The 54576-nt window shown below is 67.4% G+C and carries 56 protein-coding genes and 3 tRNA genes (2 of these 59 only partly in view); 37 read left to right on the forward strand and 22 right to left on the reverse strand.

What is annotated here, in order from left to right:
- From FHW94_RS02875 to FHW94_RS02890, 4 genes are all read left to right on the forward strand, one after another.
- On the forward strand, positions 1-655 hold the 3' portion of the coding sequence (locus FHW94_RS02875) for a TonB C-terminal domain-containing protein (RefSeq protein WP_168554262.1). The gene continues 356 nt to the left of window position 1, outside the view; 655 of the gene's 1011 nt are visible here — the last part of the coding sequence; its start codon lies beyond the left edge, outside the window; its stop codon occupies positions 653-655.
- Positions 652-2070, forward strand: coding sequence for a Tol-Pal system beta propeller repeat protein TolB (gene tolB, locus FHW94_RS02880; protein WP_168554263.1), 1419 nt, complete (start codon positions 652-654; stop codon positions 2068-2070). The genes FHW94_RS02875 and tolB overlap by 4 nt, the downstream gene beginning before the upstream one ends.
- Positions 2071-2174: 104 nt before the next feature.
- Positions 2175-2702 carry a peptidoglycan-associated lipoprotein Pal gene (gene pal / locus FHW94_RS02885; RefSeq protein ID WP_168554264.1) on the forward strand — a complete coding sequence of 176 codons (528 nt, stop codon included), beginning with the start codon at positions 2175-2177 and terminating at the stop codon, positions 2700-2702.
- 134 nt (positions 2703-2836) lie between these two features.
- Complete coding sequence (locus FHW94_RS02890; RefSeq protein WP_168554265.1) at positions 2837-3370, forward strand: J domain-containing protein; 534 nt, start codon at positions 2837-2839, stop codon at positions 3368-3370.
- Between the two features lie 17 nt (positions 3371-3387).
- On the opposite strand, the gene FHW94_RS02895 is transcribed toward FHW94_RS02890, so the two are convergent.
- Entirely contained in the window at positions 3388-4260 is an 873-nt protein-coding gene (locus FHW94_RS02895; protein WP_168554266.1) for a LysR family transcriptional regulator, read from the reverse strand.
- Positions 4261-4354: 94 nt separating this feature from the next.
- On the opposite strand from FHW94_RS02895, the gene FHW94_RS02900 reads away from it, so the two are divergent.
- From FHW94_RS02900 to FHW94_RS02910, 3 genes are all read left to right on the forward strand, one after another.
- Positions 4355-5536: an acyl-CoA dehydrogenase gene (locus tag FHW94_RS02900; RefSeq protein WP_168554267.1), complete on the forward strand. Its 1182-nt coding sequence runs from the start codon at positions 4355-4357 to the stop codon at positions 5534-5536.
- Positions 5533-6669 (forward strand): CaiB/BaiF CoA-transferase family protein, encoded by a 1137-nt coding sequence (locus FHW94_RS02905; RefSeq protein ID WP_168554268.1) that lies wholly within the window; start codon positions 5533-5535, stop codon positions 6667-6669. The genes FHW94_RS02900 and FHW94_RS02905 overlap by 4 nt, the downstream gene beginning before the upstream one ends.
- 125 nt (positions 6670-6794) lie before the next feature.
- Positions 6795-7199 (forward strand): hypothetical protein, encoded by a 405-nt coding sequence (locus FHW94_RS02910; protein ID WP_168554269.1) that lies wholly within the window; start codon positions 6795-6797, stop codon positions 7197-7199.
- Here FHW94_RS02910 and FHW94_RS02915 read toward each other — a convergent pair.
- Positions 7191-8147 carry a glutaminase gene (locus FHW94_RS02915; protein WP_168554270.1) on the reverse strand — a complete coding sequence of 319 codons (957 nt, stop codon included), beginning with the start codon at positions 8145-8147 and terminating at the stop codon, positions 7191-7193. The genes FHW94_RS02910 and FHW94_RS02915 overlap by 9 nt on opposite strands.
- A gap of 96 nt (positions 8148-8243) precedes the next feature.
- Here FHW94_RS02915 and FHW94_RS02920 point away from each other — a divergent pair, with 96 nt between their 5' ends.
- Positions 8244-9083, forward strand: a complete 840-nt coding sequence (locus FHW94_RS02920; RefSeq protein ID WP_168554271.1) for a rhodanese-related sulfurtransferase — start codon at positions 8244-8246, stop codon at positions 9081-9083.
- Between the two features lie 9 nt (positions 9084-9092).
- Here the strand turns inward: FHW94_RS02920 and FHW94_RS02925 are convergent.
- The 5 genes from FHW94_RS02925 to FHW94_RS02945 form a co-directional block, all read right to left on the reverse strand.
- Positions 9093-9169: transfer RNA gene (locus tag FHW94_RS02925), tRNA-Pro, on the reverse strand.
- Between the two features lie 58 nt (positions 9170-9227).
- On the reverse strand, positions 9228-10025 hold the full coding sequence (locus tag FHW94_RS02930) for a GNAT family N-acyltransferase (RefSeq protein ID WP_168554272.1): 798 nt from the start codon (positions 10023-10025) through the stop codon (positions 9228-9230).
- A 126-nt stretch (positions 10026-10151) separates the two neighbouring features.
- A tRNA-Ile gene (locus FHW94_RS02935) sits at positions 10152-10227 on the reverse strand.
- Positions 10228-10305: 78 nt separating this feature from the next.
- A complete protein-coding gene (locus FHW94_RS02940; RefSeq protein WP_168555425.1) occupies positions 10306-11292 on the reverse strand; it encodes a polysaccharide deacetylase family protein in 987 nt (328 codons plus the stop codon).
- 56 nt (positions 11293-11348) lie between these two features.
- Complete coding sequence (locus FHW94_RS02945) at positions 11349-13304, reverse strand: histidine kinase dimerization/phospho-acceptor domain-containing protein (protein WP_168554273.1); 1956 nt, start codon at positions 13302-13304, stop codon at positions 11349-11351.
- A gap of 326 nt (positions 13305-13630) precedes the next feature.
- Here FHW94_RS02945 and FHW94_RS02950 point away from each other — a divergent pair, with 326 nt between their 5' ends.
- The gene (locus FHW94_RS02950; protein WP_168554274.1) at positions 13631-14098 is read left to right on the forward strand and encodes an Lrp/AsnC family transcriptional regulator; all 468 of its coding nucleotides are present in this window, start codon (positions 13631-13633) and stop codon (positions 14096-14098) included.
- A 165-nt stretch (positions 14099-14263) separates the two neighbouring features.
- On the opposite strand, the gene FHW94_RS02955 is transcribed toward FHW94_RS02950, so the two are convergent.
- Entirely contained in the window at positions 14264-14566 is a 303-nt protein-coding gene (locus FHW94_RS02955; protein WP_168554275.1) for a chorismate mutase, read from the reverse strand.
- Between the two features lie 104 nt (positions 14567-14670).
- Here FHW94_RS02955 and FHW94_RS02960 point away from each other — a divergent pair, with 104 nt between their 5' ends.
- Positions 14671-15684: a polyprenyl synthetase family protein gene (locus FHW94_RS02960; RefSeq protein WP_168554276.1), complete on the forward strand. Its 1014-nt coding sequence runs from the start codon at positions 14671-14673 to the stop codon at positions 15682-15684.
- A gap of 11 nt (positions 15685-15695) precedes the next feature.
- Here FHW94_RS02960 and FHW94_RS02965 read toward each other — a convergent pair whose 3' ends face one another.
- The gene (locus FHW94_RS02965) at positions 15696-15884 is read right to left on the reverse strand and encodes a hypothetical protein (protein ID WP_168554277.1); all 189 of its coding nucleotides are present in this window, start codon (positions 15882-15884) and stop codon (positions 15696-15698) included.
- Between the two features lie 202 nt (positions 15885-16086).
- Between FHW94_RS02965 and FHW94_RS02970 the strand changes: the two genes are divergently transcribed.
- The 3 genes from FHW94_RS02970 (at position 16087) to FHW94_RS02980 (ending at position 21139) form a co-directional block, all read left to right on the forward strand.
- On the forward strand, positions 16087-16467 hold the full coding sequence (locus tag FHW94_RS02970) for a glutathione S-transferase N-terminal domain-containing protein (RefSeq protein ID WP_168554278.1): 381 nt from the start codon (positions 16087-16089) through the stop codon (positions 16465-16467).
- Between the two features lie 54 nt (positions 16468-16521).
- Positions 16522-19077, forward strand: coding sequence for an ATP-dependent helicase HrpB (gene hrpB / locus FHW94_RS02975; protein WP_168554279.1), 2556 nt, complete (start codon positions 16522-16524; stop codon positions 19075-19077).
- Positions 19078-19174: 97 nt separating this feature from the next.
- On the forward strand, positions 19175-21139 hold the full coding sequence (locus FHW94_RS02980) for an FAD/NAD(P)-binding protein (protein WP_246865858.1): 1965 nt from the start codon (positions 19175-19177) through the stop codon (positions 21137-21139).
- A 3-nt stretch (positions 21140-21142) separates the two neighbouring features.
- On the opposite strand, the gene FHW94_RS02985 is transcribed toward FHW94_RS02980, so the two are convergent.
- Positions 21143-22894, reverse strand: coding sequence for a cation:proton antiporter (locus tag FHW94_RS02985; RefSeq protein ID WP_168554280.1), 1752 nt, complete (start codon positions 22892-22894; stop codon positions 21143-21145).
- A 213-nt stretch (positions 22895-23107) separates the two neighbouring features.
- On the opposite strand from FHW94_RS02985, the gene FHW94_RS02990 reads away from it, so the two are divergent.
- From FHW94_RS02990 to FHW94_RS03000, 3 genes are all read left to right on the forward strand, one after another.
- The gene (locus FHW94_RS02990; RefSeq protein WP_168554281.1) at positions 23108-24190 is read left to right on the forward strand and encodes a hypothetical protein; all 1083 of its coding nucleotides are present in this window, start codon (positions 23108-23110) and stop codon (positions 24188-24190) included.
- Between the two features lie 128 nt (positions 24191-24318).
- Positions 24319-25170, forward strand: coding sequence for a hypothetical protein (locus FHW94_RS02995; protein WP_168554282.1), 852 nt, complete (start codon positions 24319-24321; stop codon positions 25168-25170).
- The gene (locus tag FHW94_RS03000; protein ID WP_168554283.1) at positions 25148-26398 is read left to right on the forward strand and encodes a nucleotide disphospho-sugar-binding domain-containing protein; all 1251 of its coding nucleotides are present in this window, start codon (positions 25148-25150) and stop codon (positions 26396-26398) included. Before FHW94_RS02995 ends, FHW94_RS03000 begins: the two co-directional genes overlap by 23 nt.
- Before the next feature lie 35 nt (positions 26399-26433).
- Here the strand turns inward: FHW94_RS03000 and FHW94_RS03005 are convergent, their stop codons facing one another.
- From FHW94_RS03005 to FHW94_RS03020, 4 genes are all read right to left on the reverse strand, one after another.
- Positions 26434-27303, reverse strand: a complete 870-nt coding sequence (locus FHW94_RS03005; protein ID WP_168554284.1) for a helix-turn-helix transcriptional regulator — start codon at positions 27301-27303, stop codon at positions 26434-26436.
- Between the two features lie 102 nt (positions 27304-27405).
- Positions 27406-27481 (reverse strand) — tRNA-Thr (locus FHW94_RS03010).
- 20 nt (positions 27482-27501) lie between these two features.
- Positions 27502-28368: a hypothetical protein gene (locus tag FHW94_RS03015; RefSeq protein WP_168554285.1), complete on the reverse strand. Its 867-nt coding sequence runs from the start codon at positions 28366-28368 to the stop codon at positions 27502-27504.
- Positions 28365-29705 carry a replication-associated recombination protein A gene (locus FHW94_RS03020; protein ID WP_168554286.1) on the reverse strand — a complete coding sequence of 447 codons (1341 nt, stop codon included), beginning with the start codon at positions 29703-29705 and terminating at the stop codon, positions 28365-28367. Before FHW94_RS03020 ends, FHW94_RS03015 begins: the two co-directional genes overlap by 4 nt.
- Positions 29706-29817: 112 nt before the next feature.
- On the opposite strand from FHW94_RS03020, the gene FHW94_RS03025 reads away from it, so the two are divergent.
- Together FHW94_RS03025 and FHW94_RS03030 are read left to right on the forward strand one after the other, a co-directional pair.
- Entirely contained in the window at positions 29818-30522 is a 705-nt protein-coding gene (locus tag FHW94_RS03025; RefSeq protein WP_246865859.1) for a PadR family transcriptional regulator, read from the forward strand.
- Between the two features lie 123 nt (positions 30523-30645).
- Positions 30646-32310 carry a hypothetical protein gene (locus FHW94_RS03030; protein WP_168554287.1) on the forward strand — a complete coding sequence of 555 codons (1665 nt, stop codon included), beginning with the start codon at positions 30646-30648 and terminating at the stop codon, positions 32308-32310.
- Here FHW94_RS03030 and FHW94_RS03035 read toward each other — a convergent pair.
- The 3 genes from FHW94_RS03035 to typA form a co-directional block, all read right to left on the reverse strand.
- A complete protein-coding gene (locus FHW94_RS03035) occupies positions 32307-33473 on the reverse strand; it encodes a glycosyltransferase family 1 protein (protein ID WP_210425527.1) in 1167 nt (388 codons plus the stop codon). The genes FHW94_RS03030 and FHW94_RS03035 overlap by 4 nt on opposite strands.
- Before the next feature lie 204 nt (positions 33474-33677).
- Positions 33678-34055, reverse strand: coding sequence for a hypothetical protein (locus FHW94_RS03040; protein ID WP_168554289.1), 378 nt, complete (start codon positions 34053-34055; stop codon positions 33678-33680).
- Between the two features lie 198 nt (positions 34056-34253).
- Positions 34254-36098 carry a translational GTPase TypA gene (typA, locus tag FHW94_RS03045; RefSeq protein ID WP_168554290.1) on the reverse strand — a complete coding sequence of 615 codons (1845 nt, stop codon included), beginning with the start codon at positions 36096-36098 and terminating at the stop codon, positions 34254-34256.
- Positions 36099-36428: 330 nt separating this feature from the next.
- Between typA and FHW94_RS03050 the strand changes: the two genes are divergently transcribed.
- From FHW94_RS03050 to FHW94_RS03060, 3 genes are all read left to right on the forward strand, one after another.
- Positions 36429-39095, forward strand: coding sequence for a TonB-dependent receptor (locus FHW94_RS03050; RefSeq protein WP_168554291.1), 2667 nt, complete (start codon positions 36429-36431; stop codon positions 39093-39095).
- Positions 39096-39225: 130 nt separating this feature from the next.
- Positions 39226-39639, forward strand: a complete 414-nt coding sequence (locus FHW94_RS03055; protein WP_168554292.1) for a DUF805 domain-containing protein — start codon at positions 39226-39228, stop codon at positions 39637-39639.
- 21 nt (positions 39640-39660) lie between these two features.
- A complete protein-coding gene (locus FHW94_RS03060) occupies positions 39661-40077 on the forward strand; it encodes a DUF805 domain-containing protein (protein ID WP_168554293.1) in 417 nt (138 codons plus the stop codon).
- Here the strand turns inward: FHW94_RS03060 and FHW94_RS03065 are convergent, their stop codons facing one another.
- Both FHW94_RS03065 and FHW94_RS03070 read right to left on the reverse strand, forming a co-directional pair.
- Positions 40078-42633, reverse strand: coding sequence for an FtsX-like permease family protein (locus tag FHW94_RS03065; protein ID WP_168554294.1), 2556 nt, complete (start codon positions 42631-42633; stop codon positions 40078-40080).
- Positions 42630-43319 carry an ATP-binding cassette domain-containing protein gene (locus FHW94_RS03070; protein WP_168554295.1) on the reverse strand — a complete coding sequence of 230 codons (690 nt, stop codon included), beginning with the start codon at positions 43317-43319 and terminating at the stop codon, positions 42630-42632. Before FHW94_RS03070 ends, FHW94_RS03065 begins: the two co-directional genes overlap by 4 nt.
- An 87-nt stretch (positions 43320-43406) precedes the next feature.
- Between FHW94_RS03070 and FHW94_RS03075 the strand changes: the two genes are divergently transcribed.
- Positions 43407-44102 carry an arylesterase gene (locus tag FHW94_RS03075; protein WP_168554296.1) on the forward strand — a complete coding sequence of 232 codons (696 nt, stop codon included), beginning with the start codon at positions 43407-43409 and terminating at the stop codon, positions 44100-44102.
- A 4-nt stretch (positions 44103-44106) separates the two neighbouring features.
- Here FHW94_RS03075 and recF read toward each other — a convergent pair whose 3' ends face one another.
- Together recF and pspF are read right to left on the reverse strand one after the other, a co-directional pair.
- On the reverse strand, positions 44107-45180 hold the full coding sequence (gene recF / locus FHW94_RS03080; protein WP_168554297.1) for a DNA replication/repair protein RecF: 1074 nt from the start codon (positions 45178-45180) through the stop codon (positions 44107-44109).
- A 142-nt stretch (positions 45181-45322) separates the two neighbouring features.
- Positions 45323-46363 carry a phage shock protein operon transcriptional activator gene (pspF, locus tag FHW94_RS03085; RefSeq protein WP_168555428.1) on the reverse strand — a complete coding sequence of 347 codons (1041 nt, stop codon included), beginning with the start codon at positions 46361-46363 and terminating at the stop codon, positions 45323-45325.
- Positions 46364-46511: 148 nt separating this feature from the next.
- Here pspF and FHW94_RS03090 point away from each other — a divergent pair, with 148 nt between their 5' ends.
- The 10 genes from FHW94_RS03090 to FHW94_RS03135 are packed head-to-tail and all read left to right on the forward strand — an operon-like array spanning position 46512 to position 50712.
- Complete coding sequence (locus FHW94_RS03090; RefSeq protein ID WP_168554298.1) at positions 46512-46712, forward strand: hypothetical protein; 201 nt, start codon at positions 46512-46514, stop codon at positions 46710-46712.
- Positions 46709-47536, forward strand: a complete 828-nt coding sequence (pspA, locus tag FHW94_RS03095; RefSeq protein ID WP_168554299.1) for a phage shock protein PspA — start codon at positions 46709-46711, stop codon at positions 47534-47536. Before FHW94_RS03090 ends, pspA begins: the two co-directional genes overlap by 4 nt.
- 5 nt (positions 47537-47541) lie before the next feature.
- Positions 47542-47844: an envelope stress response membrane protein PspB gene (pspB, locus tag FHW94_RS03100; RefSeq protein WP_168554300.1), complete on the forward strand. Its 303-nt coding sequence runs from the start codon at positions 47542-47544 to the stop codon at positions 47842-47844.
- Complete coding sequence (pspC, locus tag FHW94_RS03105; protein ID WP_168554301.1) at positions 47841-48218, forward strand: envelope stress response membrane protein PspC; 378 nt, start codon at positions 47841-47843, stop codon at positions 48216-48218. Before pspB ends, pspC begins: the two co-directional genes overlap by 4 nt.
- Before the next feature lie 44 nt (positions 48219-48262).
- Positions 48263-48553 (forward strand): hypothetical protein, encoded by a 291-nt coding sequence (locus FHW94_RS03110; protein ID WP_168554302.1) that lies wholly within the window; start codon positions 48263-48265, stop codon positions 48551-48553.
- Positions 48550-48804, forward strand: a complete 255-nt coding sequence (locus tag FHW94_RS03115) for a hypothetical protein (RefSeq protein ID WP_168553769.1) — start codon at positions 48550-48552, stop codon at positions 48802-48804. The genes FHW94_RS03110 and FHW94_RS03115 overlap by 4 nt, the downstream gene beginning before the upstream one ends.
- 38 nt (positions 48805-48842) lie before the next feature.
- Entirely contained in the window at positions 48843-49082 is a 240-nt protein-coding gene (locus tag FHW94_RS03120) for a hypothetical protein (RefSeq protein WP_168554303.1), read from the forward strand.
- A gap of 50 nt (positions 49083-49132) precedes the next feature.
- Positions 49133-49546 (forward strand): SufE family protein, encoded by a 414-nt coding sequence (locus FHW94_RS03125; RefSeq protein WP_168554304.1) that lies wholly within the window; start codon positions 49133-49135, stop codon positions 49544-49546.
- Positions 49547-49552: 6 nt separating this feature from the next.
- Positions 49553-49906 carry a YbaN family protein gene (locus tag FHW94_RS03130; RefSeq protein ID WP_168554305.1) on the forward strand — a complete coding sequence of 118 codons (354 nt, stop codon included), beginning with the start codon at positions 49553-49555 and terminating at the stop codon, positions 49904-49906.
- Positions 49907-49914: 8 nt separating this feature from the next.
- The gene (locus FHW94_RS03135; RefSeq protein ID WP_168554306.1) at positions 49915-50712 is read left to right on the forward strand and encodes an MOSC N-terminal beta barrel domain-containing protein; all 798 of its coding nucleotides are present in this window, start codon (positions 49915-49917) and stop codon (positions 50710-50712) included.
- Positions 50713-50715: 3 nt separating this feature from the next.
- On the opposite strand, the gene FHW94_RS03140 is transcribed toward FHW94_RS03135, so the two are convergent.
- Positions 50716-51231, reverse strand: coding sequence for a sterol desaturase family protein (locus tag FHW94_RS03140; protein WP_168554307.1), 516 nt, complete (start codon positions 51229-51231; stop codon positions 50716-50718).
- A 168-nt stretch (positions 51232-51399) separates the two neighbouring features.
- Here FHW94_RS03140 and FHW94_RS03145 point away from each other — a divergent pair, with 168 nt between their 5' ends.
- The 5 genes from FHW94_RS03145 to leuD form a co-directional block, all read left to right on the forward strand.
- Positions 51400-51786: a hypothetical protein gene (locus FHW94_RS03145; RefSeq protein WP_168554308.1), complete on the forward strand. Its 387-nt coding sequence runs from the start codon at positions 51400-51402 to the stop codon at positions 51784-51786.
- A 106-nt stretch (positions 51787-51892) separates the two neighbouring features.
- Positions 51893-53323: a 3-isopropylmalate dehydratase large subunit gene (leuC, locus tag FHW94_RS03150; RefSeq protein WP_168555429.1), complete on the forward strand. Its 1431-nt coding sequence runs from the start codon at positions 51893-51895 to the stop codon at positions 53321-53323.
- A gap of 29 nt (positions 53324-53352) precedes the next feature.
- On the forward strand, positions 53353-53820 hold the full coding sequence (locus FHW94_RS03155) for a DNA-deoxyinosine glycosylase (RefSeq protein ID WP_349237425.1): 468 nt from the start codon (positions 53353-53355) through the stop codon (positions 53818-53820).
- Positions 53821-53877: 57 nt separating this feature from the next.
- A complete protein-coding gene (locus tag FHW94_RS03160) occupies positions 53878-54042 on the forward strand; it encodes an isopropylmalate isomerase (RefSeq protein ID WP_248290243.1) in 165 nt (54 codons plus the stop codon).
- Positions 54043-54108: 66 nt separating this feature from the next.
- Positions 54109-54576, forward strand: partial view of a 3-isopropylmalate dehydratase small subunit gene (gene leuD / locus FHW94_RS03165; RefSeq protein WP_168554309.1) — the 5' portion only. It continues 135 nt past the right edge of the window; the window shows 468 of its 603 coding nt (coding positions 1-468); its start codon is at positions 54109-54111; its stop codon lies off the right edge, out of view.

A 54576-nucleotide genomic window follows, 5' to 3' on the forward strand; every position in this document is an offset into this window, starting at 1 on the left:
GCCGCCACAGCCGGCCCCCCGGCCCCAGCCAGCGCCGCGACCGGTGCCCCGGCCCGAGCCGCGGCCGCAGCCGGCCCCGCCCAGGCCCGCGCCCGCCAAACCCGCGCCGCCCAAGCCGGCCCCGCCCCGGCCTGCGCCGCCCCGGCCTGCGCCCGCCAAGCCGACACCGCCCGCGCCGCGCCAGGCGGAGCATGCCCCCGGCCGCGCCAGCCCGGCGCCCACCCCGCCGCGCAAGGCGCCGCAAGGGGGGAACCGCATCGGCAGCGATTTCCTGGCCGGCGTGCCCAGCAACAGCAATCCGGGCACCTCGCGCAACCCTCCGGCGCAAACTGCCGGGCCGGATGTGCGGGCCTCGCTCGGCATGGCGCTGTCACGCCAGATCAAGCCCCACTGGGTTGGGCCATCGGGCGTGGATGTGGACAAGCTGGTGACGGTGGTGGCATGGAACCTCAATCCCGACGGTTCGTTGGCCGCAAAACCGGTGGTGGTTTCGCAAAGCGGGATCACCGATGCCAATCGCGCCCAGGCCCGCCGCCATGCCGAACTGGCCATCCGCGCCGTGGAACTGGCCGCTCCGTTTGACTTGCCGCCGCAATACTACAACAGCTGGAAGCGCGTTTCCGCGTTTCGCTTTGACTGGAAACTGTCGCAATGAAGCGTAAGCCCCCCGCACGCCTTGCCCCCGCTCTGATTGGCTTGGTCGCCCTGACACTGGGCGCCGCGCCGGCGTTGGCCCAACAACAGCCTTTGCCGGCTTCCAACGCGCCCCAGGCCGCGCCGACCACGGCCGCCCCGGACGATGGCGGGCTGACCGGCTCTGTCACGGGCGAGGGCGCCTGGCAGGACCTGGGCGTGGCGATCCCCGCGTTCCCCACCGACAATCCTGTGCCGACGGCCGCCGAAGGGGGCAATACGGCCGCGCTGGGCAAGAGCCTGGCGCGGGTGGTCTATAACGATCTCAAGAACAACGGCCTGTTCAAGCCGACCGGGCCAGATGCGCTGCCGGGCGTGGCCTATCCCCAGGTTTCGGCGCCTGATTTCGGCGGGTGGCGCGCGCGTTCGGCCGAAATGCTGGTGCAGGGCTTTGTCCGCGCCGCGCCCGACGGGCGGCTGACGGTCGGTTGCTATCTCTATGACGTGGCGCTGGGCAGCGAACTGGCGCGCCAGGGCTATGTGGTGCAGCCGGCAGACTGGCGCCGCGCGGCGCACAAGTGCGCCGACATGGTCTATTCGCGTCTTTCCGGCGAAAGCCCGTTCTTTGACAGCAAGATTGCCTATATCGCCGAAACCGGCCCCAAGGACCATCGGCGCAAGCAGCTGGCGATCATGGATTCCGATGGCGCCAACCACCGCTTCATCACCAATGGCCAGGCCACCGCGCTGACCCCGCGCTATTCGCCCGATTACCAGCAGATCGCCTACCTTTCCTATCTCAACGGCAATCCGCGCATCTATGTCTATGACATCGGTACGGGCACGCAGCATCTCGTGCTGCAAAGCCGCAACCCCACGTTTGCGCCGCGCTGGTCTCCCGATGGCAAGAGCCTACTGTTTTCCATGGCGATCGGCGGCAACACCGATATCTATCGCATTCCCGCCACGGGCGGCACGCCGGTGCGGCTGACCAACACGCCGGGCATCAACGTGGGCGGATCCTATAGCCCCGATGGCAAGCGCATCGTGTTCGAAAGCGATCGTTCGGGCAGCCAGCAGGTCTATGTGATGAACGCCGATGGCACCGACCAGAAGCGCATCAGCTTCTTTGGCGGGCGCGCGGCCACCCCGGAATGGAGCCCGCGCGGCGACCAGGTGGCGTTCACCTGCATCTGTGGCAACTTGCGCGTGGCGGTGATGAACCCCAGCGGTGGCGACATGCGTTTCCTGACCAACAGCTGGCAGGATGAAGCACCGACCTGGTCGCCCAACGGCCGTATCATCCAGTTTTTCCGTACCGAAAAGAACACGGGCCGCACGTCCATCTGGCAAGTAGACTTGACGGGTCGCAACGAACGCAAGCTCAATACCCCGGTCGATGCATCGGACCCTGCCTGGGGCCCGGTGCTGCCGTGATGGCGCCGGCCGGATTTACTTGGGGGCGATGAGCCCTTCGCAATTCATTTGCCGATTCGCCTTGTGCAATGCAACATCCTGAAACACGCCTGAGGAGACACCCCATGAATCGCAAGCTTCTTGTCGTGACCATGCTTGCTGGCAGCCTCTCGCTGGCGGCCTGCTCGTCCAATTCGGCCAAGAACCGCTCGGCCGCCGAACTGCCGCCGCAGCCCAGCGCCGGCACGACCACGACCACGCCGCCTCCTGCCGGGCCCAGCGGCCCGACCGCCGGCAGCCAGGCCGATTTCGTCGCCTCGGTGCAGTCCGACACGATCCACTTCGATCTCGATCGCTACAACGTCGATGCGCAGAGCCAGGCGATCCTGCAAAGCCAGGCGCAGTGGCTGGCGCGCTATCCCGGCAAGCTGGTGACGATCGAGGGCCACTGCGACGAACGCGGCACGCGCGATTACAATATCGCGCTGGGCGAACGCCGCGCCAATGCGGCCAAGGCCTACCTTGTCAGCCTGGGCATCGACGCCAGCCGCATCACCACGGTGAGCTATGGCAAGGAACGCCCTATCGCACTGGGTTCGGACGAAGCCAGCTATGCGCAGAACCGCCGCGCGGTGACCGTGACGGTCCAGTAAAAGCGGGGGCAGTAAGGACAGCTTGCGCCGGGGCGCACCCGGCGGTTAAGAGCGAATCCGTTTGAGAGGGGGCGCTTTGTGCGGCATCGCCGCGCGGGGCGCCCCGTCTGCTTGAGGAGCGAACGTTAGGGCCGATGGCACGGCAAGGGCGATCCACTGATTGGGGCTTTCCCCGCTGGCGCGGCTATGGCAGCGCCCGCGAGGCCGTGAACGTGCGCCTGTGCGACCGCGCCGGGTGCAGCGAGCCGGGCAATTGCCCGGCGCCCAAATCGCCCAATAGCCCCGATCGCTGGTACTTCTGCGAAAAGCACGCGGCCGAATACAACGCCGGCTGGGATTATTTTGCCGGGCTCGACAAGGAAGAGGCCGCCGCGCGCGAGCAGGCCGAGCGCCGCACCAACGAAGGCTATACCGATTCGTCGTGGAAAGCCTGGGCCGGGCCCGGCGATGGCACCCGCAGCCGCGACGAACTGCGCGCACTCGAAGCCTTGGGCCTCGATCCCGATGCACCGTTCGAAGACGTGCGCAAGGCCTGGCGCACCCGCGCCAAGGAAGTGCACCCCGATGTGCGCCCCGGCGACGAGAAAGCCGCCGCCGAATTCCAGAAGCTGCAACTGGCCTATGAAGTGCTGCGCGCCGCCGAGGATCGCCGTACCTGGAAGGGGTGAGGGCGGGCGCCAGGCCGTCAGCCTGTCAACGCCGCCACCGCGCCGGGCGGGGCTTGCGGGCTGGCCAGCGTGACCAGCTCCACCGTGGCGGCATGGTCGGCCAGGGGGCGAAACACCAGGCCTTCGAGATGGAGCCGTGCCAGGCTGGCCGGTGCCAGGATCACGCCCTGGCCGGCAGCGGCGAGGCTGGCCGCCGTGATGAAATCGGCGGTGCGGCGGATCGGCGGCGGGGGCAGGTCAGCGGCCTTGGCCAGCGCGGCAACGGTTTGCGCCAGGCCCACTTCTTCGTGAAATTGCGGGGTCAGGAAGGTTTGGCCCGCCAGGTCGGCCGCACGCAGCGGGCTTGCCGCGGCAAGTGGGCTGGTCTCCCCCATGGCAACCAGCAGCCCTTCGCGTTGGCGCGCCACTTCCACGCAACCGGCCGGCCATGACGGGCGCGGCCGCACGATCGCCAGATCAATCCGGCCATCGGCCAGCGCCTTGAGCTGGTCGGGCGTTTCCATCAGCGCGGGCATGACCTCCACCCCCGGCAGCACTTGCGCCAGCGTGGCGATCAGGCGCGGCAGCACGCCGGCCATGGCCGCGGAAAAGACATAGCCCACTTGGATCGGCCCAGCTTCGCCGCGTGCCAATGCCCGGCCGACGCGCTGCGTGCGGGCAAGCGTTTCCAGCGCGGCGCGGGCCTGGGGCAGAAACAGCATGCCTGCCCGCGTGGGCGCCACGGCCATGCGGCTGCCGCGTTCGATCAGCCGGGCACCCAGCGCATCTTCCAGCCGTTGCAACCGCTTGCTGGCCACCGACTGGGCAATGCCCAGCGCATCGGCGGCACGCTGGAAATGGCCATGATCGGCCACGGCCACGAACACGGCGAGGGTATCGGGATCAAGCACGGTCAGCTATTCCAAAACGCGATCAAAATCGCCGTTTCGTGGAATTGATGCGATTGCCGGGCTCTGTCAATCCTGCGGCAAAAGGAGAGCAGCGATGGCCAAGGCAAGGTTTGACTGGGAAGATGCCCTGGGGCTGGAGAGCCAGCTGACCGACGAGGAGCGGATGATCCGCGATGCGGCCCGCGCCTTTGCGCAGGACAGGCTGCAATCGCGGGTGATCGATGCCTTTGCCAGCGAAACCACCGACCCTGAAATCTTTGCCGAAATGGGCGCGCAAGGGTTGCTGGGCGTGACTCTGCCCGAACGCTTTGGCGGGGCGGATGCATCCTATGTGGCCTATGGCCTGACGGCACGCGAAGTGGAGCGGGTGGATTCGGGCTATCGCTCGATGATGAGCGTGCAATCGAGCCTGGTGATCCATCCGATCCATGCCTATGGCTCTGACGCACAACGGGAAAAGTATTTGCCCAAGCTGGCCAGCGGCGCAGCGATCGGCTGTTTTGGCCTGACCGAGCCCGACGCCGGATCAGACCCCGGCGGCATGCGCACCCGCGCGCAGAAAGTGGACGGCGGCTATCTGCTGAGTGGCACCAAGACCTGGATTTCCAACGCGCCGATTGCCGATGTCTTCGTGATCTGGGCCAAGAGCGATGCCCATGGCGGGGCCATTCGCGGGTTCATTCTGGAAAAGGGCATGAAGGGCCTGTCTGCGCCCAAGATCGCCGGCAAGATCTCGCTGCGCGCCTCCATCACCGGGCAAGTGGTGATGGAGGATGTCTTCGTGCCAGAAGACGCGCTGCTGCCCGGCGTGGAGGGGCTGAAGGGACCGTTCGGCTGCCTCAACCGCGCGCGCTATGGCATTGCCTGGGGGGCGATGGGCGCGGCGGAGTTCTGCTTTGCCGCTGCGCGGCAATATGGCCTGGACCGGCACCAGTTCGGCCGCCCGCTTGCCGCCACGCAGCTTTACCAGAAAAAGCTGGCTGATATGCTGACCGAGATCACCCTGGGCCTGCATGCGGTGCTGCGCCTGGGCCGCATGATGGACGAGGGGGCTGCGCCGCCCGAGGCGATTTCGATCCTCAAGCGCAACAACGTGGGCAAGGCGCTCGATATCGCCCGCATGGCGCGCGACATGCACGGCGGCAACGGCATTTCCGGCGAATACCAGGTGATCCGCCACATGGTGAACCTGGAAACGGTCAACACTTATGAAGGCACGCACGATGTGCACGCGCTGATCCTGGGCCGCGCGATCACCGGGATCGCCGCGTTTTGAGCGCGGAGGCAGCGCCGCCGCTGGCGGGCATAAAGGTGGTCGAGTTTGCCCGCGTGCTGGCCGGCCCCTGGGCCGGGCAGGTGCTGGCAGACCTGGGGGCAGAGGTGATCAAGGTGGAAAGCCCAGCCGGCGACGATACGCGCGCCTGGGGCCCGCCGTTCCTTGCCAACCCGGATGGCAGCCAGGATGCGGCCTATTTCCACGCCACCAACCGGGGCAAACGGTCGCTGGTGCTCGATCTTGCCAGTGCCGAAGGCCAGGCGCGCGCGCGCGAACTGGTGGCCGGGGCCGACGTGGTGATCGAGAATTTCAAGCTGGGCGGCATGGCCAGGTTCGGGCTGGATTATGAGACCCTTGCAGCCATCAATCCGGGGCTGGTCTACTGCGCGATCACCGGGTTCGGCCAGGATGGCCCCTATGCCGCGCGCGCGGGCTATGATTTCATAGTCCAGGGAATGAGCGGGATCATGGACCTGACCGGCGCGCCCGAGGGCCCGCCGCAGAAGATCGGCGTGGCCTTTGCCGATATCATGACCGGGCTCTATGCCGTGATCGCGATCCAGGCCGCGCTGGCCGAACGCGCGCGATCCGGGCGCGGGCAGATGATCGACATGGCGCTGCTGGACGTGATGACCGGGGTTCTCGCCAACCAGGCGATGAACCATCTGGCCGGTGGCACAACGCCCACGCGCATGGGCAATGCCCATCCCAATATCGTGCCTTATGCGGTGTTTCCTGCGGCCGATGGCTGGCTGATCCTGGCGGTGGGCAACGATGGGCAATTCGCCCGCCTTGGCGCGGTGCTGGGCCTGGCCATGCAGCCGGGGTGGGAAACCAACCCCGGCCGCCTGGCCGACCGCTTGACGCTGACCGCCACGATCGAAGCGGCAACCGCCCGGTGGGCGCGGGACGACCTGCTGGCCGCGCTGGAGGCACAGGGCGTGCCGGCCGGGCCGATCAACACCGTGGCCCAGGCCTTCGCCGATCCCCAGATCCGCCATCGCGGACTGGAACTGGCGATGCCGCGCGAGGCGGATGGCAGCACGGTGCCCGGCGTTGCCTTGCCGATCCGCTTTTCGCGCTCCCCCCTGGCGGCGCCGCGCCCTTCGCCCGGGTTGGGTGACATGAACTGAAACCATCTGCTGGGCGGTGCGCCGGTGCGGCAGGCCGCACGGCCAGGCGGTTGACAGGGACGGCCCCAGACCGCGATGCTGCCGCCTGCAGGGACAACCGCGGGGCAGGAAAGCATGGGGTTGCAATGAACAGGATTGGTGTTGGTCTGGCGCTGGCGGCGGGCCTGCTGGCGTTTCCGGCCTTGGCGCAAGCCCAGGGGCTGGGCGTGGAAGCCACCGGCGGCAAGGCGGCTGGCGAATGGGGCGCCGAACTGGGCGCCAGCTATAGCATGGGCTTTGGCCCGTTCACGGTGCGCCCGGTGGTGGGCGCGTTCATCCCCACCGAAAGCGGCGCCAGCACTTCGGTCTATGCCAAGGGCGAGGCGACGTTCACCATTCCGGCCGTTGCCGAAGTGGGCCTGGGCGCGCGCTTGGCGCATGAAAAGGTGCGGGCCTATGCCCTCGCGGCCTTTCCCATCCTGCCCAAGTTCAAGCTGACCCTGCAGGGCGGGGAACACTATGGCGCGGCAGGGCTTCGGTTTTCATTCTGATGCGATAGCCTGGCCCAGGCCCGGCTCGAACACCGACCAGCCGGTCGCCTGGACCAGGCGCTCCAGCGCCAGGGTTCCGGCCAGCGAATTGCCGCGCTCGTTCAAGCCGGGTGACCACACGGCAATGCTGGCCACCCCCGGTGCGATCGCCAGGATGCCGCCGCCCACGCCCGATTTGCCGGGCAACCCGGTGCGAAACGCGAATTCGCCCGATCCGTCATAGTGCCCGCACGTGAGCATCAGGGCGTTGATGCGCCGCGCGCGCTGCGGTGAAACTACACTGCGCCCCGTGTCCGGATTGCGCCCGCGTGCCATGAGATAGCGCCCGGCCATCGCCAGTTGTTGGCAACTCATCGCCAGGGCGCATTGGTGGAAATAGAGGCCCAGCACCTTTTCCACCGGGTGGCGGATATTGCCGAAGGCGCGCATGTAGTTGGCCAGCGCCATGTTGCGATAGCCGGTTTCCTGCTCGCCCCGCGCCACTTCCTCGTCGATCACGATGCTGTCGTCGCCCGCCAGCGCGCGCACGAAGCGCAGCATCTCGCCGATCGCCTCGCGCGGTTCGTAGCGACCCAGCAGGATGTCGCTCACCACGATGGCCCCGGCGTTGATGAACGGATTGCGCGGGATGCCGTGTTCGCTTTCCAACTGGACGATGGAATTGAAGGCGCTACCCGAAGGCTCGCGTCCCACGCGCTGCCACAACTGGTCACCCACCGCGCCCAACGCCATGGTGAGGGCAAAGACCTTGGAAATGCTCTGGATCGAAAAGGCCTGTTGCGCATCGCCCGCCATGTGGCAGGTGCCATCGGCCATCACCACCGCGATGCCGAAGCGTTCCGGGGCGATGGCGGCCAATGCTGGGATATAGTCGGCCACCTTGCCCTTGTAAGCGTGCTCGCGCATTTCCTCGGCAATGTCGCGCACGATGGCGCCCAGATCGGGCATGGCACTCTCCTTTGCGCTGTGTCGTTCCACAAGTGGCGGGGGCTGGGCAAGTGCGGGATAGCCAGCGGGGGCATTTACAGTTTAGGAGGCCGCGCCATGGACCCGATCACCGTTGCCGCGCTATACCAGTTTGCCCCTTTTGCCGATCCGGCGACCTTGCGTGCGCCGCTCTTGGCGATGTGCCAGGAACAAGGCGTCAAGGGCACGCTGCTGCTGGCGGGCGAGGGGATCAACGGTACGATCGCCGGCACGGGTGAGGGCATCGCCGCCGTGGTGGCCCACGTCCGCGCGCTGCCCCATTGCGACGGGCTTGACGTGAAGTATTCCACGGCCGCCACAATGCCATTTGCCCGCATGAAAGTGCGCCTCAAGCGCGAGATCGTGACCATGGGGGTGGAAGGGATCGATCCGCTGGCGAGCGTTGGCACTTATGTCGATCCCCAGGACTGGAACGCCCTGATCAGCGACCCGGACACGATCGTGATCGACACGCGCAACGATTATGAAGTGGCCGTGGGCACCTTTGCCGGGGCGATCGATCCGCACACGCGCACCTTTCGGGAATTTCCCGAATGGTTCCGCCGCGAGCGCACGGTGCTGCTGGGCCAGGGGCGCACGCCGAAAGTGGCAATGTTCTGCACCGGCGGCATCCGCTGCGAGAAATCCACCGCTTTCCTCAAAGGCGAAGGGGTGGACCAGGTCTATCACCTCAAAGGCGGCATTCTCAATTACCTGGAAAAGGTGCCGGCGCAGGACAGCCTGTGGCAAGGCGAATGCTTCGTGTTCGACGAACGCGTGGCGATCGGCCATGGCCTGTCACCGGGCAGCCACGTGCTGTGCGGCCCTTGCGGCCGGCCGGTAGACGCCGCGGGGCAGCAATCGCGGCAATACAGGCCTGGCGTTTCGTGCCCGGCTTGCTGCGAGAGCGTGGATTGAATGAATAAGTGGTCGGGGAGACAGGATTCGAACCTGCGACCCTCTGCTCCCAAAGCAGATGCGCTACCAGGCTGCGCTACTCCCCGACAGGCACGCCCTTAGGTATGCCCTTCGCTTCGTGCAAGCGCGAAGTGCGTGGTGGGGTCAGGCGGCCACGCTGAAACGGGTGGCATAGCGCTGGCTGATCTGCTCCACGGGCAGCACCACGCACACGTCCACGGTGTTGAATGCGTGGTCGATGAACGCGCCGTCGCCAAACCGTGCGCCGCAGCGCAGGTAACCCTTGATCAGCGGAGGCAGAGCCAGCATCGCGCGGCGTTCGTCATAGCTGCCGCGCGGCAGGCGTTCCAGCGCCACGCCGTGGTGCACCCGCGGGCGTTGGCCGGCCGGGGCCAGGCACGTGTGCGCCAGCAGCGACAGCGCCGGGGCGTGGGCATCGGGATCGGTGCCGGGGAAAGACGCACAGCCGAACATCAGGCCGATATCGTGCGCGGCGATGTAATCGGCGATGCCGCGCCACAGCAGGGAAATCGTGGCGCTGGTGCGAAACGCGGGCAGCACGCACGAGCGGCCCAGTTCGAGCAATTCGCCGCCCACGCGACCTTCGCCCGCCAGCAGCGGCGCCAGGTCGAATTCGCCGGCGCTGTAAAACCCTTCGGCCGCGCGGGCCACGCTTTCACGCAGCAGGCGGTACGTGCCCACGACCTGGCCATCGGCAACCAGCGTGCCGGGTTGGTCTTCGTCGATCACCAGCAGATGATCGCACAGCGCATCATAGGGGTCGGCATCGAGTTCATCCAGCAGGCCTTGCGCCTGGGCGCCCATTTCCTCGAAAAACACCTGCCAGCGCAGCCGCTGTACTGCCGCCAGATCCGTGGCATCGCGCGCCAGGCGCACGGCCAGGCGGCGCTGCCGCTTTTCGATCCCGATCACATCGCCCATAAAACTCGCGCCCTCCGTTCGGAACGGCATAGCGTGCGGGCGTGACGTGGGTTTTGCAGAACGATGATGGTCTTGCGTCAATTGCCGGGGCGCTGTCGCACAGCTGTCGCAATGACGGGGAAGGAATGGTAGGCCCGGCAGGATTTGAACCCGCGACCTAGCCGTTATGAGCGGCCAGCTCTAACCACTGAGCTACGGGCCCCCGTTGCGCCAGTTGCCGTTAAAGCGCCGCTGCGCACTTGGCAAGAAAGCGTGTTGGCGCGTGGTGTCTTGGAACACGTCAGATCAGCGCGGCCTGCATGATATCGTGAACGCCGGCCGGCTTGATGCCGCAGCACGCCAGGTGCGTGAAGACAACGCGCCACCAGTCATAGAGCTGGTCGAGCTGGCGCGCGTCGCGCACGTAAGGGGTATGGCCGGGGCGCAGCGAGGGGCTGTGGAACGAGAACACCAGGACAGGCAGGCCATCGCCCAGCGCGAGGTCGATGCAGCGCACCGCTTCGGCCGCGGTGACGCCTTCGGGTGTCAGCGGCACCCGATTCATCATGCCGGCGCGCGCCATCCCGCCGCGCAGGCGCGGCACCCGCCACAGGCGCGGGAACAGCCAGGGCCCCTGATGGCGCAACAGGCCCGAAAACACCGTAGTCAGCGGCAGTTCCATCAACCCGCCCTGGCGATCCACCCACCAGGGATGCAGCGGCAGCCCGGTGAAATCGGGGCCACCCTGGCTGGAATAATCGAAATGGGTGCGCACCGAGGTATCGATGGCAATGCCCGATTCGGCCAGGATCCGCGCCGTGGCCGGGCCCACGCCATAGCGCCCGGCGCGATAGATGCGCGGCGCATCGCCAAAGGCCGCGGCAATCGTATTGCGCAGCTTGACCAGCTTGGCGCGTTCCAGCGCGGGGGGCAGGTTGCCGGCAAAGCTGTTGAAGGTGTTGAGCTCTTCCTGGTGTGGTGGATTGACCCAGGGATGCAGCTGCACGCCGATTTCGGCGCGGCCATCGCGCACCGCCTGGCCCAGCGCGTCGCCCACGGCCGGGTCGCTGGCGATGGGATAATCGATCAGGTAGATCGGAGCGACGCCGAACCCCTCGCAGAACTGCTGGAACTTGGCCAGGCGGGGTACATGGCTCAGGCCATGGCCGGTCCGTTCGAACGGCTTGGCCCAGTCGAACTCTTCCTCGGTATCGACCGTGACCACGAAGCGCTGTCCGAAATCAGGCGCAAAGCGCACCCGCGCGGCTGCAGGCGGCGGACAGGTGATCCGCGCATCGGGGCCAGCGCCGCCGGCGTCGCGCGCAACCGGGGCAGGCAACGTGATCAGCCCGCTTGGGCCGGGGCGATGCTGCCCTCGTCTGGATGATCGCCCTGCGCGCCCGCTGCGGGCAACTGCACGACCAGGCGGGCCGCCTCGCGCCGCAACTGGCCGCCCATGGCGCGCAGTTCGGCCGCAGCCAGGCGCAGGGCAAAGCCGTTACCCATCATGCCACCTGGCCCCAGCGCGCCGCCTTGTGCCCTGGCGCCATCGGCGGCGAACAGGGTGGCATCATCGCGCATGGCGAGCGCGGCGGGCAAGGGCAGGTCGAGCCGCACGGCCCCGCCCGTGGCCACCGGTTCGAGCGCGATCGCCAGCCGTTCGCCAGGCGCTGCGGTGCTGGCGATCACCGCCAGCAGCCGCCACATGGCGTGTTCGAGTTCGGCAGCCGGTGCTGCCACGGCAACCGGGGCGGCGGGTGCCTGCCAGCGCAGCCGCACTTCACGCGGGCCGATCACCGGATCGAGCTGCGCCACCAGGCGGGCGAGCAGCGCGGCGAGATCGGTGGCATCGCCGGCCGCCGGCATATCGGCCGCGCCGGTTTCCAGGCGGGCCAACCGTTCGAGATCTTCAAAGCCGGCCAGCATGCGCGCCGCATCGGCCGCGATGCTGGCGGCCAGGCTGCGATACTGGTGCGGCGTGGCGCCGAACACCTGCTGCTGGATCATTTCGGCAAAACCCTGGATCGCGTTGATCGGGGTGCGCAACTCGTGCAGCGTCTGGCGCAGGCGGTCAGCGCCCTGGGCCACCGGGGCCGGTTCGGGGGCAGCGGCGGCCATTGCCTGCGCCGGGCGGCGCAGGCGGGCGCGATAGCCGGCAAAGGCACCACCGGCCTGGGCGAACACCGGCACCGCATCGATCTGCCATGCGCCGGCGACCGCTGCGGCGCCATCGATCAGCAGCACCCCGGCACTGATGGGAAGGCGCGCGGCAAAGGCGCGGGTGCTGCGCGCATCGAGCCGGGCCGGGGCATGCGGCTGGCCGGTAAACGGGCGATGCCCCACCAGCATGGGCGCCCAATCGGCATCGGCGGCCACCACGGTGCCCAGCGCATCGATCGCCAAGTCTATACCCAGCGGGCGCGGCGCGTCGATCGCTGGCTCATCGGCAAAGGGCAGGCGCGGGTGGGGATCGGCGGCCAGGCCGGCACGGTCGGCCGGGGTGGCGATGGTGGTCGGCCCGCCGGGCCGCGCTTCGCGATCGCGGCGGAACGCTTCGATCCGACGCACGATGGCGCCGATGCCCTCGCTGGCCGCAGGCGACAGCAGCGGGGCGGGCGGCGGGCCAGCGTCGATCGTGTCTGCCGAAGGCAGCGGGGCCGGCGGGGCGGCTGGTTCAGTCGCCGCGGCGACCGGTTGGGGCACTTCAACGGCCTGGGGCGCGAACGCTACGGCGGCGGCGTGGTCGCCATCAGGTTCGGGTGCGGACAGCGCGAAATCGTCGATGCCCAGCCGCGCGAGCAGCGCTTCCACCGCCGGGCCCAGATCGCGGCGGTGGCGCAGGAAACCGCGGGCATGGATCGGCAAGCGCGGTACCAGGTTCAGCCAGGCTGCCTCATCAAGCCGGGCGGCGCGAATGGCGGCGAGCGCCAGGCGCGGCGCCTGGGCAGCGAAATGTGCCACCAGACGCGGATTGGCCAGCGGCGTCCCGGCAAGCAGCGCGGCAGCGCCTTCGTGCCCGCCCGGTGCAGCGGCAATGGCCTGGAACAACGAGTCGAGCCGGAAGAGGCCATCGTCGTGCCGCTCTGTCCAGGCGGCCTGGTCCACGCGGCCCAGCAGATCGGCCAGCTGGCGAAACTGCACGCGCATGCCAGCAGGCCCGGCGGCGCGCGTGCGCAGCACCGTTTCCAGTCGATCGTCCACGATCATCTGGAGGCCGGGCATGTGGAGACCGGGCGTCACGCCGCCTGGCGCCAGGCGGCCGGGCGCGGGCGCGAAGGGAGGATCAAGATCGGCAGGCATCGCTCTCGCCGGGACATCCTTGTGCACGGCCTTTTCACATGGGGCATTGCCCTGCCGGAGGCAAGCCGGTTACGGACCGTTTCGAAACTCATCCCTCTGCCTTTAAGCCCCAGGCTTTTAAGAAAGTGTGGCGATGCATCGGGGGCCGTGCAGAAGCGGTTCGTTCATCCTGGAGCGGGTTTTTGCAGGCTATGCACCGCCTTTGGTGCCGGCTGTTGTGATGGTGCGTTGCATTGTAGGACAATTGCGATATGAGCTAATAATATTAGCTTCACTGCCAGCGGTGACGCACAATCTTGCGGATCGAGCGGCTAACGAACACGAACATGGCAACACTGGACGGAATTGACAGGCGGCTGCTGGCCGAACTTCAGGACGAGGGCCGCGTCACCAACGTGGAATTGGCCCAGCGCGTGGGATTGACCGCGCCGCCTTGCCTGCGCCGCGTGCGCGCGCTGGAAGAGGCCGGCGTGATCCGCGGCTATCACGCCGATCTCGACCCGGCCAAGCTGGGCTTTGCGATCACGGTCTTTGCGCTGGTCAGCCTGAAGAGCCAGGCCGAAGAATCGCTGCGCCAGTTTGAAGAGCACATGCGCACGCTGCCCGAAGTGCGCGAGTGCCACATGCTGAACGGCGAGATCGACTTCATCCTCAAGATCGTCAGCCGCGACCTGCAGAGCTTTCAGGAATTCCTGACCAGCAAGCTGACGCCTGCGCCCAACGTCGCAAGCGTGAAGACCTCGCTCACCATCCGCACGGCCAAGCAGGTGCCCGGGGTGCCGTTCAGCGAGTGACCGCCTCGGCGTTTCGGGCCGGGCCTGTGGGGCTTTGACAGGCTCAGCCCGAACGGACCCTGGGATGGTAAACCCCATCTCCGTTCGCCCTGAGCCTGTCGAAGGGCGCTGGCGCCGCGCTTGTGGCGCATGGCCCACCCTTTCGGGCAGGGCACGCGGCGTGGTTCAGCCTTCCGCCTTGGCCTGCTTGTGGTGGCGGATCACTTCCTCGATGACGAAGCGCAGGAATTTTTCGGAAAATTCCGGGTCCAGCCGTGCTTCTTCGGCCAGCTTGCGCAGGCGCGCGATCTGGCGTTCCTCGCGGCCCGGATCGCTGGCCGGAAGGGCGTTTTGCGCCTTGTAGGCGCCCACCGCCTGGGTAATGCGAAAGCGTTCGGCCAGGATGTGAATCATCGCGGCATCGATGTTGTCGATGCTCTGGCGATAGCCGGCCAGAACCGGGTCTTGCCCTTCGGCAGGTGCGCTCATGTGCCTGTCTTGCCTTTTCGTCGATCGCGTTCAAGTGCTCCGCTTGCCGCTACCGTGCAACTTGCGACTTGCCAAGCCGTGCCCCACACGCCAAGCGGGCAGCGATGACTGCTACCCTCCATACGCTCCCCCGCAAGGCCGAACCCTCGCTGGCGCCGCTGATGGCGCTGGTGGCCGACGACATGAACAGCGTCAACGCGGTGATTCTCGACCGGATGCAATCGCGCATCCCGTTGATCCCGGCCCTTGCCGGGCATCTCATTGCCGGCGGCGGCAAGCGCATGCGCCCGATGCTCACGCTCGCCGGGGCGGCGCTTCTGGGCTATGGCGGCAGCCGCCATTTCAAGCTGGCAGCGGCCGTGGAATTCATCCACACCGCCACCCTGCTGCACGATGACGTGGTCGATGGATCGGACATGCGGCGCGGCAAGAAGGCCGCCAACATCATCTATGGCAACCCGGCCACGGTGCTGGTGGGCGATTTCCTGTTTTCGCGCAGTTTCGAACTGATGGTCGAAGACGGTTCGCTCAAAGTGCTGCGCATCCTCTCCAATGCCTCGGCCGTGATTGCCGAGGGCGAGGTGGACCAGCTTGTGGCCCAGCGCCAGGTGGAAACCAGCGAAGAACGCTATCTTTCCATCATCAACGCCAAGACGGCAGCGCTGTTTGCCGCCGCCTGCCGCATCGCCGCGGTGGTGGCCGAGCGGGGCGAGGCCGATGAACTGGCACTCGATGCCTATGGCCGTAACCTGGGCATCGCGTTCCAGCTGGCCGACGATGCCATCGACTATGATTCCGATGCGTCGGAAATGGGCAAGGACCAGGGCGACGATTTCCGCGAAGGCAAGATGACCCTGCCGGTGATCCTGGCCTATGCCCGCGGGACCGAGGAAGAGCGCGGTTTCTGGCGCGATGCGATTGCCGGCAACCGCAACAGCGATGCCGATCTGGCCCAGGCGATCGCCCTGATCCGCAAGCACGATGCCGTCAACGCCACGCGTGAGCGTGCGCGCCATTATGCCCAGCGCGCGATCGATGCGATTGCCGGCTTCCCCGCCAGTGCGGCCAAGGCGGCGATGGGCGAAGCGGCCGAATTCGCGGTGGCGCGGCGTTATTAATTCCAGGAGGCCTAGTGCAGCAACTGCGCCAGGCCTTCGACCACCGACGATCCGGCCAGCGGGCCGATCAGCAGAAACAGCAGGTTGACCGCCACGATCAACACCACGATGCGCTGACGGCGCGGCGTGAGGCGGGGCGCGGAAGCGGGCTGCCGGTTGGGTGGTGCCGGCGGCCATGGGTCTTTCAGGTCGAGAAACATGGCGTCCTCTTGGGGGCTGGGCCGTGCCCCAGGGGCACCTGCGAACAAAGAGTATCACGCTTTGCCCGCCACCGCACGGGCCCTCATGGGCAGTTCGGGTGCACTTGGCCGCGCGCAGACGGCTGCGCACCTTGCCAGCGGCGGGGGCCGGCGTGCTATGGCGGCGCACCCGTCCTTACCCCCATCGTGACAAAGGCCTGCCATGACCGCCACGCCCTTTCGCCCCGTTCTCTACCTCATGCGCTCGTGCCCGTTCTGCCTCAAAGTGGCGGCGCTGTTGAGCGAGGTGGGCGCGTTCGACACTGTCGACCTGCGCGCGTTCTGGCCCGGTGATGAGCACGAAGCACCGATCCGCGCGGCGCTTGCACCACATCTTGAGAAGATCACGTTTCCCGCCCTGGAAGTGGAGCCGGGCCGCTTCATTGCCGATTCCGATGCGATCGTGGCGCTCTATGCGCAAAAGGCCGGCGTCGATCCGGCGAACCTGCCGTTCTATCAGTATGTCATGGCCGGCCCGTTCCGTCGCATTCGCGAAGCACACGTGGAAACCCTGGAACTCAAGAAGCGGCTGGGCGAGGCCTGACGGCCATTGCACCGGTGATGGCCAAGCGTCGGGCAAGACGATAAAGGCAGCGGCGTGACCGACCTGCCCATTCATGCCGTCTTGCCCGATCTGCTGGCTGCGCTGGCCAGCCAGCCCCCTGCCGCTTTTCCCAATGCCGTGCTGATCGCCCCGCCCGGCGCGGGCAAGACCACCACGGTGGCCACGGCGCTTTTGGGGCAGGATTGGTGCCGCGGCACGGTGATCCTGTTGTCTCCGCGCCGGGTGGCGGCGCGCGCCGCGGCCGAGCGCATGGCCGACCTGCTGGGCGAGGCGCCGGGCGAGACGGTCGGCTATCTCACTCGCCTGGACAGCAAGCGTTCGGCGCGCACCCGCGTGCTGGTGATGACCGAGGCGATTTTCGTCGCCACGATCCTGTCTGATCCCGAATTGACCGGCGTTTCCGCCGTGCTGTTCGACGAAGCGCACGAACGCCATCTCGATTCCGACCTGGGCCTCGCCTTGGCGCTGGAAGCGCAAGGCGTGCTGCGCGAGGATCTGCGCGTGGTGGTCATGTCTGCCACGTTGGATGGCGCGCGCTTTGCCGCGCTGATGGGCCGCGATACGCCGGTCATCGAAAGCGCGGGCAAGGCCCATCCCCTGCGCATCCGCTGGCTGGGCAGCAGCCCGCAACTGCGCACCGAACAGGCCATGGCCAACGCCATTGCCACGGCCTGGGCCGAGGAAACCGGTGATATCCTGGCGTTCCTGCCCGGCGTGCGTGACATTGACCGCACCGCCGATATCCTGGCTCAGCGCCTGCCCACTGCGCTGGTGCTGCCGCTGCACGGCCAGGTGGAACCGGCCGGCCAGCGCGCCGCGATCCGCCGCGATGCGCAGGGGCGCCGGCGCGTGGTCCTGGCCACGGCGATTGCCGAAACCTCGCTCACGCTCGATGGCGTGGCCGTGGTGGTCGATGCCGGCCTTTCGCGCCGGGCCGAGTTCGACAAAGTGGCCGGGGTGACGCGCCTGGTCACCACGCGCGCCAGCCAGGCCGCCGCCGCGCAGCGCGCCGGGCGCGCCGCGCGCCAGGGGCCGGGCGTGGCCTATCGCTTGTGGGAAGAAGCCGCGCACGCCGGCCGCGCGCCGTTCGATCCGCCCGAGATGCTTACGTCCGATCTGGCGCCGCTGGCACTGACGCTGGCGCAGTGGGGCGCGGGCGATCCGGCGGCGATGGCCTGGATCGATCCGCCGCCCGCCGCTGCCATGGCCACCGCGCAGGCCAGTTTGCAGGCGCTGGGCGCGCTGGACGAGGAACGGCGGATCACCGCCCACGGCCGGGCCATGGCGCACCTGCCGATGGAGCCGGCACTGGCGCACATGCTGATCTATGCGGCGCGCCATGGCGCGGCCGGCGACGCCGCGCGGCTGGCGCTGCTGTTGCAGGAACGTGGCCTGGGTGGCAGCGGCGAAGACCTGGCCCGGCGGTTCGACCGTTGGCAAGGCGATCGCAGCGGCCGTGCCGAAGCCTCGCGCAAGTTGGCGGCGCGCTGGGCCGGTCTGGCGGAGCGGGCGGCTTCGGGGAGCTTCGACAAGCTTAGCCCGAACGGACTTTCGGAAAGAAACAATCCCTCCACCCCCGTTCGTGCTGAGCCTGCCGAGGGCCGCCAGCGCAACGCCGGCCGGCCCCCGCTGGCCGTGCTCTTGGCCGAAGCCTTTCCCGATCGCATCGCCCGCGCGCGCAGTGCGAGTGGCGAGGAGTGGCTCGCTTCGGGCGGGCGGGGCTATCGCCTTGATCCGGCTTCGCCGCTGGCCACTGCGCGCTGGCTGGTGATCGGCGACGCACAAGGGGAGGCCAAGGGCGCGCGGATCATGAGCGCCCTTGCGCTCGATGAGGAGGATGTCACCACCTGGCTGGCCCATCGCATGGACCAGCGCCACACCCTGTCATGGAACGCCGCGGAAGGCCGGGTGGAAGCGCGGCTGGAGCGGCGCCTGGGCGCCATCGTGCTGGCGCGCGTGCCCGATCCGGTGCCCGATCCGGCAGCGGTGACGGCGCTTTTGCTCGATGTGGTGCGGCGCGAGGGGCTTTCCGCCCTGCCGCTGGGTGGCGCGGCGCAGGCGCTGCTGACGCGGGCGCGCTATGCCGGCCTGGCCGCGCTGGACGAAGCTGCGCTGCTCGCCGATCTGGATGCATGGCTCGCGCCGCTGCTCTCTGGGCGGCGCGATCTGGCGGTGGGCGCGGGCAAGCTGCACGAAGCGCTGGAGAACCGGCTGGACTGGAACGAGCGGCAGGCGCTCGACCGCCTTGCCCCTCCGCAATTCCGCTCGCCCGCAGGCACAACCCACGCGATCGATTATGGCCACGAAGGCGGCCCGGCGGTGGAACTGCGCGTGCAGGCGCTGTTCGGCCTCGACCGCCACCCCATGATCGGCCAGCCGCCGCGCCCACTGCTGCTCTCGCTCACTTCGCCTGCCGGGCGGCCGATCCAGACGACGGCCGATCTGCCCGCGTTCTGGCGCGGATCGTGGCGCGATGTGGTGAAAGACATGAAGGGCCGCTATCCGCGCCACCGCTGGCCCGACCAGCCCTGGGCCGAAGACCCCAGCCTGAAAACCCGCAACGCGTTCGAGGCGACACGCAAGAGTTGAGCCGGTGCGCCCGATGCACCGGTGGCCGTCGATTTTGCACTCTAGGCGCGCCGCCTGCCGTTTTGCAGGATGGCGCCGGCCACAACGGGAGCGCGCCATGGACACCGATCGCCAGCTGGGCATGGATTGCCCGATCAGCCGCCGCCAGTTCGTCAATGGCGTGGCCGTGGGCCTTGGAGCGTTGAGCGTCGGGCCACTGGGCCTGCCAGCATCCGCCGCAGAAGTTCCGCTGGCGGCCTATCCCCCGGCGCGCACCGGCATGCGCGGATCGCACCCCGGCGCGTTCGAGGCAGCTCATGCCCTGCGCGATGGCACGCTCAAGCTGGCCGATGCGCAGGATACCGGTGAGGACTATGACCTGGTGATCGTGGGTGGCGGTCTTTCGGGCCTGTCCGCTGCGCACTTCTTTCACCAGCGGATGGGGGCGGGGATGAAAGTCCTGATCCTCGACAACCACGATGATTTCGGTGGCCATGCCAAGCGCAACGAATTCACCGTCAACGGCCGCCAGCTGGTGGTCAACGGCGGAACGCTCAACATCGAAAGCCCGTCGCGCTACAACCGCTGGGCCCAAGGCGTGCTGGACGATCTGGGCGTGGACCTGGCCCGCTTTCGCGCCGCCAACACGGCGGAGGCGGGGCTCTACCAGAAACTGGGCCTCAAGCACGCCTGGGGGTTCGACAAGGAAACCTTCGGGGCCGATCGCGTGGTGCCCTCGGCCGCAAGTGGCTGGCACGGCCCGGATGCGGCCACGGTGGCGGCGGCGCCGCTTTCTGCCGCGGCCAAGGCAGGCCTTACCCGGTTGCTGGCAACAGACCAGCCCGATTACCTGCCCGGCATGGACCGCGCGGCCAAGCTCGATTGGCTGGCGCGCCATTCGTTTCGCCAGTTCCTGATCGAGAAAGTGGGGCTGGACCCGCAGGCCGAATGGTTTTTCAGCCAGATGGGCTGCGCCAGCTTCTGCGTGGGATCAGATGCCACCCCGGCGCTCTATGCCTGGGTCCAGGGCTATCCCGGCTTTTCCGGCATGGGCCTGGGCGCCGTGCCGGATCAGCTTTTTGCCGATCTGCCCGGCGGCCAGCACGGGCGGCAGCGCGAAGGCGATCTTTCGGTGCACTTTCCCGATGGCAACGCCACGGTTGCGCGCTTGCTGGTCAGCCGCCTGGTGCCCGCCAGCACCACCGCGCGCACGCAGGAGGACATGGGCACCGCAGTGTTCGACTATGCCGCGCTGGACCGGCCCGGCCAGCCCACGCGCATTCGCCTGTCCAGCATCGTCGTCAACGTGGCGCACCTGGGCGATCCGGCGAGGGCCGGCGAAGTGGCGGTGCGCTACATGGCCGGGGGCACCTTGCGCCAGGTGCGCGGCGCGGCGGTGATCCTGGCCAGCTGGAACATGATGATTCCCTACCTGATGCCCGAATTGCCCGAGGCGCAAAAAGCCGCACTGCATTACGCGGTGAAAGGCCCGCTGGTTTACACCAGCGTCGCGCTGACCAACTGGCGCGCCATGGCCAGGCTGGGCGTGTCGCGCTTTACCACGCCGAACATGTTCCACCAGGACGTGGGCCTGACCGAGGCGGTGAGCCTGGGCGGATTGAAGCATGCCGCCAATCCCGATGAACCGGTGGTGCTGCACCTGGCGAAATACATGACACGCCCGGGCTTGCCCCGTCAGGACCAGCATCGCCTGGGCCGGGCAGACCTGCTCGCGCTCAGCTTTGCCGATTTCGAGCGCGAGACCCGTGCGCAACTGGTGCGTCTGCTCGGTCCCGGCGGCTTTGACCCACGGCGCGACATTGCCGCGGTCACGGTCAATCGCTGGCCGCACGGCTATGCCTATACCTACAACTCGATCACCGATCCGGTGGAGTGGGTCTATTCCGAAAGCCCCACGCGCCCCTGCGTGATCGCGCGCCAGCCGTTCGGCCTGGTCAGCATTGCCAACAGCGATGCTGCGGCCAGCCCGCACACCGATGCCGCGATGCTGGAAGCGCACCGCGCGGTCCAGGAAGTGATCGCGCGGCGCACTTATCCCTTCGTGCCGCGTCGGGTCTCCTGACGATCAGCTTTCCTGGGCTTGCGGCTCGGTGATGATGCGGTCGCGCGCGGCGCGCATGTCGCCCCCTTCGATCTGGAGAGTCAGCCGCTCCTTGTCGCGCGCGCGGTACATGTCTTCGGCGCGGGTGATGATTTCCTCGCTCACCCCGGTTTCGGCCAGCGCCAGGCGAGCCATTTTTACTGCCGATTCCATCACTTCGCGAATCACCCACTTGGCCGGGGAGCCGCGCAGGCGCACCACGGCGCGCCGATCGAATGCGCGCACGAAGATTGCCGCCTGGGGGAAGGCATGCTGTACGGCTTCCAGCGCCGCGGCATCCATCTGGTCCCCATCCATGCAGAACAGGATCAGCGCGGCTTCATCGGCCCCGGCCTGGCGCAGCAGGTCGAGCCGGGTGCCATCGCCGAAATAGACCTTGGCGCCAAAGCCGCCGGCGATGTCGATCATTTCCACGTCGGTGTCGATCAGCGTGACCGTCAGCCCACTGGCGTTGAGCATCTGCGCCACGGTCTGGCCAAAGCGGCCATAGCCCACGATCAGCGCATTGGCCGCGTCGCCAGTCGGTCCCTGGCGCTCGCTTTTCACGGCGCGCGGATCGGCGCGCAGCGGCTTGGTCAGGGCCATCAGGAACGGCGTGGTGGCCATCGACAGCGTGACGATGGCGCCGAACAGGCTGGCGGCCTCGGGCGCGATCAGTTGCGCATGCTGCGCCTGGGCAAACAGCACGAAGCCGAATTCGCCGCCCTGGCTCAACAGCAGGCCCAGCGCCAGCGCCCCGCGCCAGGCCATGCGGAATGCCAGGCCAATGCCCATGATCACCCCGGTCTTCACCGCCACCAGCGCCAGGGCCATGCCCATCACGAACAGCGGGCGTTCGGCAATGGCATGAAGATCGAGCATCATGCCCACGGCCAGGAAGAACAGGCCGAGCAGGATGGAGCGGAACGGCTCCACATCGGCTTCCAGTTCGTGGCGATAGGGGCTGTCGGCCAGCATGACCCCGGCGATGAACGCGCCCAGCGCCGTCGAAAGCCCGAGCGCCTCCATCACCGCGGCCGAAGCCATGACCGTGAACAGCGCGGCGACCACGAACATCTCGCGCTCGCCCAGGTTGCCGATCAGGCGGAACAGCGGCCGGATGAGATAGCGCCCGGCCAGGATCAGGCCAGCGATGGCCAGCACGGTGTAGAGCGCGAGCTGCCATCCCGGCGGGCCATTGGCGTCGGCCGGGTTGCGGCTCAATGCCGCGATCAGGGTGATCATCGGGATGATCGACAGGTCCTGGAACAGCAGGATGGCAAAAGTGCGCTCGCCAAACGGGGTGCGCAACCGGCCCGAGGCCTGGAGCATCGGCAGCACCTGCGCAGTGGACGACAGCGCCAGCGGCAGGCCCAGGGCAATCGCCGCCGTCAGGCTGAAATCGGTGCCGAAGTTGATCACCGCGGCGATCGCCGCGCCGCACAGCACCACCTGCAACAGGCCCAGGCCCAGAATGTCGCGCTTCATCCGCCACAGGCGCGTGGGGTTCAGTTCCAGGCCCACCAGGAATAGCAGCAACGTGATGCCCAGTTCGGCGATGCCCAGCTTCTGCTCCGCCTCGCCCACCAGGCCCAGCACTTGCGGCCCCACCACCGCGCCCGCCACGAGATAGCCCAGCGTGGCCCCCAGCCCGGCGCGGCGAAACGCCAGCACAAAGACCATGGCAAAGCCAAGCAGCAGAAATCCATCATGAAGCATTGAGGGGGGCTGGTTCATGCCCCCTGCCTCGCGCGTGGGGGGCGGGGCGTCAAGAGGCCCGAGGTATGGGGCCAAAGCCGCGGCATTTGTCGGGGCGGGCCGTTGCCACCGGCAAATTGCGCGGTACTGTTGTGGCATTCGGGGGAAATCGCGCGATTTTTGCTGCAACGGACCATGCCGGATTCACACGGCGGGGCGGAGCGACCACGGCGGGGAAGGGGACACCCGGTGTTGATCGACGATATTTACGAGGCCGCGTTCGATGCCGCGCACTGTGGCACGATGCTGGAAAGATTGGCGGAACTGGTTGGGGCCGACAGCGCGTTCATCGCCTGGCATGATACCCGCAAGTCCGCCCATTTCCGCGCGCATTGGGGCGATGATCCGCACTGGCAGCAGCGCTATGTGGAGGAATTCGTCCACCATGACATCCTGCGCCCGGTGCTGGCCGCGCAGCCCGAAGGCATGCTGGGCACCGTGGCCGAAAAGCTGGACGATCCCGATATCCGGGCGAGCTATTTCTACACCGGCTATATCGCGCCGCAGGGCATTGTGGACAACATGGCCTGCAACCTGATCAAGCAGCCGACCGTGCACGGCATCGTGGCGTTCATGCGCCGTGCGCCGCGGCCGCGCTTTGGATCGGAAGAGGTGGCGGCGATGCGGCCCCTGGTGCCGCATCTGCGCCGCGCGGTGCTGATCCAGAGCCAGTTGATCGCCGCCGCCAACGTGGCCGAGGCGCACCGGCAGATCGCGCAATCGAGCCGCGCGCACATCGTGCTGCTGAGCAGGACGCTCGACGTGGCCGATGCCGATCCGCGCGTGGCCGCGATGCTGGGCCTGCGCGTGGGCCAGCCCTTGCGCGCTTCCACCCATGGCCGGGCGTTGGCCACCGCCGTGGCCGATGGCCAGCCGCTGGTGGTAACGCTGGTGGATGACGACGGCACCATGCAGCACTTGCTGTGCGAACCGCAGGCGCTTGGCAATGATCCGTTCGGCGATCTGGCCTTGCCCGATCGGCCCGCCCATGCCCTGCACGTTTCCGAAGTGGAGCGGCCCCACGCCATCGCTTACGACGCCATCGCCACGCTCTATCAGTTGACTCCCACCGAACAGCGCGTGCTGCGCGCCATGCTCGACCATGGCGATGCGGCGGGGCTCAGCGCGGCGCTGGGCATGGGCCGGGCCACCGTGCGCACCCATCTCCACAATGTCTATGCCAAGACTGGCACCGCCGGTTTCAGCGCGCTGTGCAACCTGGCGCACCGGTTTTCCCGCGCCGTTCTGCCGCGCGGGGACGACCTAAACAGATGATGGATGTTGGTTGCGTAATGTTGCGATAACCCACGGGAACAGGGGCACGGAGCCGGATGGTGGTGGCCCCCGGTGCCGGGCTGAACGGGCCCTGGCGCGGATTTTCGCAACGTGGGGGATTTATCGTCATGCAACGATCCATCGGGCATGCGGCCTTGGCCGTGGCCATTGTCACATCGGCCAGCGGGGCTGCTACGGCGGCCAGGGCGCGTGAAGTGTTGGTGGGTGCCGATCTGCTGGCCGGCGCCGTGCGCGACCGCAGTGGCAATCCCGATCGCAACGGTTTTTCTGGCGGTGCGCTGCCCAGCGTGCAGGTGCGGGGCGATGCCTGGCTGCTTCAGGGCGATGGCGTGGTGTTCAGCCATGCCGGTGAAGGGCAGTTCGGTGGCGGGGCACACTTGGGCGCGCGGCTGGGCGAAGGGGGCTATCTCGGCGTCTATGGCTCGGCCGTCTCGTTCCATCGTGCCCGAACCACCAGCGTGGGGCGGATCGGGGCGGAAGCGCGCTTGGCGCGCGGGCCGTTCACCCTGGCCGCGATTGCCGGCTATGAAAAGATCGGCAGTGCCCAGATGCTGGTGGCCACCACTTCCACAGACAGGGTCTATGACCGCTATGGGCACGATGGCCGGTTCTTCAGCATTGCCGATCTGCGCTATGCCCCCGGCGATCGTTTCGCCGTCGCGGCGGGCCACCGCTATATCGGTGGGCGCCATGCTGCCGCGCTGGGCGCGCAAGTGGGCCTGGGCCGCCATGTGGCGCTGGTGTTCGAGGGGCGCCTGGGCGAAGGCGACTATCGCGGCGTGCTGGGCGGATTGCGCGTGCGTTTCGGCGGCGGCACGGTGAACAACGGGCTGCTGGAAAACCGTCTGGTCGAAGACTTGTTCGCGCCGGGCAACAGCCGCCGCCAGTTGCTCGATCCGCTGCCGCCGCCCGACAATGGCGGGGGATGCGGCACCTGTGGGGGCTATTGCGAGCAGTGAAGCGCGCGGGCGCAGCGTGGCGGGGATGAGCCCACGCATTCTCCTGGCATGGGAAGGGGGTGCCGGGCGCGGCCACGTCGTCACGCTGGGGCGCGTGGCGCGGGCCATGGCCGGCCTGGCGCAGTGCGATGCCGCGCTGGGGTGGATGACCCACGCGGAGGAAATCGCGCCGTGGTGCACGCAGGTGTTCCCCGGCGTGGCGCTGCCCTATGACCGGGCGGGGCGGGCGGCGCGGGGGGCGCCGCCCAATGCCACCTGGGCCGATTATCTCCATGATTGCGGGCTTGGCGATGGCGCGCGCCTGAAAGCCAACGTGGCCTGGTGGCTCGATACCATGGCGCGCCGCGCCATCGACCTGGTGGTGGGCGACTATGCCCCCTGCGCGCTGTTGGCGGCGCGCATCGCGGGCATTCCGGCGCTGGCCATCGGCACGGGATACGGCATTCCGCCGCCCGGCCTGCACCGGTTCCCGGTGTTCCTGCCCGATTATGCCGTGCGTGAGGCCGACGAGGCGGCGATGGTTGCCACGGTGAACGCAGCGCTTGGCCCGCTGGGTTTGCCGCGCCTGCACCACCTGCCGGAAATCTATGCGGGATCGGGCGCCATCGTGCGGTCTTTGCCGTTCCTCGATCCCTATGCATCAGCGCGCGAACCCGACGCCTATCTGCCCCCGGTCGCCAGCTATGTGCCGCCGGGCGCGGCCGGTGCGGGCACGCGGGTGTTCTGCTATCTTTCCACCACCGAACTGGCCCATGCGGGGTTGGTAGAGGCGCTGATCGGCTGCGGGCTGCCGCTGCTGTGCTATCTGCCCGGTGCCGATCCGGCCATCGTGGCGCAATTGCGCGCTGCGGGGGCGGAGGTGGCCGATGGGCCGGTGCCGGTGGCCACCATTGCCGCTTCGGCGAGGCTGATGCTCAACAGCGGGCAGCATGGCACGGTGTGCATGGGGCTGGGCGCGGGCCTCCCGCAAGTGTGCATTCCCCAGCATCTCGAGCAGCTCCATGTCGCCCGGCGCCTTGCCGAAACCGGGGCCGCGCGCGTGATTGCCCCGCGCCATGCCCCGGCCGAAGTGATCATCTCCACCTTGCACGCCGCCTGGAATGACCAGGCCATGGCCCGGCGCGCCCGCGAACTGGCGGCAGACCTGGCGCCCGTGCTGGCGCAGGACGATGGCCCGTTGCTGCGCCCGCGGCTCATGCCCTGGCTGCCCACGGCGGCGCGCGGCTGACTTGTCTGCTGGCGCCGTCGCGGCCGGGCTGCGAGTCAGTCCAGGCGATGGAACGTGGTGGTTTCCAGCCTGGGCATCGCAGTGCCGGCCCAGACGATGGTTTCGGTCATCGTCCGGCCGTCCTTGGCCACGGCATAGACACGGGTGGAAACCGGCGTGCCGTTCTTGCCCAGGGTCATCACCAGGGTGTTGGGCGCGGGCTGGCGCAGCGATACGCTGTCGATGAAAGCCATGTTGCCGCTGATCGGCACGGGCACGCCATCGAGCGCGGCGGTCGATTCCGCGTGCTGGGTGCTGCCATCGGGCGTCACGATGTCCACCACGGTGGTCCAGGTCTTGTCGGCCGCAGGGCGGAACGCCATGGTCACCTGGCGGGGCCGCTCCTGCTCGGGGATGCGCGCCACGTCGAGCGACCAGCGCCCGGCCAGCGGCAATGGACGGGGCGTGGCGGCGGCCATGGCCCGCTCGCGGTGCAGGGGGGATGAAGGGGCAGGGCCGGCGCGATCCACGGTGGCCGCCAACAGGCTGGCAGCGGCAACGGACAGGGCGAGAAGCATGGCAAGCATTCCTTTCGACGAAGCGCGCCCCGTCGATGGGGCGGCCGCCTTGTCGTGCGCAGGATTGCCCGGTGCCGAAAGATCAGGAAACCTGTCCCGATTTTCCTGTGGGGCGCCGGCAACCACGGCATCCTTGTGCGCACCCACCAGCCGCGCCAGCTCGCGGCTGCTGCCCACCCCGGTCTTGCGCCGCGCCTCGCGCAGCCGCTCGTTGATCGAGGCTTCGCTGCGGTCCAGCAGCGCCGCGATGGACTTGATCGTATGCCCCGCCGTCAGCAGGCGCAGGATTTCCAGTTCCTTGTCGCTGAGCGTCGCCAGCGCGGCAGGTGGGCGTTCCGGGGCCGACATGCCGTCTGGATCACCACAAGGCGCGCCGGGCGTCCATCCCAAATTTCTTGGGCCCACATTTGCCTGGCAGGATGCAAAGGCGCTGGCATGGAAAGGGGGGAATGGTGCCGGCTACAGGATTCGAACCCGTGGCCCCCTGATTACAAATCAGGTGCTCTACCAACTGAGCTAAGCCGGCGCTGGGCCATGCGCATAGCCTCAAGTGGCCCCGAACGTCCAGCCCTCGGTGCGGGCAATTTCCGGGGTCAGCCCGGCCGGATGCCACAGCGCGGGATCGTGGGCGACCTGGCGCAGCCACGCGGCGGTGATCAGGGCGTCGCTCTGGTGGTCGTCGATCGGGCCGGCTTGGCGCGCGGGCGTACTGCGCAGCGCTTCGAGCGCCAGATCGAGCGCGGCGCCATCGCGGATTTTCGAGCGGCTGGCGAGGCGGCCGGCGGCCATGGCGGCGATGGTGGTATAGATTTCGCAAACCACGCTGCCGCGTTCGGGCAGGGGATCGATCGGCCATACGGCAAGGTTTCCCTCCAGCCGGTGCAGCAGGCGCATGCCCGAGAGGCTCGACTTGCCCACCTGCGCTGCGCCGACGAGGTTGAAATTGCTGGTGGGCTTGCAGCCCATCGCTTCCTGCGCGTGCTCGGTCACGCGCAGGCGGCCGCGCCCGGCGCGAAACAGATCGCCGCAGCGGCCGCCGTGGCGGCGGAAATGGCGGGAAGGCTCGGTGGCATCGACGAAGGCGTTGACGCCCAGGTGGGGTTCATCGGCGCAGAGGCGATCGACCATGGACCACAGCGCGCGGGCGTCGGGCGGGCTTTCCGGCCAGCCAGGAAAGAACGCGCCGCAATCGGCAAAGGGCAACGACTGGCCCAGGTCCATACCCACCAGGCTGTCGGGCGGCAGGTGATGCAGCAGCCATTCGAGCACTTCGCCGCGCGACCAGCGGTGGCCGGGGCGCACCAGCACGGGGGCTTCCGGGCCGCGCGCGCACTGCGCCAGCGCGATGCCCTTGTGCCGCTCGCCGGCCGCGCCCGACCAGTCGATCGCCACGAAATGGGCAAAGCGGTTCATTCTTCCGTTTGGCCCACCTCGGCCCGGCGCTCGCGCCGCTTGCGCTCCCACCAATCCAGTCGCTTGGCGATCTCGCGCTCAAACCCGCGCTCCACCGGGCGGTAGAAATCCTGGGCGCGCATTTCTTCGGGCCAATAGTCCGCGCCGGAAAAGCCATCCTGCGCATCGTGGTCATAGGCATAGCCCTTGCCATAACCGATGTCCTTCATCAGCTTGGTCGGCGCGTTGAGAATGTGGGCAGGCGGGCTGAGCGAGCCGGTCTCGCGCGCGGATTTCCACGCCGCCTTCATCGCGGCATAGGCGGCGTTGGATTTGGGCGCCGTGGCGCAATAGAGGCAGGCCTGCACGATCGCCAGTTCGCCTTCGGGCGAGCCGAGGAATTCATAGGCATCCTTGGCGGCCAGACACTGCACAAGCGCCTGGGGATCGGCCAGACCGATATCCTCGCTGGCAAAGCGCACCAGGCGGCGCAGCACGTAAAGTGGTTCCTCGCCAGCCACCAGCATCCGCGCCATCCAATAGAGCGCGGCCTGCGGATCGGACCCGCGCAGAGATTTGTGCAGGGCGGAAATGAGGTTGTAATGCCCGTCGCGGTCCTTGTCATAGACCGCCACGCGCCGCATCAGGAACTTGCCCAGGCCTTCGGGATCGAGCGGCGCAGGCAGATCGACATCGAGCAGCGTTTCCACCTGGTTGAGCAGGAAGCGCCCATCGCCATCGGCCGATGCGATCAGCGCCTCGCGCGCAGGCGGGGTGAGCGGCAGGGCCAGGCCGGTCTCTTCCTCTGCCCGGCGCAGCAATTCGCCCAGCGCTGCCGCATCGAGACGGTGGAGGATCAACACTTGCGCGCGGCTGAGCAGCGCGGCGTTGAGCGCGAAGCTGGGGTTTTCGGTGGTGGCACCGACCAGCGTGATCGTGCCGTTTTCCACCACGGGCAGGAAGCCATCCTGCTGGGCGCGGTTGAAGCGATGGATCTCGTCCACGAACAACAGCGTGCGCCGGCCGGTGAGCGCCATCGCCTCTGCCTCGGCAAACAGTTTCTTGAGATCGGCGACGCCGGAAAAGATCGCGCTGATCGCGATGAAGCGCATGCCTACCGCATCGGCCAGCAGCCGCGCGATCGAGGTCTTGCCCGTGCCGGGCGGCCCCCAGAGGATCATCGAGGACAGCTTGCCCGCTGCCACCATGCGGCCGATCGCGCCATCCGGGCCGGTAAGGTGGCCCTGGCCGATCACCTGGTCGAGCGCGGCCGGGCGCAGCCGATCGGCCAGCGGGCCATGTTCCAGCGGCTGCGGGCGCGGGGTTTCCTGCGGAGTGGGGGCAAACAGATCGGCCATCTTTCACCGAGATAGGGGGCCGCGCAGAAAATTTCTCGAAAAATTTTGTGAGGGGGCTTGCAGAGATGCAGTTAAGATATATCTTAGCTGCATCGTGATGAAAGGAATATCGATGCGATTTGATAGCAACCGCCCCGAATGGGGCATGTTCGGCGGCTGGCGCGGTGAAGGCCGTGGCGGGCGCCATGGCGGCCGCTGCGGCGGCGGCAATTTTGGCGAACGCCTTGCCAGCAAGTTTGCCGGCCGGTTCGATGATGAAGGCGGTCCCTTTGCGGGCGGGCCTTTCGGCGGCGGACCCTTTGGCGGCGGTCCGTTCGGCGGTGGCCGGGGCGGGCGCGGCGGTGGCCGCGGTGGCCGGGGCCGGATGTTCGCCACGGGTGAACTGCGGCTCCTGGTCCTCAGCCTCGTGGCCGAGCAGGACCGCCATGGCTATGAACTGATCAAGGCCGTGGAAGACCTGACCGGCGGGCAATATGCGCCCAGCCCGGGCGTGGTCTATCCCACCCTGGCCCTGCTGGTGGACGAAGGCCTGATCGCCGAAGCGGCCGGCGAAGGCACCCGCAAGGCGTTCACCGCCACGCCTGCCGGACGCGAGGAACTGGCCGGCAAGGCTGCGGAACTCAAGGTGATCGTCGATCGCCTGACGAGCCTTGCCCAGGCCGGCGCGCGCGAAGCCAGCCCGCCGGTGCGGCGTGCCTTTGCCAACCTTGCCCTGGCCCTGCGCCAGCGCGTGGCGGCCGGCGAATTCGACAACGACACCGCCCTCGCCGTGGCCGACATCCTGGACGAAGCCGCGCGCAAGATCGAGCGGCTTTGATCGAGGTAGCCCCCAAGGGCGCCGGGCGGAATGCCATTCCGTCCCGGCGCCGGGGGCAACCGAGACGATTAGCAATTGCCACGAAGTTTGCGTCACTCTAAGTCCGCGATCACTTGAAATGACGTGATCCTGCTCGTGACGCATGTGACCGACGATCCCATGGCCCGGTTGCACGCAGCCGTTGTGGTGAGACACTCTTCCCCGGACGATTGCGGCGCCAGCGATGCGCGCGCAGCCTGGCTGCAATCATCGTGGCTGTGGCTTGTCGCCATGGTGCTGACGGCCGTGCCACTGGTGCTGCCGCCGGTGGCTCCGCTCACTGATCTGGGCGGGCACCTGGGTCACTATGCCGTGCAACTCGATCATGGCCGGTCGGCCGATCTGGCGCGCTGGTACAGTTTCCGCTGGAATCTCGTTCCCAATCTCGGCGTCGATCTGCTGATGGAGGCGCTGGCGCCGCTCCTGGGACTGGAGCCTGCCCTGCGTCTGGTGGCTGCGGCCATTCCGATGTTGCAGGTGCTGGGCATCCTGTGCCTCGCCCGCGCGGTGCAGGGGCGGATCACGCCGCTGGCGCTGTTCGCCCTGCCTTTGGCCTATTGCTATCCGCTGCACTTCGGCTTCCTCAACTTCGTGCTGGGGCAGGCGCTCGCCACACTGGCGCTGGCGTTGTGGATCGCGATGGGACGGCGCGGGTGGATCGCCGCGCGCTGGGCGCTGTTCGTGCCGCTTTCGTCCCTTTTGTGGGCCTGCCACCTGGTGGCCTGGGCCATGCTGTGCGTGTTTGCCGGCATGGACGAACTGGCGCGGCGGTGGCGTCCGGGCCAGTGGTGGGATTGGCGCGTCCTGTTGCGCGCGGGCCTGGCGGCGAGCTGCCTGGTGGCCCCGCAGATCCTGCGCTTGCTGGTGCCCCTGCCGCCGAGCGGCCACGGCGCCACCGAAGACTTCTTCAACCCGGCGATGAAGCTCACCTACCTGCTGATGCCGCTGCGCGATCGCTGGCTGGTGTGGGACGTGGCGGGCGCCGCGATCCTCCTCGCGCTGGTGGGGTGGAGCATCCGCCGCCGTGCGAGCGGCATCCTCACGGGGCCCTCGCGCGGCCTGTGGTGGGCGATCGCGCTGCTTTGCGTGGTCTATCTGCTGCTGCCGGCCACGCTGATCGGGGCGAGCCTGGTGGACATGCGGCTGGTGCCTTTGGTGCTGATCGTAGCGCTGGTGGTGGCGAGGCCGCGCTATGCCGCTGGTGGTGCGCTGTCCTGGGCTGGGTTGGCACGATGGGGCGCGGCCTTTGCCATGGCGCGCATTTTGGGCAACGCGCTCAGCCTGTGGCTGGCGGGCCATGAACTGGCCGCCGATCTCGTCGCGCTCGACAGCGTGCCCCGGGGCAGCCGTGTCGCCTCGCTGGTGGTGGAGCCGTGCGTGGTTTCGATCCTGCCGTGGCAGCGCGAGCGGCGCACGCATCTGGGCGGCTATGCGATTGCCCGGCGGCATGCCTTTTCAAACGAACAGTGGATGGTGCCGGGCGGCCATCTGCTCAAGGTCAACGCGCCGCTGGCCGGCGCCTTTGCCACCGACGATTCCGAATTTGCCAAGCTCGACAGCTGCGACAAGCCCAACACGATCAGCCGGCGCCTGGCCGCGCTGCCGCACGATGCGTTCGATTACATCTGGATTCTCGATACCGACCGCGTGCGTGCCGTGGCCGGTGCGGTGCCCGTGCGCCGCACCCGTGCCAGCGTGCTCTATCGCATCATCACGCCGCCGCGCGCCATTTATAAGTTCTCGACCTAACGGCGCGCGCGTTTCTGCCGCAGCAGGCGGACGTAAGTATCGGCCACCGCCTGGTTGATCTTGTCCCAGCTGAATTCCTGGGCGCGGCGTTCGCCGGCGGCGCCATGCTCGGCGCGCAATTGCGGGTTTTCCACATAGGCGCGCAGCGCTTCGGCAAACTGGTGCACCGCGCCCGGCGTGATCAGGCGGCCCGAAACATGATCGTCCACCAGGCTCTGGCTGCCGGTGGCGGCCGATGCCACCACGGGCAAGCCGCAGGCCATGGCCTCCAGCGTGACATTGCCGAACGTCTCGGTGACGGAGGGGAAGAACAGCACATCCATGCTGGCCACGCCCTGGCCCAGGTCTGCGCCCGACAGGAAACCGGCAAAGACCGCTTCGGGCAGGCGGGTTTCCAACCACTCGCGCGCCGGGCCTTCGCCGATCACCAGCACGCGGAATTTGGTGCCGCGGCGCTTCAATTCGTCGATGGCGTCGGAAAAGACGTCGAGCCCCTTTTCCATCACCAGGCGGCTGAAGATGCCCACGACCACGTCATCGTCGGCCAGCCCCAGCGAGCGGCGCCATGCCATGTTGCGCCGTTCCGGCGTGAAGATCTCGCGGTCCACCCCGCGCGACCAGATGCCGATGTCATAGTTCATGCGCTGTTCGCGCAGCACCTGGGCCATCGATTCCGATGGTGCCACCAGCGCGTCGCAGCGGCGGTAGAACCGGCGCAAGATCGCCTCGATCACCGGCTCCAGCCAGGCGAGGTTGTAATAGCGGAAATAGGTTTCGAAGCGGGTGTGGACCGAAGCCAGCACCGGCAGGCCCCGCCGGCGCGCCCAGGTGACGGCGCGATGCGCGGCGCCATCGGGCGAGGATACGTGCACGACGTGGGGATCAAAACGGGCGAGATCGCGCCGTACCCGCGGCGAAAGCGCGATCGGCACATGGTATTCCGCGCGGCCCGGCACGGTAAGCGCGGGAATGCCGATCAGCGTTCCGGTCGGCTCGAACGCCGGCTTTTCCACCTTGGGCGAATAGACGCGCACATCCGCACCCTGGCGCAGGAGATAGCCCACCAGACGGTTGAGCGCCTGGTTGGCGCCATCGCGCACATAGTTGTAGTTGCCGCTGAACAAGGCGATGCGCAGGCCATCGAGGCGGCCGGTCGCAGCCATCGCCTTATAGTCGGGCCCCGTACCATCGGGTTGGGTCTGGTTCACGATTGGGGAACTCGTCATGGCGCGCGCCATAGCGGGCGAGGGCCAGGAAGGCGAGAGGGGCAGCGCAAATGCCCGACGAAGAAACCGGGTGCGCAAAAATGCGCAAGCCCGCCGGACAGGGTCCGACGGGCTTGCATGGTTCAGGCGGGCGAGGCTGGATTACCAGCCGCGATGCCAGCGATTGTAGCCATAGCCATAATAGCTGGGGCCGCTGCGATAGACTTCGCGATAGACATAGGTGCGCGGCGGGGGCGGCGGCGGGGCGTAATAGCCGCCACCGTAATAGGCCGGGCCTTCATAGTAATAGGTCGGCGGGGGCGGCGGGGGCGCATAGCGCTCTTCCACCACATAGCCGCGATGCGGGTGATCGGACGCGATCGCGGCGCCCACGGCCAGGCCGAGAATACCCGCGCCGATCGCCACGGCAGCACCATCGCCGCCACCACGGCGCCAGCCATGCGCCTCTGCCGGGGCGGCAGTGGCCATCACGGTGGCGCCCAGTGCGCCGGCCAGCAGAACCTTGCTCAAAAGCTTCATGGCTCGTCTCCAACCCGCCGGCTTGTCCACAAGAGCCTCATGCTCCCGACGGGGTTTGTTGCAGCAACCTTATGCAACACGCGCTGAACCGGCGATGAAACCTTTGTTCAGGGAGCAATCGCCACAAAAAAAGAGCGCCCCGTTGCCGGAGCGCCCCTTTTCGAGCCTGGCTCTGCCCCCCTTGCGGGGGCGGTGCGATCAGGCGTTTTCCTTCTTGCGGCTGGCCTTCTTGCGCTCGTTGGGATCGAGGATCGCCTTGCGCAGGCGCACGGTTTGCGGGGTCACTTCGACCATTTCATCGTCATCGATATAGGCGATGGCCTGTTCCAGCGTCATGATGCGCGGCGGAGTCAGGCGGATCGCATCGTCCTTGCCGGTCGACCGGAAGTTGGTCAGCTGCTTGGACTTCATCGGGTTGACTTCAAGATCGTCGGGCTTGGCGTTTTCGCCGATGATCATGCCTTCATAGACCTTGTCCTGCGGGCGCACGAACAGCACGCCGCGGTCTTCCAGGCTGTTGAGGGCATAGGCCACGGCTTCGCCGGTGGCGTTGGAGATCAGCACGCCGTTCTGGCGGCCTTCGATCGCGCCCTTGTGGGGGCCATACTTTTCGAACAGGCGGTTCATGATCCCGGTGCCGCGCGTGTCGGACAGGAATTCGCCGTGGTAGCCGATCAGCCCGCGCGAGGGGGCCGAGAAGGTGATGCGGGTCTTGCCCGCGCCCGAGGGGCGCATGTCGGTCAGCTCGGCCTTGCGGCGCTGCATCTTTTCCACGACCGTGCCCGAGAATTCGTCGTCCACGTCGATCAGCACGGTTTCATAAGGTTCGGTGCGGCCGCCCTTTTCATCGGTGCCGAACAGCACGCGCGGACGGCTGATGCCGAGTTCGAAGCCTTCGCGGCGCATCGTTTCGATGAGCACGCCCAACTGCAGTTCGCCGCGGCCGGCCACTTCGAAGCTGTCCTTGTCGGCGCTTTCGGTGACGCGGATGGCCACGTTGGTTTCCGCTTCGCGCAGCAGGCGGTCGCGGATCATGCGGCTCGTCACCTTGTCGCCTTCGCGGCCGGCAAACGGGCTGTCGTTCACCGAAAAACGCATGGCAAGCGTGGGCGGATCGATCGGCTGTGCGGCGATCGGGGTGGAGACCGAAGGATCGGCCACGGTGTTGGCCACGGTCGCCTTTTCCAGGCCCGCCAGCGCGATGATGTCGCCCGCGCGGGCTTCTTCCACCGGCACGCGTTCCAGGCCACGGAACGAGAGGATCTTGGAAGCGCGGCCCACTTCGAGCACCTTGCCATCGCGGTCGAGCGCGTGGATCGGCTGGTTGAGCTTGATCGTGCCCGACTGCACGCGGCCGGTCAGCACGCGGCCCATGAAGTTGTCGCGATCGAGCAGGGTGGCCAGGAACGTGAACGGCCCATCGACATCGAGCGAGGGGGCGGGCACGTGGCTGACGATCTTTTCGAACAGCGGCAGCAGGTTGCCTTCGCGCACGGTTTCGTCGTTGCCGGCATAGCCATTGCGGCCCGAAGCGTAGAGCACCGGGAATTCAAGCTGTTCGTCGTTGGCGTCGAGGCTCACGAACAAGTCGAACACTTCGTCCAGCACTTCCTGCGGGCGGCCATCGGGGCGGTCGATCTTGTTGACCACCACGATCGGCTTGAGGCCGAGCGCCAGCGCCTTGCCGGTGACGAACTTGGTCTGCGGCATCGCGCCTTCCGAGCTGTCGACCAGCAGGATCACGCCGTCGACCATCGAGAGGATGCGTTCCACTTCGCCGCCGAAGTCGGCGTGGCCGGGGGTGTCGACGATGTTGATTCGCGTAGTTTCGTCAGTGGCCGGGTTGGTCCATTCCACCGAGGTGCACTTGGCCAGAATGGTGATCCCGCGTTCCTTTTCCAGGTCGTTGGAATCCATGGCGCGCTCTTCCACGCGCTGGTTGTCGCGGAAGGTGCCGGACTGGCGGAAAAGCTGGTCCACCAGCGTGGTCTTGCCATGGTCGACGTGGGCGATAATCGCGATATTGCGCAGAGGCAGGGACATGAAGGGCTTTCTTCGGAAACCGGGATATGGAGCTTGCAGCAGCCGGTTCCGGGAAAATCCCGTCTTCTCGGTTTGGGCCGCACTTGGGCGCGCGCTTACTCGTTATTGTGCGTTGCCACAAGAGTGGGTGGCAAAAGAGCCTGTCCCACCGATGTGGCGCCCACGCCACAGTGCGCCAAAAAGTCCGGCTGCGGCAGGCGATTGATCCGTGGTGAAGCGGATTGCGGTTTATGGCCGAATGTATCCGCGCTAGCTAGGGCACGCGGCGAGGCATGCAGACACGGGGGTGTGGCATGCCGGGCCAAGACGGGGCGCGCTTACAAGCAAGACATGGCATTGGCAGGCGAACAGAGCGGATCGGCATGGGCGCGGCGCGTGGCGCCGGGCCGCGTGGTGGCCGGCGCCTTGCTGGCGCCGTGTGCACTGCTGGCCGGGCCGTTCGCCAGGGCCGCTGCGCTGGCCGACAGCGACCTTGCGCAAGCGGTTGGCGCGGACGATTCGATCGTGGTGACCGCCACCAAGCGTGCCGAAAGCCTGCAGGATGTCTCCGTGGCGGTGAGCGTCGCGAACGCCGACACCATCGCCCGCGCCCAGATCCGCGACCTTAAAGACCTGACCAGCCTGGTCCCGTCGCTCTCGATGCAGCAGCTGCAAAGCCCGGCCAACGTCAACATCTATATCCGCGGCTTTGGCAATGGCGCCAACAACAGCGGGATCGAACCTTCGGTCGGCGTGTTCGTTGATGGCGTCTATCGCTCGCGCACGGCGGCGCAGATTGCCGACCTGCCCGATGTGGAGCGGGTGGAAGTGCTGCGCGGCCCGCAGTCCACGCTGTTCGGCAAGAATGCTTCGGCCGGGGTGATCTCGATCGTCACGCGGCTGCCGCAGTTCAAGCCGGGTGCCGATTTCGAGGCGAGCTACGGCAATTATGATGCGCTCGTGCTCAAGGGGCTGGTTACCGGCCCGGTGACCGATACCCTGGCGGTGAGCGTGGCTGCCGGCCGCAACCGGCGCGACGGATACATCGTCGATCCCGATACCGGCCATCGCAGCAACGGGCGCAATCGCTGGTTCGCGCGCGGCCAGGCGCTGTGGCAGCCAGGCGAAGACTTTTCGCTGCGCGTGATCGGCGATTACGGCCTGATCAACGAGGTGTGCTGCGCGCCGGTCAACGTGCAGTCCTCCGCGGCGACGCAGGCCGTGCTGGCCGTGGGCGGCAAGGTCAATGCGCCCGATGCGATCTATGCCGACCAGGCCTGGTGGAATTTCGATTCCTCCAACCGCATCGCCAACTATGGCTTTTCGGGCCAGATGGATTTCAAGGCCGATGCCTTCAAGATCACCGCGATCTCTGCCTGGCGCCGGCTGACATCGTCAACCAATCAGGATTCCGATTTCACCAGCGGGCAGATGCTGGGGCGCAATGCGCAAGACCTGAAGATTTCGACGTTCACCGAAGAAGTGCGCGTGGCCAGCGATTTTGCCGGGCCGTTCAACGCCATTGCCGGCGCCTATTACTTCAACGAGACGCTGGACCAGCGCAACGCCATTGCCTTTGGCCAGGACATGCGCGCCTATGCCAATCTGCTGGTGCAGGGCGCGACGGGCGGCGCGTTGAGCATTCCGGCGCTGGAGCAGGTGCTCGGTGGGCTGGAAGGCGATCCCACGCGCTATACCGGGCGGTTCTTTGCCGCCGGGCAGGGTTCCAACGAGCGCTACCGCCTGCGCAACGAAGCGTTCTCCGCGTTTCTCCAGGGTGACCTCAAGCTGGGTGGGCGCATCACGCTGACCGGCGGCGCCGCGTTTACCAGCGATGCCAAGCGTTACGAAATCGCCGGGCAGACATCGGACGCCTTTGCCGGGGTGGACCTCGACGGGCGGCCCTATGCGCCGTTCCGCCAGCAATTGCTGACCGCCGCGGGTTTTCGCGCGGCGGGCGTCAATCCGCAGGACCAGGCCGCGATTGCCGCCTATGCTCAGGCCAATCCGCAGGGTTATGCCAATGTGCTGGGCCAGGCTGCCGCCAATGCCAACAATCCGGCGGCCAATCCGCTTGCACCCTTGCGCAGCCTGCAACTGTTCCCAGCCGGCCTCAACGTGCCCAATGCGGTGGAGCCGGGCCGCACCCACGATTCGCGCCTGACCTGGACCGCCCGCGCGGCCCTTGCGCTCAACAAGCACGTGCGCGCCTATGTCAGCCTGGCCACCGGCTTCAAGGCGAGTTCGATCAACCTGTCGCGCGACAGCCGGCCCTTTGCAGCCGACCAGGCCGCGATCGAGGCGGCGGGCCTGGCGCAAGTGAACCAGACGTATGCCACGCGCTTTGCCGGGCCGGAACGCACCACGGTCTATGAACTGGGGATCAAGGCGGATTGGGGGCTGGCCACCGCCAATGTGGCAGTGTTCCAGCAGACGATCAGCGGGTTCCAATCCAACGTGTTCACCGGCACTGGTTTTGAACTGGTCAACGCCGGCAAGGAACGCGTGCGCGGGGTGGAAGTGGAAGCGGCGCTGCGCCCGGCCGCTGGCTTGTCGCTCTCGGCCAGCGCCACCTGGCTCGATCCGCTCTACCAGGATTTTGCCGCTTCGGCGGTGGGTGACCTGTCGGGCCGGCGGCCAGCGGGCATTCCGGCGCTTTCCCTATCCCTGGCCGGGCAATACGAACGCCGCCTGTCAGGCGGTGCGCGGTTGTTCGTGCGGGGCGATTTCCACCATGAAAGCCCGGTGGTGATGGAAGAAGGGCTGCCCGGCTTCCTGGACCAGGGGACTGCCGCGGCGATTGCTGCTTCGGCGCAGTACAAGCGGCGGATCGACGAACTCAACGCCAGCCTGGGCCTGGCCCTGGCCAATCGCACCGAACTGGCGGTGTGGGGCCGCAACCTGACCGACAACCGCACTTTGACCAAGATTTTCGATTCGGTGGCCCAACCCCACGGGATTTCGGGTTACACCAACCAGCCGCGCACCTATGGTGCATCGGTGCGTTATCGCTTCTAACCCGGACGCGAAGCGCAAGACTTGGAAGGGGGCTGCCTCGCGGCCCCCTTTTTCTTGTCTTTTCGATATTTTTCTGGCTGTTTTGCCCAATGTAGAGCGCTGGGGGTGAGCGCGGGACGGGGGGATGCCGATGCACTGGATGATTGTGCCGTACAAGCGGATGCTGGATTTTCGCGGGCGCTCTGGGCGCCCGGAATACTGGATGTTTCAGTTTTTCCTGATGTTGCAGATCGCCGTGATGGTGGCGCTGATCGTTGCCTTCGCGCCGTCCGATGGCGGCTCTTTGCCGTGGACATCTCCGGTCACCATGCTGTTGACGGTTCTGGGCACCGCAGCGGCAGTGGGTTGGCTGTGGGCGGGCCTTGCCCTCTCGGTGCGCCGGTATCATGATCAGGACCGGTCCGGCTGGTTCGTTCTCTTGGGCGCCATCCCTTATGTGGGCGGGTTGATTGCCTTTGTTTTCATGTGCATGCCTGGAACGGTCGGACCAAACCGCTTTGGCCCCGATCCGCGGAACCCCTACATGACAGACGTGTTTGACTGAACGTTACCGGGAGAAAAGCCGATGTACTGGATGCTGCTGCCCTATCGCCGCTATTTCGAGTTTTCCGGTCGTTCGCGGCGCAAGGAATACTGGATGTTCACCCTGTTCGGGTTCCTGGTGAACGTGGCTATCGCGATCGTGTTCGGTCGCACCACCTATACCGCCATGGGCTGGTATGTGGGGGCGAACACGCAGCTCAATGGCCTGGGCGATGCGCTGTCCGGGCTGTTCGCGCTGGTAAACCTGATCCCGGGCCTGGCCGTGTGGATCCGTCGCCTGCACGATATCGATCGATCGGGCTGGTGGGCCTTGCTGATTTTCCTGCCGATCCTGGGCTGGTTCGCGCTGTTCGTGTTCGCCTGCCTCGACGGCACGCGCGGATCCAACCGCTTTGGCCCCGATCCAAAGAATCCCTACGAAGTCGACGTTTTTCAGTAATTACAATTCTCTGAGCGCCTGGGCGGGCCGCGTGCGCAACACCGCCAGCGATCCGCCCAGCGCCATGAGCAGCACCAGCAGCAAGGCCCCGCCGAGCACGGCCAGGATCGTGCCCCAGCCCGGCAGCCAGGCAAATTCGAACAGTTGTGTCACCACGGCCCAGGCGCCCGCGGTGCCCAGTGCCAGTGCCACGCCGGCCAGCAGCACTGCCAGCAGCGCCTGTTCGGCCAGAACCAGCATCAGCAATTGGCCCGATCCCGCACCCAGCACGCGCAGGACCACGGCATCATATTGGCGCTGCGCCCGCGCGGCGGCGATCGCACCGGCCAGCACGGCCATGCCCGCCAGGATCGCCACGCTGGCGGCGGCAAAGATCGCCACGGCCATCTGTCCCAGCAGGCTGCGCGCTTGCGAGAGCACCGGCCCCACTTCGATCACGGAACTGGACGGCAAGGCGCGCACCAGGCCCGAAAGGATGGCGCGCGACACCGCCGGCTTGCCCTGGTCCTTGCCCAGTTCGATCGTGGCAGCGAGGTTATAGGGAGCATCGGCCAAGGCATTGGGGCTGAACACCAGCACGTAGTTGAAGCCATAGCTGTCCCAATCGATGCGCCGGAACGAAGCCACGCGTGCGCTGCGTTCCACCCCCAGCAGGGAGACGGTGATGCGGTCGCCCAGCTTGAGATGAATGGCCTGGGCCAGCTTTTCGTCCACCGAAACCAGCGGTTCGCCGGTATAGCCCCGGGGCCACCATTGCCCTGCGGTCAGCACGTTGCTTTCGGGCAGGGCATCGGCAAAGGTCAGCCCGCGATCGCCGCGCAGCGCCCAGGCATCATCGGGAATGCGGGCAAGATCGGCAACGCGGATCATGTGGTCGGCCGGGCCGAACGCGACGATGGCGCCGCGCATCGCCGGCACGGTGCGGATGCGCGCGACCGGCGCTGCGCCACGCACCACGCGGTTGAACGCGGGCAAGCCCGATGGCGGCACGTCGAGCACGAAATAGTCGGGCGCGCGCTGCGGCACACGGGCGGCGATATTCGCGTCGAGGCTGGTCTGCACTCCGGCCAGGAGCACGAAGGCGGCCAGGCCAAAGCCCAAGGCTGTCACCAGCGCGCCGGTCTGCGCGCCGGGGCGGTGGAGGTTGGCGAGCGCCATGCGGGCGATGGGGTGGCGCGGGCGCGGCAGGTGGCTCGCCAGACGCACGATGCCCCAGCCCAAGGCCGCCAGCAGGGCAAGCACGCCGCCCGCCGCGCCGAGGAACCCGGCGGCGAGCCAGGGTTGTTCGGCGCCGACGATGGCGATCGCGGCAATCGCCGCGAGCCCAGCGCCCATGGCCAGCGCGCGGGTGCGCCAGCCTTCGCGCGGCGGCAAGAGCCCTGCGCGCATCAGCGCCATGGCCGGCACGGCGCGGGCCCGCAGCAAAGGTGGCGCGGCGAATGTGGCAGCGATCAACAAGCCTTGCCCCGCCGCCATGGCCAGCGCGCGCGGCGAAAGCACCACGCCTGCCGGGATTGGCAGCAGGCTCTTGAGCGCCAGGGCGATCAACGGCGTGGCCGCCAGGCCCAAGGCCAGGCCCACGGCAATCGCCAGCGCGGTGGCCAGCCCCAGTTGCAGCAGATAGATCCGCGCCACATCGGCGCCCGTGGCACCCAGGATCTTGAGCGTGGCGATCGCCCCGCGCCGCGCTTCCAGATAGGAGGCGACGCCATTGCCGATGCCGATGCCGGCGATGAGCAACGCGGCCAGCGCCACCAGTGCCAGGAACTGGCCCATGCGCGACACGAAGCGATCCAGCCCCGGCGAGGCCTTGTCGCGCGTGCGCAGTTCCAGGCCGGCGCTGGGAAATTGGCGGGTGAGTACGTCGGCCACGGTCTGTGGCGCCACCGTTTCGGGCAGGCGCAGGCGATATTTCCACCGCACCATTGCGCCCGGCTGCACCAGGGCCGTGGCATCGAGCCCGGCGCGGCTGATGATCACCGTGGGGCCCAGGGCAAAGCCTTCGCCCAGCCGATCGGGTTCGTCGCCGATCACCCCGCCGATGCGGAACGTGGCCTGGCCGATGCGCAGGCGATCCCCGGTGTTGACGCCCAGGCGCTCGGCCACGCCGGGCGAAATCCAGGCGGTATCGGCGGGCGGCGTCCCGGCCGTGTGCCCATCGGCCAGGGTGAAAGCGCCATAAAGCGGCCAGGCGGCGTCCACCGCCTTCAGTTCGATCGGCACGGCGGTGTCATCGGCGCCGGGTACCGTCGCCATGGCCCGCATGCGCGCGCCGACGGACAGCGCGCCGGCACGGGCAAAGGCGGCCCGTTCTGCGGCAAAGGCCTGACGCCCGGCCACTTCCACTTCCACGTCGGCGCCCAGCATCGCCTGGCCGCGGCGGTCGAGTTCGCCGCGCACCGCATCGGTCAGCGTGCCGATCGCGGCCAAGGCCGCCACGCCCAGCACCAGGCAGATCACCAGGATGCGCAGGCCCCGGAATTTCCAGTCCAGCCCGCGCCGGGCCAGGGCCCATGCACCCTTCCAGCCAAGGCGCGTGGCAGTGCCGGCGTTCATCGCGTTTCGTCGGCCACGATGCGGCCATCTGCCAGGCGCAGGATGCGGCCGCAACGCTGGGCGAGTGCCTCGTCGTGGGTGACCATCAAGAGCGTGGCCCCGGCTTGGGCGGCGCGGGCAAACAGCAGGTCGGCCACGGCGGTGCCGGTCGCGGTGTCGAGATTGCCGGTGGGTTCGTCGGCAAACAACAGCGCCGGGCGCGGCGCCAGCGCGCGGGCAATCGCCACGCGCTGCTGCTCTCCGCCGGAAAGCTGGCCGGGATAGTGATCGAGCCGGTGGGCCAGGCCCACGGCGGCAAGTTCCGCCTCGGCCCGCGGCAGGGCATCGGCCATGCCCGCCAGTTCCATCGGCGTTGCCACGTTTTCGCGCGCGGTCATCGTGGGCAGCAAGTGAAAGGCCTGGAGCACGATGCCGATGCGTCCGCGCCGGGCGGTGGCCAGGCCGTCTTCATCCAGCGCCGAAAAATCCGCCCCGGCGACGAACAACACGCCGCTGCTCGCACGCTCAAGCCCGGCCAATACGGCGAGCAGCGAGGATTTGCCCGAACCCGATGGCCCCAGCAATGCGACGGTTTCCCCGGCCATCACGTCCAGGTCCAGACCTTTGAGAATATCGACGCGGGCGGCATCGCGGCCCAGGCAAAGCGTGAGGGCGCGGGCGGAAATGAGCGGGGCAGGGCTTGTCACCGCGCGGGAGTGGCATAGAGGGCATGCACCTTGCAACCGGCCATTCCACCAACGACATGGGGCCGACATGCACTTTGGGGAAATCCGATGCGCGCGCCCGTTGTTGTTGCCCTGTCCCTGATCGCATTGGCCGGTTGCTCGCGCGAAAAGGCGCCCGACGCCCTGGAGACACGCCCCGCCGCCGCAGCGGCAGCTGCGCCGGTGCCGGCCGATGCTCCGGTCATCCTGGCCTTTGGCGACAGCCTCTATGCTGGATATCAGCTGGAGGCGGGGCAGAGCTATCCGGCCCGGCTGGAAGCCGCGCTGAACGCGGCAGGGATCAAGGCGCGGGTGGTCAATGCCGGGGTTTCGGGTGACACCACCGCCGCCGCGCGGCAGCGGCTGGCTTTCACCCTGGACAACCAGCCGCAAAAGCCGGCGCTGGTTCTGGTCGGGCTTGGCGGCAATGACATGTTGCGGGGCCTGCCGCCCGAGCAGACGCGTGCCAATCTCGATGCGATCCTGGCCGAACTCAAGCGTCGCAACATTCCCGCCATGCTCACCGGCATGCTGGCCGCCCCCAACCTCGGCCCCGAATACGTCACCGCGTTCAACCCGATCTGGCCGGCGCTGGCCAAAAAGTATGAAGCGGCGCTGGTGCCGTTCTTTCTCCAGCCGATCTTCGGCCAGCCCGGCCTGCAATTGCCCGATCACATTCACCCCAACGCGCAAGGCGTGGACAAGATCGTGGCCGCAACCGAACCGGCGGTTGCGCAGGCTTTGGCCAAGGCTTTGCGCAAGTAGCAATTCAACCGCGTGCCACTTCCCCGTCGTGCACGTGCCATAGCGCGGCCTGGCCGGCGATTTCGGCAAAGGGGGCCGCTTCGGTGCCGGTCATCCACACCTGCGCGCCCGAGGCGGCGAGCCGCTCGTAAAGCGCGGCGCGGCGCAGCGGATCGAGGTGGGCGGCGATCTCGTCGAGCAGCAGCAGGCGCGGTCGCGGGCCGGCGGTGAGCTGGGCATGGGCAAGGACGATGGCGATCAGCATCGCCTTCTGCTCCCCGGTGGAGCAGTCCGCAGCCGGCGCATCCTTGGTGGCCAGGCGCACGGCCAGATCATCGCGGTGGGGGCCGACAAGGGTGCGCCCGGCGGCCTTGTCGCGGCGGCGGCCTTGGCGCAGCGCGGCGCGCAGGGCTTCCTCGTCGCTCGGCACGTCGCTGGCGTAGGCCAAAGTGGGGCGGGCAAACGGTTGCTCGGGCAGCGTTTCGAGCACCAGGCCCAGATCGGCCACCAGGTCTGCGCGAGCCGCAACGATGGCAGCGCCGGTTTCCGCCAGTTGCGCCTCCAGCGCATCGAGCCAGGCCGGGTCCGGCTCCCGCTCGTCGGTCAACAGCCGGTTGCGTTCGCGCAGGGCCGTTTCATAGCGGGCGCTGACCTGGGCGTGGCCGGGCAGGCGCGCCAGCACCAGCCGATCGAGGAAGCGGCGGCGGTTCCCCGCGCTTTCGGCAAAGAGCCGGTCCATCGCCGGCGTCAGCCAGGTGAGCGACAGCCATTCCGCCAGGCGTGCCGCCGGCCCTTGCGCGCCATTGATCCGCACCAGGCGCCGGCCCGGCGTGGCGGGCTGGGTCTGGGTGCCCAGCACCACTTCGCCATGCTCCATCTCGGCCACCACGGCAAAGCTGCCGTCGCCGGCCCGTGCGGCCATTTCGGCTGGCTGGGCGCGGCGCAGGCCGCGGCCGGGCGCCAACAGAGATAGCGCCTCCAGCACGTTGGTCTTGCCCGCGCCGTTTTCGCCCACCAGCACGTTGAACGCCGCCATGCCATCCAGCCGCGTGGCGGAATGGTTGCGGAAATCGCGCAGGGTCAGGCGGGTTAGCGGCATGGGTGATGCCTGGCGTGGCGCAAGGCATCGCACCACCCCCCAACCCCCTCCTCTGAAGAGGAGGGGGAGCGCGGCAGGGAAAGCCCACTCCTCTTCAGAGGAGGGGGTTGGGGGTGGTGGAAACCTGAAGCAACGCCAACCATCACCCCTGCCCACGCTCCAGCAGCCCGTGCTTTTTCAGGCAGTGGCGCAACTGGTCATAGGTCACGCCCAGGGCCTTGGCGGTCTGGCGCTGGTTATAGCGGTTGCGGCCAAGGTGGTGTTCCAGGATGGCGCGTTCGTGTGCGTCGACCGCGGCGCGCAAGTCCTGGATCGTATCGAAATCGGCGCGGTTGGTGGCGTGCTCCAGCACCGTGGTGCAATCATCCGCCGGCACGGCGCGAGGAGGGCTGATCGGCGCGGCGGGTTTCCACGGGCTGTCGAACGGATCGAACTGGACATGGCCGATCGGCCGGTCGGGATCGTCCCAGCGATAGACCGCACGCTCCACCACATTGCGCAATTCGCGCACGTTGCCTGGCCAGGCATAGCTTTCCATCTGCGCCGCGGCGTGCGCGGCAAAGCCGGGCCAGGTGTCCCACTGCAGTTCGGCCGCCATGCGCCGCCCGAAATAATCGGCCAGCACGGCCACGTCGCCATCGCGCACGCGCAACGGGGGCAGGGTGATCACCTCAAAGCTCAACCGGTCGAGCAGGTCGGCGCGGAAGCGGCCTTGCGCGGCCATCCTGGGCAGGTCTTCGTTGGTGGCAGCCACGATGCGCACGTCCACGCGGATCGGCCGGCTGGCACCGATGCGCGTGACTTCGCCATATTCCACCGCGCGCAACAGGCGTTCCTGCGCGCCGGTGGACAGCGTGCCCAACTCGTCAAGAAACAGGGTGCCCTTGTCCGCCTCTTCAAAGCGGCCGATCCGGGCGCGCGTCGCGCCGGTAAAGGCGCCCGCCTCATGCCCGAACAATTCCGCCTCGATCAGGGTTTCGGGCAGGGCCGCGCAGTTCATCGTGACCAGCGGTTCCTGCCAGCGCGTGGACAGGCGATGCAGCCGTTCGGCGATCAGTTCCTTGCCGGTCCCGCGTTCGCCGATCACCAGCACCGGGCGGCGCATGGGCGCGGCGCGGCTGGCACGCTCCACCGCATCGAGGAAGGCCCCTGATTGGCCGATGAACTGCACTTCGCGATCCATGACCAACATTTGGCACAATTTCCCAAGCCTGGGCAAGATGCGCTAAATTCCCAGCCACTGTTTTTGTGAAAAAGCCTGGAAATCCGCCATTTCCACAGTTTGGCACGGGCCTTGCTGAACAGGGGGCAACCGCACTGGAGTATCCCCGATGACCACCGCCCCGTTCTTCACCACCCGTCTTGGCCGCGCCGCCCTGGTCAGCATTGCCGCGATGCTGGCGATGAACGCCGTGGTGCTGGCCCGCCACATGCCCGAGTTTCCCGGCATGGCAAGCGCCATGCAGGCAGGCCCTGCCGGCCATGCTGGCGTGACCACCTCGGTTGCCGCGATCACGGGGGGCCTGGCATGAATTCCATTCTCGAACCCGTGCCGCCCTTTGCATCTGGCGGCGGTTCTTCGCGCTTTGACGAAGCGTTGCGCGCAGCCCGGCAGCACCCCTCGCAGGGCAGCGGTCAAAGTGATACGAACGCCGCAAGGCCCTTTTTCAACGGAGCAAACCTGATGGGCATCTTTTCGCGCACGCGCGATATCATTGCCGCCAATTTCAACGACCTGTTGGACAAGGCCGATGATCCGGCAAAGATGATCCGCATGATCATCATGGAAATGGAAGAGACGCTGGTGGAAGTCCGCGCCTCGGCCGCGCGCACCATTGCCGATCAGAAGGAAATGCTGCGCCACGTGGCCAAGCTGGACCGGCTCCAGGCCGATTGGGCCGACAAGGCGCAGCTTGCCCTGTCCAAGGACCGCGAGGACCTGGCCCGCGCCGCCCTGATCGAGCGCAAGAAGGCCGCCGACATGGCACAGCAGCTGCGCGGTGAAGTGGCGGTGCTCGACGATTCGATGCGCGCCTATGAGCAGGACATCGAGAAGCTGCAGACCCGCCTGCGCGAGGCCCGCAGCCGCCAGACCGCGATTGCCGCCCGCCTGGAAAGCGCGGAAAACCGCGTGCGCCTGCGCACCTTGATGACCAGCGAGCGCGTGGACGAGGCGCTGGCCCGCTTCGACCAGCTCGAACGCCGTGTCGACTATGCCGAAGGCCGCGCCGATGCGCTGACCATTGCCGAAAGCGGCCCGCCAAGCCTGGCCGATGAAATCGCCGCCCTGGCCGGCCAGGACAAGATCGACGAAGAATTGGCCGCGATGAAGCGCGCCATGGGCAAGGAGGGCTGATCGCCATGGACCTGACCCCGTTTTTTGCCCTTGTTACGCTGTTCGTCGCGCTGCCGTGGATCGTGCTGCACTACATGACGAAGTGGAAGACCGCCTCCACGCTGACCAGCGGCGACGAGCAGTTGCTGGAAGAACTCTATCGCCTCGCCCGCCGCCTGGAAGAGCGGATGGACACGGTGGAGCGCCTGGTGGCCGCCGAAAATCCGCAATTTCGCCCGGCCCGCCTGGGCGAGGCACGTGAAAGCCACCATGACGATCTCTCCGAACTCGATCGGCTGATGGCGCAAACCAAGGGGACCGTGAAATGACCGCTACCCGTACCCGTTTCTATCGTGACAAGGCCAATGGCAAGTTCATGGGCGTGTGCGCCGGCATTGCCGACTACACCGGGGTAGACGTGCTGTGGGTGCGCCTGGCGGTCATCGTCGGCACGCTGTGCGGCCTGGGTTTCCTGCCCATCGTCTATTTCGGGCTGGGCTTCCTGGCCGAAAAGAAGCCGGCCGCGCTCTATGTCGATCGGCAGGAGCAGAAGTTCTGGCAGGGCGTGCGCCAGTCGCCCGCCCGCTCGGCCCGCGAAGTGCGCGCCAGCTTGCGCGACATCGACCGCCGCCTGGCCGAGGTCGAACACTTCTATGTCTCCAGCAATCCGCGCCTGGCCCAGGAAATCGAAAGCCTGCGCTGAGCGCCTGACCATCCCATCCCGGCACTTCGAAGGGGACTGCTGCCATGGATCACGGAACACTTGCCCTGCTCATCCCGCTTGCCCCGTTCATGATCGCAGGGCTTGCGATCTGGACCCGGCACAGCCGTCGCCTGGCCGAAATCCAGGCCAATGCCACCGCCGAAAAGGCTGCGCAGTATGCGGCGCATAACCAGGCGCTGGAAGACCGCGTGCGCGTGCTGGAACGCATTGTCACCGATGGTGGCTATGACGTGGCGCTGCAGATCGAGGCGCTGCGCGATGTCAACCGCGTAACCGACGGCGAACGCGCCAGCGTTTCGGACAAGCTGCAATGACCGCCGCCGGTGCCATCGTCCTGCTGGCCTTTGCCACGCTTGCGACCTTGCTGGTCGGGCTGGTGATGGCGGCGCAGGCCTGGTCGCGCCGGATGGACCAGCGCGAACGCGAAATCATCGCGACCACCCGCGCCACGGCCGAACAGGCGGCGCAATACGCCGCCCAGACCGCCCGCCTCGAGCAGCGCGTGCGCGTGCTGGAAGGCATGATGCAGGGCCGCGAGCCCTCGGCCTTTCCGCAGTTCAACTGACCACCCTGTTTCCAGGGCCCAGCCAAGGATATCCCGCCGTGAGTTTCGGAGCCACTCTCGTTGCCATCGTGGCGATCCTGGCCTGGGCCAGCCTGCGCCACCGCCGCCACAGCACCGGCCAGGCCGCATTCCCTGCAAGCGATCCGGCCGAAAACGTCGCCTTGGCCCGCGAAGTGGCCGCCTTGCGCAACCGCGTCGAGGTGCTCGAGCGCATCCTGACCGACCAGCGCGGTTCGATCGACCTGGCGCGCGAAATCGAATCGCTGCGCGAGCGGTGAGGTCAAAAGCGGGTTGAGATGGGGTGGTTCCCGCTTTAAGGCCCAAGGCCATGCGCACCCTTTCCGACATTCTCGAAGAATATGAATTCAGCGATGGGGACGAACGCTATCGCCTGCTGATCGAACTGGGGCGCGAGCTGGAGCCCATGCCCGATGCGCTGAAAACCGATGCCACGCTGGTGCGTGGTTGTTCGGCGGCGGTCTGGGTCTATCCCACCGAAAGCGAAGCGGGCCGCCTGCATTTCCTGGCTGACAGCAACGCGGCGATCACCAAGGGCATCATCGCCCTGGTGCTGGCCGCGGTGCAGGACCGTCCCGCCGCCGAAGTGGCCGCGATGGACGTGGCCGAAGCGCTCGCACCCTTCAACCTCAAGAACCAGCTTTCGTCCAACCGCACGCAAGGGCTGCCGAACATGATCGCGCTGGTGCGCGAACACGCGGCGCGGCTGGCTTCGGCGGGCTGAGGCGGCATGGTCCGCCGCCATCTCTGGACCGGCGCGGGCCTGTTCTTCGTGGGGTTGGGCATGGTGGGGGCATTCCTTCCGCTGCTGCCCACGGTGCCGTTTCTGTTGCTGGCGGTGTTCTGCTTTGCCCGCGGCAACCCCGCGTGGGAGCAGCGCCTGCTCGATCACCCCAAGTGGGGGCCGCCCTTGCGCGAATGGCGCACGCGCCGCGCCATTCCGCGCCGCGCCAAGAAAGCCGCGCTGGCGACGATGGCGGTGAGCGTGGCGGCGACGGCTTTTACGGCCGGATGGCCCTGGGTGCTGATCCCGGCCGGCGTCATGGTGCTGAGCGGCACATGGATATGGACCCGCGCGGAATAGGACGCCCCATGAGGATCACGCACATCTATCGCTATCCGGTCAAGTCGATGGGCGGGCAGGCGATGGAACGCGCCAACCTGACGTTGCAGGGGCTGTCCCACGACCGGCGCTGGATGATGGTCACGCCCGAGGGGCGCTTTCTCACCCGCCGCGAATTGCCGGCCATGGCGCTGGTGCGGGCGCAGCCGCATGACGATGGCGGCGTGATATTGCACCATGCCGATGCGTCCTCACTGTCGGTTGCCGTGCCGACCACCGGAGAGCGCCGCCAGGTCAAAGTGTGGAGCGACAGCGTGGCGGCAACACCGGCCGATGCAGCCGCCCACGACTGGCTCTCGGCGCGCTTTGGCCGGCCGGTGCACTTGGTCCACATGGGCGAGGATGTGGTGCGCGGGGTCGATCCCGCTTATGGCCGTCCGGGCGATACCGTCGGTTTTGCCGATGGATTTCCGCTGCTGGTCACGACCCAGGAATCGCTCGACGCGGTCAACGCGCAATTGCCCGCCCCCATCGCCATGGCGCGCTTTCGTCCCAACCTGGTGATCGCCGGGGCACCCGCTGCCTTTGCCGAGGATGGCTGGACCCGCTTGCGCATCGGGACGCTCACGCTGCGCCTGGTCAAGCCATGCACGCGCTGCGTGATCACCACGCAAGACCCCGAAACCGGCGAAAGCGAAGGGCGCGAGCCGCTCGCCACTCTGCGCAAGATGGGCCGGCTATGGCAGCGCCAGCCGATCTTCGGGGTGAATGCCATTCCCGATGGAGTGGGCGAGGTGGCTGTGGGGACTCTGGTGGAACTGGCCTGAGGCCTATTCCACCGCCTCGCGCAGCACGGCAATCCCCGCCGCGCGCTGGGCTTTCAGTTCCTGCTTCAACACCGCCGGATCGCGCGCGACGACAAAGCCGAAGCTGACGCCGCCTTCCTTGCCGATGGTGGCGTGGTGCAGCTTGTGCGCCTGGACCAGTCGCTTGGCGTACCCGCGCTTGGGCACCCAGCGGAACCAGCGTTGGTGCACCAGGCCATCGTGGATGAACGTGTAGATCAAGCCGTAGACCAGCACCCCCAGGCCGATCCACGTGCCCGGCCACCAGGCATGCGCACCCAGAACCAGCGGGCTGCCCACGGCGAACATCGAGATCGAGATCGCTGCGCCGACCACGGCATAGAGGTCGTTCTTTTCCAGAAAGCCATCGTGCGGTTCGTGATGATCGCGGTGCCAGGCCCAGCCAAAGCCATGCATGATATATTTATGGCTGGCCCAGGCGACCAGTTCCATGGCGGCGGCGGCGGCCAGCACGATGGCGATGGCAAGCAGGATGTCCATGGGGTTGCCCTATAGCGCTCTGCGCGCGTGGGGGCGATGCGTTTTATCGTGCATTCTTGCTGCAACCCGAACGATGCGCTCGCGTTTGGTTCAGCATCACTTTGCAAGAACTGCGGCGTTGCAGCGGAATGTTCCAGGAACGCCGCCCGCAAAGAAGGAGTGCATGCCATGAAGAAGCTGATTCTCGCCGCTCTCATCCCCGCCACCATGGGCCTTGCCGCGCCGGCCTTTGCCCAGATGCCGCCGCCGCCCCCGGGTGGCTGGCACCATGGCCCTGGCGATGGCGGGTGGATGAACCCCCAGCGCAACGACGCGATTCGCCGCGATATCGACGGCCTGAGCATGGCCATTGATCGTTCGCAGCAGAATCGCACGATCTCGTACCGTGAAGCCAATGGCCTGCGCCGCGATGTCTATGGCATCCAGCGCGCCTATCGCATCGCCGCGCGCAACGGCCTGTCGCGCCAGGACGTGCACGATCTGGCGCGTCGCGTGAACGTGGTGCGCATGAAGCTGCATATGGAACGCGCCGACTGGGATCGCGATCGCTGGTGATCGCAGGCCGCCTTGCGCGGCCTCAGATAGAAAATGACATGTCGCCCCGGCCTTTCTTGCCCTTTCGTGCTTGAAATGCGCCGGGGCGATGCTTAACCGCACTAGCATGACCAGCACCGGCAAGACGCTCTACGAAAAGATCTGGGACGCGCACGTTGTGGAGAACCGCGACGATGGCACGAGCCTGATCTATATCGACCGCCATCTCGTTCACGAAGTGACGAGCCCGCAGGCGTTCGAAGCCCTGCGCCTTGCCGGGCGCAAGGTGCGCCGCCCCGATCTTACGCTGGCGGTGCCCGATCACAATCTGCCCACCACCGCGCGCCGCGATGCCGCAGGCAACCGCATTCCCATTGCCGATCCCGACTCTGCGCAGCAGTTGGCCATGCTGGAGCGCAATGCCCCCGAATTCGGCATCCGCTATATCGGCGATGCCGATGCCGCGCAGGGCATCGTCCACGTCGTCGGCCCGGAACAGGGCTTTTCGCTGCCCGGCGCCACGATCGTGTGCGGTGACAGCCACACCGCCTGCCACGGCGGGCTGGGTGCGCTGGCCTTTGGCATCGGCACGTCGGAAGTGGAACACGTGCTCGCCACGCAGACCCTGCTGCTCAAGCGCAGCAAGACCATGGAAGTGCGCGTCAACGGCACGCTGGCACCGGGCGTTTCGGCCAAGGACGTGGTGCTGCATATCACCGGCGTGCTCGGCGCATCGGGTGGCACTGGCTATGTCATCGAATATACCGGGTCGGTGATCCGCGACCTGTCGATCGAAGGACGGCTGACCGTATCGAACATGGCGATCGAGCATGGCGCCCGCGCCGGCCTGATCGCGCCCGACGAAAAGACCTTCGCTTATGTGAAGGGCCGCCCCTATGCGCCCAAGGGCGCCGACTGGGACACGGCCGTGGCCTGGTGGAAGAGCCTGGCGACGGATGCGGATGCACAGTACGACAAGGTCGTGGTGATCGATGCGGCGGACATCGCGCCTTCGGTCACTTGGGGCACCAGCCCCGAAGACGTGCTGCCGATCACCGCCAGCGTGCCCGCGCCCGACAGCTTTGCCGATCCTTCCAAGCAGGAAGCCGCGCGCAAATCGCTGGAATACATGGGTCTGGAGCCGGGTACCGCGCTCAATTCGGTGGAAATCCAGAACGTGTTCATCGGCAGCTGCACCAACAGCCGGATCGAGGACTTGCGTGCCGCCGCCGCCGTCCTGAAGGGCCGTCACAAGGCAGACAACGTGCGCTGGGCGATCGTCGTGCCCGGCTCTGGCCTGGTCAAGGCCATGGCCGAGGATGAAGGCCTGGACGTGATCTTCAAGGACGCGGGCCTGGAATGGCGCGAGCCGGGCTGCTCGGCGTGCCTGGGCATGAACCCGGACAAGGTGCCCGCCGGTGAGCGCTGCGCATCCACCTCCAACCGCAATTTCGTCGGCCGCCAGGGGCCGGGTGCGCGCACCCACCTGGTCAGCCCGGCGATGGCGGCTGCCGCGGCCGTTACTGGCCGGTTGACGGACGTGCGCGAGCTGGTCTGATCGACTTTCGCAAGTCCGCCTTTGCCCCGGTGGTCAATGCGCAGACCCGCGTGCTGGTCTGCGGCAGCCTGCCGGGGGAGGCGTCGCTCGCTGCGCAGCGCTATTACGCCCACCCTGCCAACCAGTTCTGGCGGCTGATCGGCGGCGTGATCGGGCAGGATCTCGTGCCGCTGGATTATCCCGCGCGGCTCGACGCGCTGCTGCGTGCCGGCATCGGCCTGTGGGACACGGTGGCGAGCGCGACACGCGCCGGCAGCCTCGATACCGCGATCCGCGCAGCGCAACTGGCGCCGCTGGCACAGCTTGCCGCCAGGCTGCCGGCCTTGCGCGCGATCGGTTTCAACGGCGCCACCGCCGCGCGCCATGGCCGCGCACAAATGGCAGATTTGCCTGACATTTCATTCATTCAACTGCCGTCAAGCAGCCCGGCCTATTGTGCCGTTACACTGGCGCAAAAGCAGCAGGCGTGGAGTTGTCTTCAGACATTCCTCGATTGAACGTTGCATTGTGCGGCAACCGGGCCAATTCTTGCGGCCCGTAACAAGGAGGAAGGCGTGTCCAAGAAGGAAAACTGGGCCGGAACGGCTGTCCTGGCAGGGGCTGCAGCGGTCGGTTCGGCGGCGCTCGCAGCCGCGCTGCTCTATAGCAACCGTCGCAAGGACCGGGCCAACAAGCCGGCCAAGGAATCTCCGCTGGGCGACAATCCCGAAACCGATTGAGCGCAGCCTTGCCCGACACGCTATTTCCGCCGTTGCGCCGGGCGCGGCGGCGGCTATAGCGGGGGCATGGAACCGGTAAACCACATCGAAGGCCGCGCCATTCCGTTCGGCCGCAAGAACATCGACACCGACGTGATCATCCCGGCCAAGTGGCTCAAGACGATCAGTCGCGAGGGGCTGGGCCGTGGCGCCTTCGAATCGCTGCGTGCCGATCCCGACAACCTGTTCGACAGCGAAACCTTCAAGGGATCGCCGATCCTGATCGCGGGCGACAACTTCGGTTGCGGTTCCAGCCGCGAGCATGCCGCCTGGGCGCTGCTCGACCTGGGCATCAAGGCGGTGATCGCGCCGTCGTTTTCCGACATCTTTTCCGGCAACGCCTTCAAGAACGGCATCCTTACCGTGGTGATGCCGCAGGAACAGGTCGATCGCCTGCTCGAAGTGGCGCAGACCGACCCGATCTCCATCGATCTCGACGCGCAGACCGTGACTACGCCGTTCCAGGATCGCTTTGCGTTCGAGATCGACGCGTTC

Source organism: Novosphingobium sp. SG720 (genome assembly GCF_012275365.1).
In the GTDB taxonomy this organism is placed as follows: domain Bacteria; phylum Pseudomonadota; class Alphaproteobacteria; order Sphingomonadales; family Sphingomonadaceae; genus Novosphingobium; species Novosphingobium rhizosphaerae.

What these genes read in the sequence shown, in the direction of transcription:
- tolB (WP_168554263.1), top strand. Translation starts at nt 652, where the DNA reads ATGAAGCGTAAGCCCCCCGCACGCCTTGCCCCCGCTCTGATTGGCTTG.
- pal (WP_168554264.1), top strand. Translation starts at nt 2,175, where the DNA reads ATGAATCGCAAGCTTCTTGTCGTGACCATGCTTGCTGGCAGCCTCTCG.
- FHW94_RS02890 (WP_168554265.1), top strand. Translation starts at nt 2,837, where the DNA reads ATGGCACGGCAAGGGCGATCCACTGATTGGGGCTTTCCCCGCTGGCGC.
- FHW94_RS02900 (WP_168554267.1), top strand. Translation starts at nt 4,355, where the DNA reads ATGGCCAAGGCAAGGTTTGACTGGGAAGATGCCCTGGGGCTGGAGAGC.
- FHW94_RS02910 (WP_168554269.1), top strand. Translation starts at nt 6,795, where the DNA reads ATGAACAGGATTGGTGTTGGTCTGGCGCTGGCGGCGGGCCTGCTGGCG.
- FHW94_RS02915 (WP_168554270.1), bottom strand. Translation starts at nt 8,147, where the DNA reads ATGCCCGATCTGGGCGCCATCGTGCGCGACATTGCCGAGGAAATGCGC.
- FHW94_RS02920 (WP_168554271.1), top strand. Translation starts at nt 8,244, where the DNA reads ATGGACCCGATCACCGTTGCCGCGCTATACCAGTTTGCCCCTTTTGCC.
- FHW94_RS02930 (WP_168554272.1), bottom strand. Translation starts at nt 10,025, where the DNA reads ATGGGCGATGTGATCGGGATCGAAAAGCGGCAGCGCCGCCTGGCCGTG.
- FHW94_RS02945 (WP_168554273.1), bottom strand. Translation starts at nt 13,304, where the DNA reads ATGCCTGCCGATCTTGATCCTCCCTTCGCGCCCGCGCCCGGCCGCCTG.
- FHW94_RS02950 (WP_168554274.1), top strand. Translation starts at nt 13,631, where the DNA reads ATGGCAACACTGGACGGAATTGACAGGCGGCTGCTGGCCGAACTTCAG.
- FHW94_RS02955 (WP_168554275.1), bottom strand. Translation starts at nt 14,566, where the DNA reads ATGAGCGCACCTGCCGAAGGGCAAGACCCGGTTCTGGCCGGCTATCGC.
- FHW94_RS02960 (WP_168554276.1), top strand. Translation starts at nt 14,671, where the DNA reads ATGACTGCTACCCTCCATACGCTCCCCCGCAAGGCCGAACCCTCGCTG.
- FHW94_RS02965 (WP_168554277.1), bottom strand. Translation starts at nt 15,884, where the DNA reads ATGTTTCTCGACCTGAAAGACCCATGGCCGCCGGCACCACCCAACCGG.
- FHW94_RS02970 (WP_168554278.1), top strand. Translation starts at nt 16,087, where the DNA reads ATGACCGCCACGCCCTTTCGCCCCGTTCTCTACCTCATGCGCTCGTGC.
- FHW94_RS02980 (WP_246865858.1), top strand. Translation starts at nt 19,175, where the DNA reads ATGGACACCGATCGCCAGCTGGGCATGGATTGCCCGATCAGCCGCCGC.
- FHW94_RS02985 (WP_168554280.1), bottom strand. Translation starts at nt 22,894, where the DNA reads ATGAACCAGCCCCCCTCAATGCTTCATGATGGATTTCTGCTGCTTGGC.
- FHW94_RS02995 (WP_168554282.1), top strand. Translation starts at nt 24,319, where the DNA reads ATGCAACGATCCATCGGGCATGCGGCCTTGGCCGTGGCCATTGTCACA.
- FHW94_RS03005 (WP_168554284.1), bottom strand. Translation starts at nt 27,303, where the DNA reads ATGTCGGCCCCGGAACGCCCACCTGCCGCGCTGGCGACGCTCAGCGAC.
- FHW94_RS03015 (WP_168554285.1), bottom strand. Translation starts at nt 28,368, where the DNA reads ATGAACCGCTTTGCCCATTTCGTGGCGATCGACTGGTCGGGCGCGGCC.
- FHW94_RS03020 (WP_168554286.1), bottom strand. Translation starts at nt 29,705, where the DNA reads ATGGCCGATCTGTTTGCCCCCACTCCGCAGGAAACCCCGCGCCCGCAG.
- FHW94_RS03025 (WP_246865859.1), top strand. Translation starts at nt 29,818, where the DNA reads ATGCGATTTGATAGCAACCGCCCCGAATGGGGCATGTTCGGCGGCTGG.
- FHW94_RS03035 (WP_210425527.1), bottom strand. Translation starts at nt 33,473, where the DNA reads ATGGCTGCGACCGGCCGCCTCGATGGCCTGCGCATCGCCTTGTTCAGC.
- FHW94_RS03040 (WP_168554289.1), bottom strand. Translation starts at nt 34,055, where the DNA reads ATGAAGCTTTTGAGCAAGGTTCTGCTGGCCGGCGCACTGGGCGCCACC.
- typA (WP_168554290.1), bottom strand. Translation starts at nt 36,098, where the DNA reads ATGTCCCTGCCTCTGCGCAATATCGCGATTATCGCCCACGTCGACCAT.
- FHW94_RS03050 (WP_168554291.1), top strand. Translation starts at nt 36,429, where the DNA reads ATGGCATTGGCAGGCGAACAGAGCGGATCGGCATGGGCGCGGCGCGTG.
- FHW94_RS03055 (WP_168554292.1), top strand. Translation starts at nt 39,226, where the DNA reads ATGCACTGGATGATTGTGCCGTACAAGCGGATGCTGGATTTTCGCGGG.
- FHW94_RS03060 (WP_168554293.1), top strand. Translation starts at nt 39,661, where the DNA reads ATGTACTGGATGCTGCTGCCCTATCGCCGCTATTTCGAGTTTTCCGGT.
- FHW94_RS03065 (WP_168554294.1), bottom strand. Translation starts at nt 42,633, where the DNA reads ATGAACGCCGGCACTGCCACGCGCCTTGGCTGGAAGGGTGCATGGGCC.
- FHW94_RS03075 (WP_168554296.1), top strand. Translation starts at nt 43,407, where the DNA reads ATGCGCGCGCCCGTTGTTGTTGCCCTGTCCCTGATCGCATTGGCCGGT.
- recF (WP_168554297.1), bottom strand. Translation starts at nt 45,180, where the DNA reads ATGCCGCTAACCCGCCTGACCCTGCGCGATTTCCGCAACCATTCCGCC.
- pspF (WP_168555428.1), bottom strand. Translation starts at nt 46,363, where the DNA reads ATGGATCGCGAAGTGCAGTTCATCGGCCAATCAGGGGCCTTCCTCGAT.
- FHW94_RS03090 (WP_168554298.1), top strand. Translation starts at nt 46,512, where the DNA reads ATGACCACCGCCCCGTTCTTCACCACCCGTCTTGGCCGCGCCGCCCTG.
- pspA (WP_168554299.1), top strand. Translation starts at nt 46,709, where the DNA reads ATGAATTCCATTCTCGAACCCGTGCCGCCCTTTGCATCTGGCGGCGGT.
- pspB (WP_168554300.1), top strand. Translation starts at nt 47,542, where the DNA reads ATGGACCTGACCCCGTTTTTTGCCCTTGTTACGCTGTTCGTCGCGCTG.
- pspC (WP_168554301.1), top strand. Translation starts at nt 47,841, where the DNA reads ATGACCGCTACCCGTACCCGTTTCTATCGTGACAAGGCCAATGGCAAG.
- FHW94_RS03110 (WP_168554302.1), top strand. Translation starts at nt 48,263, where the DNA reads ATGGATCACGGAACACTTGCCCTGCTCATCCCGCTTGCCCCGTTCATG.
- FHW94_RS03115 (WP_168553769.1), top strand. Translation starts at nt 48,550, where the DNA reads ATGACCGCCGCCGGTGCCATCGTCCTGCTGGCCTTTGCCACGCTTGCG.
- FHW94_RS03125 (WP_168554304.1), top strand. Translation starts at nt 49,133, where the DNA reads ATGCGCACCCTTTCCGACATTCTCGAAGAATATGAATTCAGCGATGGG.
- FHW94_RS03130 (WP_168554305.1), top strand. Translation starts at nt 49,553, where the DNA reads ATGGTCCGCCGCCATCTCTGGACCGGCGCGGGCCTGTTCTTCGTGGGG.
- FHW94_RS03135 (WP_168554306.1), top strand. Translation starts at nt 49,915, where the DNA reads ATGAGGATCACGCACATCTATCGCTATCCGGTCAAGTCGATGGGCGGG.
- FHW94_RS03140 (WP_168554307.1), bottom strand. Translation starts at nt 51,231, where the DNA reads ATGGACATCCTGCTTGCCATCGCCATCGTGCTGGCCGCCGCCGCCGCC.
- FHW94_RS03145 (WP_168554308.1), top strand. Translation starts at nt 51,400, where the DNA reads ATGAAGAAGCTGATTCTCGCCGCTCTCATCCCCGCCACCATGGGCCTT.
- leuC (WP_168555429.1), top strand. Translation starts at nt 51,893, where the DNA reads ATGACCAGCACCGGCAAGACGCTCTACGAAAAGATCTGGGACGCGCAC.